Below are 42,995 nucleotides of genomic sequence, written 5' to 3'. Positions count from 1 at the left end.
AGAAGCCGGGGGCGGTCGTGGTTTTTTTTCTGCGTGTTCGGCGTCGTCGCAGGGTGTTCAGGGGTGGTCGTGGCGGGAAGTTGTCTTTTTTCTTGCGCGTTTGGTTGGGGTGTCTATAATGCGCAGCTTCTTTCGTCGCTGCGGTGATTTATCTGCGGCGGGGGGGTGGAAGGGGGTTGGTTCTGTCGGTGGGGCTTTGGCGGTTGCGCTGAAGAATTTACCGGTTGGGGCTTGACGGGGTGGTTTGATCTGCTCATAATCTCGCTTCTTCGCTGCACGGGTTGCGGCGGTTCTTTAAAAAGATGAACAACCGATAAGTGTGGGTGCTTGGTTGCTGCGGTGAAGCTGCGTTTGTGCAGTTTTGTTTCGCAAGGATCGAGTGCTCATACTGTAAGTCAGTATTTTGAGTACTTTGCTGGATTGAACTTAAGAGTTTGATCCTGGCTCAGATTGAACGCTGGCGGCATGCTTTACACATGCAAGTCGAACGGCAGCGGGGGCTTCGGCCTGCCGGCGAGTGGCGAACGGGTGAGTAATGCATCGGAACGTGCCCATGTCGTGGGGGATAACTACGCGAAAGCGTGGCTAATACCGCATACGCCCTGAGGGGGAAAGCGGGGGATCTTTCGGGACCTCGCGCGATTGGAGCGGCCGATGTCGGATTAGCTAGTTGGTGGGGTAAAGGCTCACCAAGGCGACGATCCGTAGCTGGTCTGAGAGGATGATCAGCCACACTGGGACTGAGACACGGCCCAGACTCCTACGGGAGGCAGCAGTGGGGAATTTTGGACAATGGGCGCAAGCCTGATCCAGCCATGCCGCGTGAGTGAAGAAGGCCTTCGGGTTGTAAAGCTCTTTCGGCCGGGAAGAAATCGCATTCTCTAATATAGGATGTGGATGACGGTACCGGACTAAGAAGCACCGGCTAACTACGTGCCAGCAGCCGCGGTAATACGTAGGGTGCGAGCGTTAATCGGAATTACTGGGCGTAAAGCGTGCGCAGGCGGTTTGCTAAGACAGGTGTGAAATCCCCGGGCTTAACCTGGGAACTGCGCTTGTGACTGGCAGGCTAGAGTACGGTAGAGGGGGGTGGAATTCCTGGTGTAGCAGTGAAATGCGTAGATATCAGGAGGAACACCGATGGCGAAGGCAGCCCCCTGGGCCTGTACTGACGCTCATGCACGAAAGCGTGGGGAGCAAACAGGATTAGATACCCTGGTAGTCCACGCCCTAAACGATGTCGACTAGTCGTTCGGAGCAGCAATGCACTGAGTGACGCAGCTAACGCGTGAAGTCGACCGCCTGGGGAGTACGGCCGCAAGGTTAAAACTCAAAGGAATTGACGGGGACCCGCACAAGCGGTGGATGATGTGGATTAATTCGATGCAACGCGAAAAACCTTACCTACCCTTGACATGTCTGGAACCTTGGTGAGAGCCGAGGGTGCCTTCGGGAGCCAGAACACAGGTGCTGCATGGCTGTCGTCAGCTCGTGTCGTGAGATGTTGGGTTAAGTCCCGCAACGAGCGCAACCCTTGTCACTAGTTGCCATCATTTGGTTGGGCACTCTAGTGAGACTGCCGGTGACAAACCGGAGGAAGGTGGGGATGACGTCAAGTCCTCATGGCCCTTATGGGTAGGGCTTCACACGTCATACAATGGTCGGTACAGAGGGTTGCCAAGCCGCGAGGTGGAGCCAATCCCACAAAGCCGATCGTAGTCCGGATCGTAGTCTGCAACTCGACTACGTGAAGTCGGAATCGCTAGTAATCGCAGATCAGCATGCTGCGGTGAATACGTTCCCGGGTCTTGTACACACCGCCCGTCACACCATGGGAGTGGGTTTCACCAGAAGTAGGTAGCTTAACCTTCGGGAGGGCGCTTACCACGGTGAGATTCATGACTGGGGTGAAGTCGTAACAAGGTAGCCGTATCGGAAGGTGCGGCTGGATCACCTCCTTTCAAGAGAAGAAGCCGCGGTGATCAAGTATCCACAACTTATCGGTTGTTCAGGCCCATAGGCCTCGAGGTGTAGCGGGTCTGTAGCTCAGCTGGTTAGAGCACCGTCTTGATAAGGCGGGGGTCGTTGGTTCGAACCCAACCAGACCCACCAAGGGATTGGTTGTTCGACGCAAGACACGGGGGGCTGTAGCTCAGCTGGGAGAGCGGCGGCTTTGCAAGCCGTAGGTCGTCGGTTCGATCCCGACCAGCTCCACCAGTGCGTGTCGTGTGTGTGGCGGCGCGTGTGGGGTGCTCGAGGTGCGAGAAGTAAGCCCTGCCGATCGTTGGGTCGGCATGGCTTACTTCTTGGGACGCTGCGTGAAGCGGTGTTTCGGCAGTAGGCTCTTTAACAAATTGGAAGAAGGTGTGTAGCGTGCATCGAGCCGGTGTGCGCTGCATGTTGTGTGATTGCATCGGTGGCTTTCGTGCTTGTCAGCGACGAAGGTCACCACACAAGCGAGTTAGCCTATAGGCTGGGCCTTCGATGAGAGGGTCTAAGGTTATAGGATCAAGCGACTAAGTGCATGTGGTGGATGCCTTGGCGATCACAGGCGATGAAGGACGTGTAAGCCTGCGAAAAGCGTGGGGGAGCTGGCAATAGAGCTTTGATCCCACGATGTCCGAATGGGGAAACCCGGCCCGTTAAGGGTCATCCCTGGCTGAATACATAGGCCAGTGGAGGCGAACCGAGCGAACTGAAACATCTAAGTAGCTCGAGGAAAAGAAATCAACCGAGATTCCGCAAGTAGTGGCGAGCGAACGCGGAAGAGCCTGCACGACTAAACCATCAGGTTAGCAAAACGGTCTGGAAAGTCCGGCGATATGGGTGATAGCCCCGTATGCGAAAACCAGGTGGCGGGTCTGAGCGTGCGACAAGTAGGGCGGGGCACGAGAAATCCTGTCTGAAGATGGGGGGACCATCCTCCAAGGCTAAATACTCGTGATCGACCGATAGTGAACCAGTACCGTGAGGGAAAGGCGAAAAGAACCCCGGGAGGGGAGTGAAATAGATCCTGAAACCGCATGCATACAAACAGTAGGAGCCTCCTTGAGGGGTGACTGCGTACCTTTTGTATAATGGGTCAGCGACTTACGTTCAGTAGCGAGCTTAACCGAATAGGGGAGGCGTAGCGAAAGCGAGTCTGATAAGGGCGCTTCAGTTGCTGGGCGTAGACCCGAAACCGGATGATCTATCCATGGCCAGGATGAAGGTGCGGTAACACGCACTGGAGGTCCGAACCCACTAATGTTGAAAAATTAGGGGATGAGCTGTGGATAGGGGTGAAAGGCTAAACAAATCCGGAAATAGCTGGTTCTCCCCGAAAACTATTTAGGTAGTGCGTCGTACGGACACTTGCGGGGGTAGAGCACTGTAATCGTTGGGGGGGTCATTGCGATCTACCCCGCGATAGCAAACTCCGAATACCGCAAAGTGATATACGGCAGACAGACAGCGGGTGCTAACGTCCGTTGTCAAGAGGGAAACAACCCAGACCGCCAGCTAAGGTCCCAAATACATGGCTAAGTGGTAAACGAGGTGGGAAGGCACAGACAGCTAGGAGGTTGGCTTAGAAGCAGCCATCCTTTAAAGAAAGCGTAATAGCTCACTAGTCGAGTCGTCCTGCGCGGAAGATGTAACGGGGCTCAAGCCATGAACCGAAGCTGCGGATGTGTCTTTGACACGTGGTAGGGGAGCGTTCCGTAGGCCTGCGAAGGTGTCTCGTAAGGGATGCTGGAGGTATCGGAAGTGCGAATGCTGACATGAGTAGCGATAAAGGGTGTGAAAAGCACCCTCGCCGTAAGCCCAAGGTTTCCTGCGCAACGTTCATCGGCGCAGGGTGAGTCGGCCCCTAAGGCGAGGCAGAAATGCGTAGTCGATGGGAAACAGGTCAATATTCCTGTACCAGGCCATGATGCGATGGGGGGACGGAGAAGGTTAGGCTGGCCGGGTGTTGGACGTCCCGGTTTAAGCGTGTAGGCGTGCCCGATAGGCAAATCCGTCGGGCTGAGCCAAGGCGTGATGACGAGGATCCTCGGATCCGAAGTAGCTGATACCCTGCTTCCAAGAAAAGCCTCTAAGCTTCAGTCATGGCGTGACCGTACCGCAAACCGACACAGGTGGGCTGGTAGAGTATACCAAGGCGCTTGAGAGAACTCAGGAGAAGGAACTCGGCAAATTGATACCGTAACTTCGGGAGAAGGTATGCCCCGTTAGCTTGTAGGCGAACAGCCGAAGGGCGAAGGGGCCGCAGAGAATCGGTGGCTGCGACTGTTTATTAAAAACACAGCACTCTGCAAACACGAAAGTGGACGTATAGGGTGTGACGCCTGCCCGGTGCCGGAAGGTTAAGTGATGGGGTGCAAGCTCTTGATCGAAGCCCCGGTAAACGGCGGCCGTAACTATAACGGTCCTAAGGTAGCGAAATTCCTTGTCGGGTAAGTTCCGACCTGCACGAATGGCGTAACGATGGCCACACTGTCTCCTCCTGAGACTCAGCGAAGTTGACATGGTTGTGAAGATGCAATCTCCCCGCGGCTAGACGGAAAGACCCCATGAACCTTTACTGTAGCTTTGCATTGGACTTTGACGGGACTTGTGTAGGATAGGTGGGAGGCTTTGAAACCGGGACGCCAGTTCCGGTGGAGCCAACCTTGAAATACCACCCTGGTGTCGTCGAGGTTCTAACCCAGGCCCGTGAATCCGGGTCGGGAACAGTGCATGGTGGGCAGTTTGACTGGGGCGGTCTCCTCCCAAAAGGTAACGGAGGAGTACGAAGGTCACCTAGGTACGGTCGGACATCGTACTGATAGTGCAATGGCAAAAGGTGGCTTGACTGCGAGACCCACACGTCGAGCAGGTGCGAAAGCAGGTCATAGTGATCCGGTGGTTCTGTATGGAAGGGCCATCGCTCAACGGATAAAAGGTACTCTGGGGATAACAGGCTGATTCCGCCCAAGAGTTCACATCGACGGCGGAGTTTGGCACCTCGATGTCGGCTCATCACATCCTGGGGCTGTAGCCGGTCCCAAGGGTATGGCTGTTCGCCATTTAAAGTGGTACGTGAGCTGGGTTTAAAACGTCGTGAGACAGTTTGGTCCCTATCTGCCGTGGGCGCTGGAAGTTTGAGAGGGCCTGCTCCTAGTACGAGAGGACCGGAGTGGACGCACCGCTGGTGTACCGGTTGTGACGCCAGTCGCATCGCCGGGTAGCTATGTGCGGAAGAGATAACCGCTGAAAGCATCTAAGCGGGAAACTCGCCTCAAGATGAGACTTCCCCGGGGCCTCGAGCCCCCTGAAGGGTCGTGGAAGACCACCACGTTGATAGGTGGGGTGTGGAAGCGTGGCAACACGTTAAGCTAACCCATACTAATTGCCCGTGAGGCTTGATCCTATAACCTTATACAGGCAACACTCGCCTGAACAATCACACAACAACGCAACAACACCTCCTTCCCAATTTGCGCCACGGGGAAAACCCCCCCCCTGGCGGACAAGTCAAAGTCTGACGACCATAGCCACCCGGTACCACGCCTTCCCATCCCGAACAGGACCGTGAAACAGGTGCGCGCCGATGATAGTCAGGATTGCCCTCGCGAAAGTAGGTCATCGTCAGACTAACCCCATCCCTCCCGCGCCCGATCCATCTCATCAATGGATCGGGCGTCGGCCGTCTACGAATCGCTTCAGGACGAAGACTGCGGAAGCAGCCGTACCGTAAGCACCCGGCGAACCCGTCTTGCCGTTTCGCTCAGGCGCAGGCGACCGGCTGCCAGCGATGCGGCAGCAACTCCCCAATCCTGCTGTAGGGCTGCGTCGGCAGCCGTTCGAGCACATCCTTAAGATACGCAAAGGGCTCGTGGCCATTGAGCCGCGCGGACTGAATCAGGCTCATGATCGCAGCGGCACGCTGGCCCGCCCGCAGGCTGCCCGCGAAGAGCCAGTTCTTGCGCCCGAGCGCAATCGGCCGGATCTGGTTCTCGATCCAGTTGTTGTCGATGGGTACCCGACCGTCGCCCACGTAGTACGTGAGCGCAGCCCAGCGCTTGAGGCTGTAGTCGATGGCGCGCGCGATGCCCGAGCCGTTGGGAACCTGGGTGCGGCGCGCGAGCAGCCACGCATGCAGGCGTTCGAGAATGGGGCGGGCCTTCGCTTCCCGCAAGCGCTGCCGGGCGTCGATGTCGAGTTCCGCCGCTTCGCGTTCGACACCGTAGAGCTGGGCAATGGCCTCGAGCGCCTCGCTGGCGATCTGGCTCTGGCCCTGGGCAGCGAGATCGAAGAACTTGCGCCGCGCGTGCGCCATGCAGCCGGCTTCGGTTACCCCCAGGGCGATCAGCGCCTTGTAGCCGGCGTAGTCGTCGCAGATCAGCGTGCCGCGCCAGTCGCCCAGAAACGCCTGGGCATGACGGCCCGCGCGGCTGTCGGCGAAGTCGTAGACGACCGCCTTGATCGGATCGAACGCGCCGACGCTGTAGGACCACAGGTAGGCGCGGTGGGTCTTGCCCGCACCCGGATCGAGCATCGCCACCGGGGTCTCGTCCGCGTGCAGCACGGGGTGCGCCAGCACGTCGGCCTTGAGCGCCTCGACTAGCGGCTGCAGGTGTACGCCGCTCTGGCCCACCCACTGGGCCAACGTCGACTGCGGGATCGCCAACCCGGCCCGACCGAAGATGCTTTCCTGCCGGTAGAGCGGCAGATGGTCCTGATACTTGGCCACCAGCACCTGGGCGAGCAAGCCGGCGGTGGGAATGCCCTTGTCGATGATGTACGCCGGTACCGGCGCCTGCACGAGGGTCTCGCACGCCGCGCACGCCCACTTACCCCGGATGTGGCGCTCGACGGTGAAGCGGCCCGGGGTGTAGTCGAGCTTCTCGGCGACGTCCTCGCCGATGCGGCGCATCTGGCAGCCGCAGGCGCAGGTGGTCGAGTCGGGTTCGTGACGGATCTCGGTGCGCGGCAGCTCGGGCGGCAGCGGCTTGCGTCGGGCCTGGCCCTTGGGCGTCGACGTGCCGACACTGGGCTGGAGTTGCTCGAGCTCTTCGCTCATCGCCGCAAGATCGGCCTCGGCGGTCTCCTCGAAGAGCTGCACCTGCTCGGTGGACAGGCGCTCGGTCCTCACGCCGAAGCGATGACGCTTGTGCAGCGCCAGCTCATGCGTGAGCCGCTCGATCTTGGTCTGACGCCACACGAGTTCGCGCTCCTGCTCGATGAGCAGGCGACGCAAGGCGTCGGCATCCAGTTGATCGAGGTCGGCGGGCAGCGGCATGGATCGATCATGTCCGATGCACGCCTCCGCCACCATCGGGGCATCCGCCGATAGCGCGTGTTCAGAGTGTCCGGATCACACCGCCGTCGCCCAGCCGCTGCCATGGCAGCCCGAGCACCAGCGCGTCGAACTGCGCCCGGGTGAGTGCGACACCGCCCTGGCCCTCGGTCCAGTGAAACCGGCCCTGGTTCAGGCGCCGGCATGCGAGCCACACCCCGAAGCCGTCATGGACCAGCACCTTCAAGCGGGTGCCGCGCCGATTGCTGAAGAGATAGGCGTGATGCGGCTGCGCCTCGCCGAACACGCGCACCACCTGCGCGAGCAGCGTGTCCATGCCTGCGCGCATGTCCATAGGTGCGACCGACAGCCACAGCGCCTCGATGCGGATCATGCGAGCCACTCGCGCAGCCATGCACCACACGCCTCGGCGGCCTCGAGCGGCCACTCGAGCTTGACGCGGGCGTTGCCACGCTGCGCCTCGAGGCGGATCACCCGCGCCTCGACTGCGGGAGCGACCTGCACGGGGACAAAGCCCGGCTCAGCCAACGCGGTGAGCGCTGCGCTGTCAGCCTTGCGCCGGCTCGGCGGCTCGATGCCGCGCTCGCGCATCCAGCGATGGACCTGATTGGCGTTCAGGCCGTTGGCCAAGGCAATCCCAGCCACCGAGACGCCTGGCTCACAACACGCCGAGACCACCGACCGCTTGAAAGCTTCGCTGTGCGTGCGCCGGCCTCGGCGCGGGATAACCACATCCATAGTGTCCGCCATCGACTTTGATGGACACGATCTTCAATGGCCTAAGCGGCTGGGGGAAGGTGGGTTCGCCGGATGCTTACGCCGTACCAGGCCTCTCATGCCAATAGGCACAAAAAAGCCGCAACGTATCGCCGCGGCTTTCTTTTGCGCGCCTGGTCTGCGCGCCAATCGGGACTCAGATCTCAGGCTTGTTCCGGGTTGCCGAGGGCGGTGATGTTGAAACCTGCATCGACGTACATGACTTCGCCGGTGACGCCGCTGGCGAGATCCGAGCACAGGAAGGCCGCAGTGTTACCTACCTCTTCGATGGTGACGTTCCGGCGCAGGGGGGCGTTGCGCTCATTGAAGGCGAGCAACTTGCCGAAGTTACCGATCCCGGCGGCGGCGACGGTCTTGATCGGACCCGCGGACACGGCATTGACCCGGGTCCCCTCAGGGCCGAGCGTAACTGCCATGTAGCGGACGGCCGCCTCGAGGCTGGCTTTCGCCATGCCCATGATGTTGTAGTTGGGCATGGTGCGCACCGCACCGAGATAGGTGAGGGTTAGCAGGGAGCCGTTACGCCCCTGCATCATCGGTCGCGCAGCCTTCGCCAGTGCGGGGAAGCTGTAGGCGCTGATCTCCTGCGAGATCCGGAATGCGTCGCGCGACAGGCCGTCGAGAAAGTCGCCGTCGAGTGCCTCATTCGGTGCGAATGCGATCGAGTGGACGAGCCCGTCGAGCCCATCCCAGTGTTTGCCGAGCTCGATGAAGAGGGCACTGATCTGCTCGTCATCCTGCACGTCGCAGGGGAGTACCAGGGAGCTGCCAAACTCGGCGGCGAGCTTGCTCACGCGCTCATGGAAGCGGTCGTTCTGGAAGGTGAAGGCGAGTTGTGCGCCTTCGCGGTACATGGCCTTGGCGATGCCGTAGGAAATCGAACGGTTGCTGAGCAGCCCGGTGATGAGAATCCGTTTGCCGGCGAGAAAGCCCATGAATCCAACTCCGAATGACAAGAGGGGGATTATAGCGAAAACCCTGGTCCCGACAGCGCTATCGGCAAGGTCCATGCGGGGCGCACCGAAACCTGCCAGAATCACGCCTTTGTCTTCTGGTGGCGTTTTCCCGTGAGTCGTTTTGGCCGTAGCCGTAGCATGCGTGGAGTCGGAGTCGCGCTGCTGGCGTCGCTGTTCCTGTCCGCGTGCGGACCGGTGTGGAACGATCCCTATCCCTCGGCCGAGCGCGGCCGGAACATCCTGTACACGGCATTCACCGAGCGGCCCAAGCATCTCGATCCGGTGCAGTCTTACAGCGAGGATGAAGCGAGCTTTCTGTATCAGATCGTTGAGCCGCCGTTGCAGTACAACTATCTCAAAAGGCCTTATGTGCTCGAGCCGGCGGTAGCGGCGGAGACGCCGATCCTGCGTCGGTACGATGGCCAGGGGTTCGAGTTGGATCCGTCCGCGGAGCCCGGTCGGGTCGCGACTTCGGTCTATGAGATCCGCATCAAGCCCGGCATCCTGTACCAGCCGCACCCGGCGTTCGCGCGCAACGCGGAAGGCCTGCCCATCTACCTCGCCAGCGAAGGCGTCGACCTCGCGGGCGTGCGTGGCGTCGGCGACTTCGAGCACGTCGGCACGCGCGAGCTCGAGGCGGCGGATTTTGTCCATCAGATCAAGCGTCTTGCGCATCCGCGCCTGCATTCGCCGATCTTTGAATTGATGGCCGAGTACATGCCGGGCCTCAAGACGCTCCAGGCCCAGCTCGCCGACGAGGTGCGGCGCAATCCGGGCTGGCTCGATCTCACGCGCTTCGAGCTGCCGGGCGTCGAGGTCGTCGATCGCCACACCTACCGGATCACGCTTCAGGGCGCCTATCCGCAATTCCTCTACTGGCTGAGCATGCCCTTCTTCGGACCGGTACCGCCCGAAGCCGATCGCTTCTTCGGCCAGCCCGGGATGGCCGAGCGCAACCTCACGCTCGACTGGTGGCCGGTGGGTACCGGGCCTTACATGCTGACCGAGAACAATCCGAACTCGCGCATGGTACTCGAGCGGAATCCCAATTATCGTAGCGACGTCTATCCCTGCGAGGGTGAAGCGGGCGACGCAGAGGGGGGGCTGCTGGCCGATTGCGGCGAGGCGATGCCGTTCATCGACCGGGTAGTTTTCTCGCGCGAGCGGGAAGGGATCCCCTACTGGAACAAGTTCCTGCAGGGCTATTACGATGCCTCCGGGGTGTCTTCGGACAACTTCGACCAAGCGGTCACCATGACCAGCCAGGGCGAGGTCTCGCTCTCGGACGAAATGCGCGCGCGCGGCATCGAGCTGATCACCTCGGTGTCGCCGTCCATCTTCTATCTCGGATTCAACATGCTCGATCCGCTGGTGGGCGGGGGAGAGACGGAGGAGGGCCGGAACGCGGCGCGCAAGCTGCGCCAGGCGATCTCGATCGCGCTCGACATGGAGGAGTTCGTCTCGATCTTCCTCAATGGCCGCGGTGTTCCGGCGATGAGTCCGATCCCGCCGGGGATCTTCGGCGCGCGGGAGGGCGAGGCGGGCATCAACCCGGTCGTGTACGAGTGGAAGGACGGCCGAGCACAGCGGCGCGGGCTGGACGCGGCGCGACGGCTGCTTGCCGAAGCCGGCTGGCCGAACGGGCGTAACGCCCGTAGCGGCGAACCGCTGATCGTGAACCTGGACACGACACCCGGCGGGCTCGGCGACAAGGCGCGCTCGGACTGGCTCGCCAAGCGCTTCCGCGCCCTGGGCGTGCAGTTCGTCGTGCGCCCGACCGACTTCAACCGCTTCCAGGACAAGGTCCGTCAAGGCAATGCGCAGATGTTCTTCTTCGGCTGGAACGCGGACTACCCGGATCCCGAGAACCTGCTCTTCCTTTTGCACGGGCCGCAGGGCAAGGTGAGTTTCAACGGGCAGAACGCCGCGAACTACCGCAATGACGAGTACGACGCCCTGTTCGAGCGCATGAAGTCGATGCCCAATGGCGAGGCGCGCCAGCGCCTGATCGAGCGCATGATCGAAATCATCCAGCACGATGCGCCGTGGATCTTCGGCTTCCATCCCAAGGCCTACTCGCTGCAGCACGGTTGGGTGCTGAACCGCAAGCCGGGCGCGATGGTACGCAACACCCTGAAGTACCAGCGCATCGACCTGGCGAGGCGCGAGGCGGCGCGGGCGGAATGGAACCGGCCGGTGGTGTGGCCACTGCTGTTGGTGTTCGGCCTGGTCGCGGCGCTGGTCGCGCCTGCGGTCCTTCACTGGCGCCGGCGCGAGCGGGCGACCGCCGCGGCAGAAGGAGGGCGCTGATGTTCGCCTATCTCGTGCGCCGCACCTTGTACGCGATCCCGATCCTGATCGGGGTGAATCTGCTCACCTTCGTATTGTTCTTTGTGGTCAACTCGCCCGACGACATGGCGCGCATGCAGGTCGGGGTCAAACGCGCGACCCCCGAGGCGATCGAGCGCTGGAAAGTGGAGCGCGGCTACGACAAGCCAATGTTTTTCAATGCGGCGGCCGAGGGCGGCGGGAAGCTCACTCAGACCATCTTTTTCGATAAGTCGCTCCGCATGTTCGCGCTCGAGTTCGGCGCCGCCGACGACGGCCGCGACATCGGCCAGGAGATCCGCGCCCGCATGGGGCCGTCGCTCGCGATCGCGCTGCCGACCTTCGTGCTCGGACTGTTCGTGTCGATCAGCTTCGCCCTGATGCTGGTGTTCTTCCGCGCCACCGCGCTGGATTTCTGGGGCGTGGTGCTGTGCGTGGCGATGATGTCGATCTCCAGCCTGTTCTACATCATCGGCGGGCAGTGGCTGGTGTCCAATTTGTGGGCGCTGGTGCCGATATCGGGCTACGCCAGCGGACTCGATGCGGCGCGCTTCCTGGTGCTGCCGGTCGCGATCAGCGTCATCGCCGGGATCGGCTCGAGCGCGCGCTGGTATCGCACGATCTTCCTTGAGGAGATCTCCAAGGATTACGTGCGTACCGCGCGCGCGAAGGGACTGTCCGAACTGGCGGTGCTGTTCCGGCACGTGCTCAAGAACGCGATGATCCCGATCCTCACCGGGGTGGTGGTGGTGATCCCGCTGCTGTTCATGGGCAGCCTGCTGGTCGAGTCCTTCTTCGCGATTCCAGGGCTCGGCAGCTACACCATCGACGCGATCAACGCGCAGGATTTCGCGGTGGTGCGGGCGATGGTGTTCATCGGCTCGGTGCTCTACATCGTCGGCCTGATCCTCACCGACCTGTCCTACACGCTCGTCGATCCGCGGGTGAGGCTGGAATGAACCTGAATTTCGAACCGGTCCTGTTGTGGACCGATGCCTTGCTGTTTCTGCTGCTCGGCCTCGGCCTGCTCGCCGCGCGCCATGCGTGGGGCAGCGAGCCGCTACGCGAAGCATGGCGCAAGGTCGGCAAGCGGTCGACCGGCATGGCGGCCGGGACCGTGCTGCTCGCCTTCGTGGCGGTGGGGGTGATCGACAGCCTGCACTACCGGCCCGCGCTGCCCCCGCTGACCGCGGCCGAGGTGGGCGAGGGCGCCCCCGCGTCGAGCGGTGGGCCAATCTATTCTTCGGAAGTGTTGTCGGCACTCGACGCGCTGCTCGCGCCGCTCCGGCTCAACATCGAGAAGACCTATTCCGCGCCTTTCGCGGCAACGCTCTATCAGCGCGAAACGATCGAGCTCGAGGGCGGTGGGCAGCGCCGGGACTATCCCCGCCTCGTCCACGGCGCGGCTCATCTCGCGGATCCGGCGTCGGAGCAGGGCGCTGACGTCGCCGGCCGTGCCGGGCGCGCCGTGCTCACGACGCTGGCGGTGACGGCACTCGCCGCCGCCCTGGTGGCGCTCGGCCTCGCGCGCAGCGGGCGAGTACCTTTCGGCGCGGCCGCGGACAGGCTGTTGCGCGGCCGGACCGTGCTGGCCTGGCGGGCGGCATTGCTCAGCTTCACCATGATCGTGCTTGTGATCTCCCTGTGCGTGTATCTGGCGCCGGTCTATCACGTGCTCGGCACCGACAAGGTGGGGCAGGACGTACTTTATCTCGCGCTCAAGAGCGTGCGCACCGCGCTCGTGATCGGCACCATCACCACCCTGGTGATGATGCCCTTCGCCGTCGCCCTCGGGATCGCCGCGGGCTATCTCGGTGGCTGGGTGGATGATGCCGTGCAGTATGTCTATACGGTGCTCAACGCGATCCCGGGCGTGTTGCTGATCGCTGCGGCGGTGCTGATGATGCAGGTGGTCATCGACACCCATCCGGAGTGGTTCGGCACCGCGGCCGAGCGTTCGGACGCGCGCCTGCTTGCGCTGTGCTTCATCCTCGGCATCACCAGCTGGACCGGGCTCGCGCGGCTGTTGCGCGGCGAAACCTTGAAGTTGCGCGAGCTCGAGTACGTGCAGGCCGCCCGCGCCTTCGGTGTCGGGACGGCGGCGATTCTGCGCCGGCATATCCTGCCCAACGTCATGCATATCGTGATGATCGCCCTGGTGATGGATTTCTCCGGCCTGGTCCTCGCCGAGGCGGTGCTGTCCTATGTCGGCATCGGCGTCGACCCGACCACGATCAGCTTCGGCACGATGATCAACATGGCGCGCGCCGAACTTGCGCGCGAGCCGATGGTCTGGTGGTCATTGGCGGCGGCTTTCGTGTTCATGTTCGTATTGGTGCTCGCCGCCAACCTCTTCGCTGACGTCGTCCGCGACGCCTTCGATCCGCGCCGCGGATGAAGGCGACGCCCGGGCTGCGCGCCTTTGCGCGCGGCCGTCGGGCGTTGCCCATTACAAGGACCGGGCCCCCCGACATGAAAGACCTCGTTTTCGACAACCGCTTCGTGCGCGAGCTGCCGGCGGACCCGGAAGCCGGCACGCACGTGCGCCAGGTGCACGGCGCGTGCTATTCGCGGGTGGCACCGACACCGGTACGGCATCCCGACCTGCTCGCCTGGTCGCCCGAGGTGGCGGCGCTGCTCGGCTGGGACGAGGGCGACGTGCGCAGTCCCCGCTTTGCCGCGGTGTTCGGAGGCAATGAACTGCTGCCGGGCATGGAGCCCTACGCCGCCTGCTATGGCGGCCATCAGTTCGGCAACTGGGCTGGACAGCTCGGCGATGGGAGGGCGATCACGCTCGGCGAGGTGATCGACCCGCGCGGCGAGCGCTGGGAGCTCCAGCTCAAGGGCGCGGGGCCGACGCCGTACTCGCGCCACGCCGACGGACGGGCCGTGCTGCGCTCTTCGCTCCGCGAGTTCGTCTGCAGCGAGGCGATGCATCACCTCGGCGTGCCGACCACCCGCGCGCTGAGCCTGGTGGGCACCGGCGAGCGGGTGGTGCGCGACATGTTCTACGACGGTAATGCGCGCCCCGAACCGGGCGCGGTGGTGTGCCGTGTTGCGCCATCCTTCATTCGTTTCGGCAACTTCGAGATCTTCGCCTCGCGCGGCGAGGAGGAATTGCTCGGTCGCCTGATCGATTTCACCATCGAACGCGACTTCCCGGAAATCCAGGGTGACACACTGGCGCGGCGGGTCGAGTGGTTCGACGAGGTATGTCGCCGCACCGCGCTGCTGGTCGCGCACTGGATGCGTGTCGGCTTCGTGCATGGGGTGATGAACACCGACAACATGTCGATCCTCGGGCTCACGATCGACTACGGCCCGTACGGCTGGATCGACGACTTCGACCCCGACTGGACGCCCAACACCACCGATGCGGGCGGTCGCCGTTATCGGTTCGGCCACCAGCCGCGCATCGCGCACTGGAACCTGTGGCAACTCGCGAACGCGGTCTATCCGGCGATCGGCGAGGCGGCACCGCTCGAGGAGGCGCTGACGCGCTTCGCCGCGATCTACGAGCGGGAAAGCCGGCGCATGACTGCAGACAAGCTCGGCCTGGCGCAATGGCAGGAGGGCGACGAGGCGCTGGTGGACGAGCTGCACCGCCTGCTCGCGGCGTCGGAGATGGACATGACGATCTTCCATCGCCGGCTGTCGTCGCTCGATCCGGGAGCGCCCGATCCGTTCCTGTTCGCGGACGCGTTTTACGACGAGGCGAAGCGCGCCGAACATGCCGCCGCTTTCGAGGCATGGCTCGCCCGCTATTCGACACGCGTGGCCGCCGATGGCGTGGTGGGCAACGCCGAGGCGCTCGAATCGCGGCGGGCCCGCATGGATGCGGTCAACCCGATCTACGTGCCACGCAACTATCTGGCGCAACAGGCGATCGACGCGGCCGAGCAGGGTGAGCTCGGCGAACTGTCCGCGCTGATGGAGGTCTTGAGGAATCCCTACGCGCCGCAGCCGGGTCGTGAGCGCTTTGCCGCCAGACGGCCCGAATGGGCGCGCCACAAGGCGGGGTGCTCGATGCTGTCCTGCAGCTCCTGAGGCGAGCCGCCCGCAGGCGGCGGCGCATCAGTCCTGGGCGCGGATCATGCGCTGCTTCTCGCGCTCCCAGTCCTTCTTTTTGGCATCCTCGCGCTTGTCGTACTGCTTCTTCCCCTTCGCCAGGCCGACCTCCATCTTGATCCGCCCCTTGGCGTAGTGCAGGTCGAGCGGCACCAGGGCGTAGCCGGCGCGCTCCACCTTGCCGATCAGCTTCGCGATCTCGCGCGCGTGCAGGAGCAGCTTGCGGGTCCGCACCGGGTCGGTCTTGAGGTGGGTGGAAGTGCTCGACAGCGGCGAGATGTGCATCCCGATCACGAAGATCTCTTCGCCGCGGATGATGACGTACGCTTCCTTGATGTTCGCCCGGCCGGAACGGATCGCCTTCACCTCCCAGCCCTCGAGGACGAGGCCAGCCTCGTACTTGTCCTCGATGAAGTAGTCGTGGTAGGCCTTGCGGTTGTCGATGATGCTCATTGCCGGGAAATCCTTCGGGTGCGGCCGTCGCGGGCGCCTGACGGGGGGCGCGGCAGCGACCGGGGCCGCCGCATGCGATAGAATCGCGCATTTTAGCAGGTCGGCGCCCAGGCTGTTTTCCGCCATGGCGCCGCCAAAGCCGACTCTCCCCATGGCCGACGTCAAGAAGCTGGTACTCATCGAATTCACCCCCGCGCAGATGTTCGAACTGGTCGACCGCTGCGAGGACTACCCCCAATTCCTGCCTTGGTGCGCGGGAGCCGAAGTGCACGAGCGCACCGACGAGGTGACCGCGGCGACGCTCCGCGTCAATTACCACGGCATCAAGACACACTTCAGCACGCGCAACGACAAGCGCTGGCCCGAGGAGATGCAACTGCGGCTCACCGATGGGCCCTTTACTCATCTCGACGGCCACTGGCGCTTCACCCCGCTGGGCGACACCGCGTGCAAGGTCGAATTCAGCCTGCATTACGCCTTTTCCAGCAAACTGCTGGAAAAGGCGTTGGGGCCGGTGTTCAATCACATCGCGAACACCTTCGTCGATTCCTTCGTCAAGCGCGCGGCGCAGATCTACCGGAAGAACTGATCATGTCCGACAGCATCAACATCGAGGTCGTGTACGCCCTGGACCAGCGCCAGGAGCTCGTCAGCCTGAAGCTGCCCGAAGGCGCGACCGCGCGGGACGCAGTCGAAGCCTCTGGCCTGCTGCACAAGTATCCGGAGATCGATCTCGAGGGTGCCAACAAGCTTGGTGTATTCGCCAAGCTGGTCAAGCCGGATACCGTGCTGCGCGATCGCGACCGTGTCGAGATCTATCGACCACTGATCGCCGACCCGAAGGCGGTGCGCAAGAAGCGCGCCGACGAGGGCAAGGTCATGAAGAAGGGGGGCGGTTCGGCTTCCGAGGAGGAGTGAAATCCACGGGGGCCCACTCTGGTTGCCACGCCGCCGTCCCGGCGATGGGTGGCAGACCGGCGCCTCAGTCGCAACTGCCCTCGATCTGTCTGCGCAGGCGTGCAATTTCCTCGGTGCGCGCGGCGTCGTCGATCACCTCGCGCTCGCCCGCGGCGTTGAAACGCGCGACGCGCTGCCCCGATTCGAGTCCGGCGAGCTGGTTCTTCATCTCGGAGCAGATTCGCTCGCGTTCGGCTCGCTGTTCTGCCTTCTTCTGGGCCTCGGCTTCCGCTTCGGCGGCGGCTGCGCGACGTTCGCGGAATTCCCGTTCCCGCTCCGCGAGGCTCTTCCGGCCTTGCCTCGCTGGCGCGTCGCTGGTCGGTACTTCGGCCTCCGTCCCGCCCGGCTCGACACTGCCGCCCTCGCTGCCGGCAGCAGGCGCCACTGGCGGCTGCACGGCGCCGCGCACGACCTCCGCGCCTTTGCCGGGGGGCGGCACGTCCGAGTAGTGCATGCGGCCGTCGCGATCGCGCCAGCTGTAAACCTGGGCCGAGACCGGCAAGGCGATGAGCAGGGCGAGCAGAAGGGCGGGACGGCGCATCCTGAATCTCCGATTGGACTGGCTTACGCGGTGGGAAGGCGGCCTGTATAATACGGATTTGGTTCAAAGGATAGAAGCCATGCGAGTGATCCAGAAGGCGCTGACCTTCGATGACGTCCTTCTCGTGCCTGCCCACTCAACTGTCCTGCCGCGGGATGTCAGCCTGCAGAGCCAGGTCACGCGCAACATCCGGCTGAACATTCCGCTGGTGTCCGCCGCCATGGACACCGTCACCGAAGCCCGGCTCGCGATCGCCCTCGCGCAGGAGGGCGGTATCGGCGTGGTACACAAGAACCTCAGCCCGGAAGAGCAGGCCGCCGAGGTGCACAAGGTCAAGCGCCACGAGTCCGGCATCCTCAAGGACCCGATCATAATTCCGCCGACCATGACCGTCGGCGAGGTCATCGAGCTGCAGCGCCGCCACAAGTTTTCCGGCGTGCCGGTGATCGACGGCGGCAGGGTGGTCGGCATCGTCACCAACCGCGATACCCGCTTCGAAACGAACCTCGAGCAGCCCGTGTCCGCGATCATGACGCCGCAGGAGCGCCTGGTCACGGTCAAGGAAGGCGCCAGCCTGGACGAGGCACGCGAACTGCTGCGTGTCCACCGCCTCGAGCGCGTGCTGGTGCTGAACGACGCCGGTGAGCTCAGCGGTCTCATCACCGTCAAGGACATGATGAAGTCCACCGAGCACCCGTTCGCCGCCAAGGACGAACAGGGTCGCCTGCGCGTTGCCGCGGCGATCGGCGTCGGCGCTGGCACTGAGGAGCGCGCCGAACGACTGGCCGAGGCGGGGGTGGACATGATCGTGGTCGATACCGCCCACGGCCACTCGCAGGGCGTGCTCGACCGCGTCAATTGGGTCAAGAAGCGGTTTCCGCACATCGAGGTGGTCGGCGGCAACATCGCCACCGCCGATGCCGCGCGTGCGCTGGTCGGCGCGGGTGCCGACGGCGTCAAGGTCGGTATCGGCCCTGGCTCGATCTGCACCACGCGGATCGTCGCCGGCGTGGGCGTGCCGCAGATCAGCGCGATCGACAACGTCGCCAATGCCCTGGCGGGCAGCGGCGTGCCGATGATCGCCGACGGCGGCATCCGTTTCTCGGGCGACATCGCGAAGGCGATCGCCGCCGGTGCCAACGTCGTCATGCTGGGCGGCCTGTTCGCAGGCACCGAGGAAGCACCCGGCGAGACCGTGTTGTTCCAGGGGCGCTCATACAAATCGTATCGCGGCATGGGTTCGCTCGGCGCGATGGAAAAGGGTGCGGCCGATCGTTACTTCCAGGAAGAGAACACCGGCAATATCGACAAGCTCGTGCCCGAGGGCATCGAGGGCCGTGTGCCCTACAAGGGCTCGGTGATGGCGGTGATCCATCAGCTTACCGGTGGCCTGCGCTCCTCGATGGGCTACCTCGGCTGCGAGAGCATTCCTGCGGTGCACGAACGCGCGGAGTTCGTCGAGATCAGTTCGGCCGGCATGCGCGAATCCCACGTCCACGACGTGCAGATCACCAAGGAAGCGCCGAACTACCAGATCGGCTGATCGCGCCGGTCCGACACATCCCGGGCGGCTGCAAGGCCGCCTTCCTTTTTTCGCCGCTAGGGACGCTCGCGCCATGGCCCACCAGAAAATCCTCATCCTCGACTTCGGTTCCCAGGTCTCGCAGCTCATCGCGCGCCGCGTGCGCGAGCAGCAGGTCTATTGCGAACTGCACCCCTTCGACGTTTCCGACGCCTTCGTCCGCGAGTTCGCGCCGCAGGGCATCATCCTCTCCGGGGGGCCGAACTCGGTCTACGAGGCCGAGGAATGGCGTGCACCGCAGGCGGTGTTCGAGCTCGGCGTGCCCGTGCTCGGCATCTGCTACGGCATGCAGACGATGGCCTCCCAGCTCGGCGGCAAGGTCGAGAGCGCCTCTCACCGTGAATTCGGTTACGCCGAGATGCGCGCACGCGGCCACTCGAAGCTGTTCGAGGGCATCGAGGACCGCCGCAACGACGAGGGCCACGGCCTCCTCGAGGTGTGGATGAGCCACGGCGACAAGGTCACCGGGCTGCCGCCTGGCTTCAAGGTGATCGGCAGCAACGAATCCACCCCGATCGCGGCGATGGCCGACGAGGCCCGCGGCTTCTACGGCGTGCAGTTCCACCCCGAGGTCACCCACACGATCAAGGGTAGGGAGATCATCGCGCGCTTCGTGCACGAGATCTGCGGCTGCGGTTACGACTGGAACATGCCCGACTACATCGCCGAGGCGGTGGCGAGGATCCGCGAGCAGGTGGGCGACGAGGAGGTCATCCTCGGTCTGTCCGGCGGCGTCGACTCGTCGGTGGCGGCGGCGCTCATCCATCGAGCGATCGGCGACCAGCTGACCTGCGTGTTCGTCGATCACGGCCTGTTGCGCCTGAACGAGGGCAGGATGGTGATGGAGATGTTCGCCGGCCGGCTGCACGCGAGGGTCGTTCACGTCGACGCCACCGAGCAGTTCATGGGCCACCTCGAGGGGGTGAGCGATCCCGAGCAGAAGCGCAAGATCATCGGCCGCGAATTCGTCGAGGTGTTTCAGGCGGAGGCGAGGAAGCAGCCCAAGGCGAAGTGGCTCGCGCAGGGCACGATCTACCCCGACGTGATCGAATCGGGCGGCGCCAAGAACAAGAAGGCGCAAACGATCAAGAGCCACCACAACGTTGGCGGCCTGCCAGAGACTCTCGGCCTGAAACTGCTCGAGCCGCTGCGCGACCTGTTCAAGGACGAGGTGCGCGAACTCGGCGTGGCGCTCGGCCTGCCGCACGACATGGTCTACCGCCACCCCTTCCCGGGTCCGGGCCTGGGCGTGCGCATCCTTGGAGAGGTGCGCCAGGACTATGCCGACCTGCTGCGCCAGGCCGACGCGATCTTCATCGACGAGTTGCGCGCCGCCGGCTGGTACGAGAAGACCAGCCAGGCCTTCGCGGTCTTCCTGCCGGTCAAGAGCGTGGGCGTGATGGGCGACGGCCGGACCTACGAGTATGTGGTCGCCCTGCGCGCGGTCGAGACCCAGGACTTCATGACCGCCCACTGGGCCGAGTTGCCACACAGCCTGCTCGGCAAGGTCAGCAACCGCATCATCAACGAAGTCCGCGGCATCAACCGCGTGGTGTACGACATCTCCGGCAAGCCGCCGGCGACGATCGAGTGGGAGTGATTCGGCGTCTGGCACTGGCTGGAACCTAGTGGCACGAAAACACACCTAAGCCCGCGTAAATGCGGGCTTTTTTTTGATTTCATTCGGCACCGCCTGGCAACATTTGGCATCGCCAAGCACCGTTTTTTCATGGCATGATGGATGGCATTGAATGCTTCTATGCCATGAGAAGTCGCCGATACCATGCAACCACCTTGTGGGTGTTCATGGTATTGAATTGGCGTAACGCAATGATTTTGTTGTTGTTTTACGCCAGGATAGACCGATTTTCGGATCATGGTATTTGAGCTGAATCAGGGCGAGAACCATGCTGACCGATACCAAGCTGCGCAACCTCAAGCCGAAGGACAAGCTCTACAAGGTGAATGACCGTGACGGCCTCTATGTAGCCGTCACGGCCGCCGGAGCGATCTCATTCCGCTACAACTACTCGATCCACGGTAGGCAGGAGACCATCACCTTCGGCCGCTACGGTGTCGGCGGCATCACCCTGGCGGAAGCCCGCGAGTGGTTGGGCGAGGCCAAGAAGATGGTCGCGGCCGGGAAGTCACCGGCCAAGGAGAAGGCGCGGGATAAGGCCCGCGTCAAGGACGCGGAGACATTCGGGGCCTGGGCGGAAAAGTGGCTGCGCGGCTACCAGATGGCCGACTCCACCCGCGACATGCGGCGCTCAGTCTACGAGCGCGACTTGAAGCCGAAATTCGGCAATCAGAAGCTGGTGGAGATTACCCACGAGGACTTGCGGGCACTGACCGATGCCATCGTGGAGCGCGGCGCGCCGGCAACGGCAGTGCATGTCCGCGAGGTGGTGATGCAGGTCTATCGCTGGGCCATCGAGCGTGGCCAGAAGGTCGAGAACCCGGCGGAGCTGGTGCGTCCAACGTCCATCGCCAAGTTCGAGCCGCGCGACCGTGCGCTGACGCCCGACGAGATCGGCCTGATGTACCAGTACATGGAGCGCATTGGCACAGCGCCATCCATTCGGGCGGCGGCCAAGCTGCTGCTGTTGACGATGGTGCGCAAGAGCGAGCTGACCAACGCGACTTGGAGCGAGATTAATTTCAGCGACGCGCTTTGGACGATCCCGAAGGAGCGGATGAAGCGGCGCAATCCGCACCTGGTGTTTCTGTCCCGCCAGGCGCTGGACATCTTCATTGCCCTGAAAACCTTCGCCGGTGGATCGGACTACGTGCTGCCGTCCCGGTACGACTCGGACCTACCCATGAGCAGCGCCACGCTCAACCAGGTGCTGACGCTGACGTATCGGCTGGCGCAGAAGGAAGGAAAGCCGCTCGCCAAGTTCGGGCCGCATGACTTGCGGCGCACGGCCAGCACGTTGTTGCACGAGGCCGGCTACAACACGGACTGGATCGAGAAGTGCCTGGCGCACGAACAGAGAGGCGTCAGGGCCGTCTACAACAAGGCCGAGTACCGCGAGCAGCGGACGGCGATGTTGCAGGACTGGGCGGACATGATCGACGAATGGACGCTCAAGCGGCCGAAAGCTTAAGTCAGAGGAGGTCAGGTAGGCAGCGCCTCCAGAACAGCGACCTTGGCCTCGGCAGTCATTGACACTTGAGGGGCGCTGCGTTTTAGCCGCTAAAAAGCGGTGGCTGCGACCGATGGGGTGAAGCCGGGCCGCATGGCCTGCGTGCCCGATGACTTGCGTGCCTCGATCCATTCCTCGACCTCTGCCAAGTCCCAAGCGACGTTTCGGCTGGTGAGTGCGATCCGGCGTGGGAACTCCCCGCGTTGCTCCATGTTGAAGATCGTGCGCTCAGACAGCGGGATCATCGCCAGCAGCTTCTTGCGGTTGATGAGTGTCTTGCTTGTCGTTGCCTGCATCCCTTGGCCTCTTTCGGTCACTAGCGAACATGTGCCAGATGGTGCTTGGTAATGCGGATCAGGTCGGCCGAATAGTTGTTCACTTTGGTTGACATCGAAAGAGATCAGAGAACGCGCGCTTCTATTGCTTTTTCAGATGAAAATTTTCGGGAATCGATGCCAGCGCTTTAAGTGCCTTAGACACTGCTTGGCGCGTCAGCGGCCGTTGATCGTTTCTCGAAAGCTGTTCTGCAATCTCCGACTGATTGAGCCCGGAATACTGGAGCACAAGAATCTTCTTCTTGGCGTCCGACAGCTTCGAGTCCACCATCAATCGCGCCAGGTCTCGAAGCTCAGCCATGTCGGCTGGCTGCAAGGTCTGACCCAGCATGTAGTGAAAGAAGTAGTTATCAACCAGCTTGTCGCCGGACGCCGCCGCATGGGGCGTGGCTCGCTTCGCGCATTGCCGCTTGAGCCTTGCCAGTTCGATATCGAACTGCGCGACGGATCGTTTTGCTTGTCTATAGGCAGGGTTGCCTGCACCGCTCAGCAACTTCGGCTGATGAGCAACGCAGTACAGGCTGCTCAACCGAAGTGTGTCAGCGGCCCCGCGCAGTTGAGACTCATCGCCTGCAAATGAAGCGAGCGCGGTGAGCTCTCCGCAAAACCGACAAAATCCTTGCCTGCGTCTTCCATTCAAGCCCCGTGACTTTCCGTCGGAGCCTCGTATTGGAGAGTCCACCGGCTGTTTGCAGGCGCAGGCCCATATCAGCTCAAACAGCGATTCGAGAGTCGCTGTAAACCGTTTGTCCCTTGCGCTTGTGCAGTCCTCCTGACGGATGAACCTTCGTAGCAGTTCCCGTTGCAGAGGAACCATCGCATCAAATCCGATCAATCGAATGATGCCGCTCAGGCCCACCCCTGTCCCAGCTCCGGGGATGTGGCCCAAGAAGCGCAGTGGAAGCTTTTCCGTGTACTTGGCCACAGCGGGGTCGATCAACTCTTCTACCAGCCGAACGATTGGGTGCTGCTTCGACGATGCGGAGTAGGGCAGCCACCGATCATGGAACTGCTTGATGGCTTCCGCGACGGTCGGATCGCATTCTTCGGAAATGATGGTGGGTTTCGCATTTCGCATGTCAACCATTGTGGACAACTAAATGGGTGTTGGCAACTCTAACAACGCCTAACCTTCGTTGTACTTCAGTTGATAACGGAGGTTTACGCAATGACGATAGAAGACACGCTGCTGCAACGCTTCGGCCCGCTGCTGAGCATCGCGCAGCTCGCCACTGTCCTGGATCGTTCGCCTGATGGATTGCGGATCAGCTTGCGCGCGACGAACGAGTGGACGCAGCGAATCAACAAGGCCCGCTTGAAGATCGGCCGGCGGGTTTACTTCCGAACCTCGCAGATCGCCGAGGTGCTGAGCGACGAATCCCTGTACGGAACGGGGAACTGAGTCGTGGCGATTGATGTCCTGGCGGCGTTCGAGTGCGAACCGCCGGTGCTGGATTTCATATGGCCGGGCTTCCTGGCGGGGACAGTCGGCGCGCTCGTTGCTCCAGGAGCCACGGGTAAGAGCTTCTGGGCGCTCGAAGCGGCCATGAGCATCGCATGCAACGTTTCCGGTGGCGACCTCGTGGGCCTGGCCCCCGCACACACCGGGCGCGTTGTCTATCTGGCCGGGGAAGACCCGCCGCCCGCGCTTGTGCGGCGCATTCACGCCATCGGCCAGCACCTCGGACACGCGGCACGCCAAGCCATCGCAGAGAACCTTGCGCTTGAACCGATCATGGGCAAGCGCCTGAACGTCATGGACGAGGCTCACTTGCGCCGCGTCATCGAGTACAGCGCCGGGGCGAGGCTGATCGTGCTGGACACCCTGAGCCGCATCCACGCCCTCGATGAGAACAGCAACGGCAACATGGCCCACCTCGTGGCCGTGCTGGAGCAAGTCGCGGCTACCACGGGCGCATCCGTGCTCTACCTGCACCACGTCAGCAAGGGCAGCGCCCGCGAAGGGCAGACCGACCAGCAGCAGGCCGCGCGTGGCGCGTCCGCGCTGATCGACAACGCCAGATGGTGCGGTTACGTCGCCCGCATGACCGAGGATGAGGCCAAGCACCTCAGCGACCGTGCCCATGATCGGCAGCCCATAGGCAGTGATCGGCGCGGCTACTTCGTGCGCTTCGGCGTCAGCAAGCAGAACTACGACGCCACGCCGCTTGATCGCTGGTACATGCGGCACGCCGGCGGCGTGCTGGTGCCGGTGGAGCTGTATGAGGCCAGCAGGAATGAGGAAAGACGTGATGGTCGGAGGCGAGGCGATGGCTTTTGACCTCACCCATGCCAGGCACGATCCAATGCACTGCTTGGTCCCCGGTTTGTTCCGCAGTCTCAAGCGCGGCGAACGGAAGAAGCTCAAGCTCGATGTGACGTATCACTACGCCGAAAATGAACAAGCGCGGTTCGTCGGCTTCGAGCCTCTTGGTGCTGATGACATGCGGCTGCTGCAAGGTCTTGTGGCTCTTGGAGGGCCGAAGGGCATCATCCTGACGCCAGAGCCAACAGCGGACTTGCCGAAGCAACTCCGTCTATTCCTTGAGCCGAAGTTCGACGCGGTAGGGCAGGATGCGCTGGTCGTGAGAGAGAGTATGACCAGCCTGCTATGCGAAATCGGCTTGACCGATGGCGGCGACAATATCAGGGCGATCAAGGCGAGCTTGCTGCGCATGGCAAACGTGACGGTGGTAGTCACCAAGGGGAGCAGGCAAAGGTCTTTTCACCTGATGAGCTACGCCTTCGACGAGGAGGACGGACGGCTATTCGTCGCGCTGAATCCTCAGATTGCAGAGGCGATTCTTGGGCGTCGCCCGTATACCCGCATCGAGATGGCCGAGGTGCGGGCGCTACAGACTGACCCGGCCCGTCTGATTCACCAGCGGCTATGCGGCTGGATCGATCCGGGCAAGGCCGGGCGCGTGGAGCTGGATACCCTTTCCGGTTATGTCTGGCCGGACGAGGCGAACGCCGAGGCCATAAAGAAGCGCCGCCAGAAGGCCCGCAAGGCTCTGGCCGAGCTTGCCACCGTAGGATGGAAGGTCAGCGAGTATGCGGCAGGGAAGTGGGAAATTGGCAGGCCGAAGCCCGTAGTAACGTTCCCCAAGCTCCGTAGCAATGTTCCCCTTCATCCGTAGCAACGTTCCCCGCCTCAAACCGGAAAACACAGCAACGGCGCGAGCTTGCGGCTAGTTCGCAAATTCCATCCATGATCTTCCAAGATCATCCACTAGCAGGGTGTTGAAAATTCTCGCTTCACCTTCGGTTCCCAGCCGCCTGGAAAAAAATCGACGCAGAAAAGAGCCGACCCGAGCCGCCCTGATGACGATTCCAGCCGTTTTCCCAGCCGATTGTGCAACCGCAATCGAGCAGCGCTCCCGTCGCTGCAAAGACAACGTATTCAACCGTCAAATGCCGCAACGCAAGTGGCGCGATAGCGCCATCGGGTTACGGCGCCAGCAAATTACCCAGCCGCGTCAGGTTGTAGGCGGCGAAATTGAGCAGCGCATGCGCGCGAATCGTGTCCAGCCCGCGCGCCATCAGGCGGCGCAGCGTGCCGATGTCCTTGGCCCAGCCAAACGCCTCTTCGATCATCTTGCGACGACGCAGGCTCACCGCATAGCCTTCGGTAGCCTTGACCGCCACGGGCACGGCGCTGCCCTTGGTCTTGGCGGCAACGTGCGCCAGCACGCCCAGCGGCGTGAGCGCAGCGATGAACTCGGCCGTGTCGTAACCCCGGTCGGCCGCCAACGTCGGCTGATGCGTCGCGTCGGCCGGCTTCACGGTGCGCTTGACCATCACCAGCGCGGCCTCGCGCTCGGCAGTGCCGGTAGCCTGGGTGGTGTGCACATCGACGATCAGCCCGTTGCGGTTCTCCGCCAGCGCATGGGTTGTGAAGCTCAGGTAGGCGCCTGCGCCGCCCTTGCTGGCGAGCAAGGCGTCCGGGTCGGTGCGCGAGACGTGCGTCGCGTTCGAACGTTTCTGCCCCCGGAAGTCCACCTCGGGGTTGCGTCCCTGATCCGGCCCCGGGGGCTCGTCCGAACCGTCGCGTGCGGCCAGGCTCTTGTGCGAAGCCCACGCCCGCAGCAGCGAGCCGTCGACGCTGAAGTGCTCGTCCGAGACCAGATCGGCCCACTCGGCAATCGCCACCACGCCACCGAAGAACTCGCGCATCACGCTTTCCTTGAGCAAGCGCTCGCGATTGGCCGAGAACGTCGAGTGATCCCACACCGCCTCGTCCAGCGTCAGGCCCACGAACCAGCGATACATCATGTTGAAGTCGATATGCTCGACCAGTACGCGCTCCGAGCGAATCGAAAACAGGCATTGCAGCAACGACGCGCGCAGCAGCCGCTCCGGGGCAATCGAGGGACGGCCGCCTTCGGCATAGAGCGAATCGAAAGTGGGCGACATCGCACGCAGAACCAGATCGGCCAGCACCTTCACCCGCCGCAATGGATGATCCTGAGGAATTCGCTCCTCGATATTCACGTAGCTGAACAAGGCGTTCTGTTTATGATCGGTGCCGCGCATCGGAATTGTCAGACCGTTAATGCAACAAGCATTATAGCAGATCTAAAACCCTTGCACTTACTGGGAAACGTATTAAATCAACACCCTGCTAGGCGCGGCGCTTGCCGCCGCCCTTTAGGGCGACGCCAAGCCCTTGCCCATGGTCGGCCTTCGGCCGTTGAGTTGTACGCCAGAAGGGTAGTTGTCTTAGGCTGCGTCAACCAAATCCTATGCTACATGCTCCATCTTCTCTATGAAGCCTTTTTCGAGCGATGAGGCTTTTCTTTGGGCTCGATGGAAACGTCTTTGTCCTTGCTGTTTGCATCCGCGCCCACGAGTGCCGCTATTCCGGCATCGTCAATGCTTTGGATTACGAGGCCGGCCACAGGAATCCGTTCCCCAACTCCAGTTTCGAAGTGATACATAAGCATGTAGCTGGGGGAACTCAGTACCACTCGGCCGTGGCTTAGATAGGAGTTGTCCTTGTCAATCGATTTGACTAGCGCGCATGTTACCCCGGTTTCAGAATTGGCCTTTTTTTTGGCTTCAAGACGAGCACTTCCGGGCACGATGCTTACGCAATGCTTCGGCTTCAGGATGTATTCATTGAAATAGGCCTGGCCGGCGCTGAAGCCGATAATTGGGACGGTCAGGAGAAACAGCATGATTCCAAAGATGCCGACAAAGCCCAATAGCGTAGCGAACGTGAATGCAGTGAAGCTAGAAATGGCGACGAACGCGGCCTTCTGGAAGGTCGTACGAACCGTCTCGTGCTCACCGGGAACCACCTTTGCCTTGAACCATGTCCGGTCAATCTTGGGTAGCCTACCTCTGTAATGCATGAAAATCGATGAGAGGACAATCACCACGAACGCCGCTAGCGCCACTGGAAACGCCTGCGAGAACGATTTTCCGAGGATGGACAAAAAATCGATCTTGTCTATCGCCGTTACCAATAGCACGGCCCCCGGCCAGACGAGACTTAGGAGTTCGAACGGACCGCTAAGTATGCTTCCGTGGTCGAGATTGATTGCGCTGGCTAGTCCGGTGACAACTCCATATCCGAGCAGCGAAATGGTCACTCCGATCAGGGCAAAGAGTTTCAACCACCACTCGACCGTAATCATCTTGGAATTGGCTGCGTCTGGCGTTGTCGTCGGTTGTGTTTTTCTATCCATAATTTTCTCTAAGATTTTCTGCGCGTATTACCTTCGTGCAGACCTATTGCTGCATTGCTGTTTTGGGTGACAGTCGATCTCAATCGTAGGTCCGCCCCTCAACAGTCAAAAGGGCGCAAAATTTTTAGCGGCTAAATTTTTCTCTTGTCTGGCGTTCAATCGAACAAACGGGCGCGTGGTTTCGCCTTGATGCGCTGTTTCTCCATATTTTCCAGTTCGTCTGTAATCCATTCCTGCACGCCAAGGGATTCCAATTCGCGCGTAACGGCATCGTCTTTTAGACAGGTTTCGACACAGCGCCAGGCGCAGCCTGTCAAGTTCAAACCATAGCCATCGATTCGTGCGTCTGGCTCCATTTCCCGCCGTAGTCGATAGAGGGCGACTGCATATGTCAGCGTGGCCAGGTTGGCCGGACCTGCGCACAACAACTCAGCTTCTATCGATTTCTCGGCAAGGTGAAGAGGCGTTTGAGGTGAACACTTGGGATGACTACGGATGCAAGTGATCAAGGCGGAAATATCTCCCCACATCGCCCGCCACAGATTGGCTGGTCCATCCTGGTGGAGGAGAGGCGCGTCCGGGAACAGCTCCGACAGTGACGCCAAGGTGCGCGCGGTCAACGGCTGCTTGCCACTGAAAACAGGCCGCCATTTCTTTGACTCCTGAGTGTTCGAGGTTCCCTGCATCATTCCATCGTAGCGACCGGCAAACCCATAAACCGAGGTTACGCCCATACGGTCGCGCAGCATGTGCACCAGCGCCATGCTGCGCGTGATCTCTCGTTGACGTTCTGCTGTTGTTTTCATGGCTCGATAGGACATGTTGTCCGGGTAGAAAATTCCTCTCTGATTTACCTGTCATTCTGCATTAGGACAGCGAAAAATTCACCTCAGCAAGCACTCTTTATACCCAGTTGAGGTGAAACTGAAGTGAGTTCGACTCTCCGCTTCTTGTTGCAAAAGTATGGCCCGACGCTGACTCTTGATGAATTGGCCGAGGCCCTGAAGCGCAAACCTGGTGGCGTTCGTGCTGCCTTGTCGATGCACTCCGAGGCATGGGCTATCGAGCTGAACAACCGCAAGGTCTACGTCGGCCGCCGTGTTCATTTCCCCGCCGAAGCTGTGGCCGATCTGCTGACCGGTGATCCAATCCAAAAAGGGCCGGGCGAATGAGCACTTTCCTCGAAGAGCTGGCCAAGTGGGCAACAGGGACGCGCCAGACCACCAAACCCCGACGCAAGGAAACCATGGCAGTTTTCCTGGCCGTGCGCCAGGACGTGAAGGAGGCCATCGCTGCCGGCTAGCCCTCAAGACCATTTGGGAGCACATGCACGAAACCGGCCGGGTGTCGTTCCGCTACGAAACCTTCCTCCGGCATGTTCGCCGGCACATCACGAATGCGCCGCCTGAGCGTCCCAAACTGCCGGTCCCGGTGAAGTCGGAGGTACAGGCAAAGGGGAGCGACGAGTCCAAACCGAAGGCGCTTACCGAGCCGAAGAAAAGCGGAGTCCCATCGGTGGGGCGCTTCAACTTCGACCCGACGCCCAAAAAAGAGGAACTGCTGTGATCGCCGCGCTCCATCGCTGCAACCTCGTGTCTGTTGCGCTGCTGGTGCGTTACCGGAACGCTGCAACGGTGCTGTTTTCTGCCGTTCTCGGCCATTACTGCCGTGTTGGTGCGCTGTTGCACTTCGATAGCGCGTGCATAGCGAAAGATTTGCTGCTTCATCCACGTGAAAGTGGCCTCCGAAGTGCGGGCAGGATGTGTGAAGTAGGCCCACCCGCAAGCGGGCGTTCCTTCTTCACTGTCCCTTATTCGCGCCGTAGGCGCTCAACGGGAATCCTGCCCTGCGGGGCCGGCGGCTGCTGCCGCGAGTGGGGTACGCCATGAGCGAAACGCTACCCACGCGCAAGGACTGCTCGCCACTCAAAGTGTATTGCCGCCCTGACGAACGCGAGCGCATCGAGGCGAATGCCAGGGATGCCGGTATGAGCGTCGCCCGTTTCCTGCGCGAGGTGGGCCAGGGCTACCGCGTGCGGGGCATCGTGGACTTCGAGCAGGTCCGCGAGCTGGCTCGGATCAATGGCGATCTTGGTCGCCTGGGCGGCCTCCTGAAGCTGTGGCTCACCCATGACGTGCGCACCGCCAAGTTTGGCGAGGCCACCGTTCGGGCGCTGCTGGGGCGGATCGAAACAACCCAAGACCAGATGGCCGGAGTCATGCGGGCAATCGTTCGCCCCAAGGCCGAGGACTGAAATTTTAGCCGCTAAAACCGAAAGGAGATCGACATGAGAAGGACCAACGTAGCCGCGACCGTCGCCCTGATGCTTACCCTTGCCGGCGGCGCTTCTATGCCGGCGCACGCGGGCATCCCCGTTATCGACGCAGGGAACCTGACGCAAAACATCATGACGGCAATCGAAGAGGTTGCCCAAACCGCTAAGCAGATCGAGCAGTACCAGACCCAATTGCAGCAGTACGAAAACATGCTGCAAAACACGGCCGCGCCGGCGGCCTACATCTGGGATCAGGCGCAGTCGACCATCAACGGCCTGATGAATGCGACGAACACGCTGAACTACTACAAGAACCAGCTCGGCAGCATTGATGCCTACCTTGGCAAGTTCCAGGACGTGGCCTACTACAAGTCGTCGCCGTGCTTCTCGGCCGCCGGCTGCACGGCCGCCGAGTGGGCGGCCATGAAGCAAAACCAGGCGCTGGCCTCGGAGTCGCAGAAGAAGGCCAATGACGCGCTATTCAAGGGGCTGAATCAGCAGCAAGACAACCTGCAAGCGGACGCGGCGACGCTGCAACGCTTGCAGTCGTCGGCACAAGGCGCGAGCGGCCAGATGCAGGCTCTCGGCTATGCCAACCAGCTCGCCAGCAACCAGGCGAACCAGCTCCTGCAGATTCGCGCCCTGTTGCTCGCGCAGCAAAACGCGGTCGCCTCCAAGATGCAGGCCGACGCTGACCGTGAGGCTCGGCAGCAGGCGGCTGGACAAGCGATGTTCGACATGGGCTCTCCCATCAACCGTAGCAAAGCCAAGGGGTACTGACATGAAAAATATGATTCGTGTCGTTGCCCTGGTCGCTCTGATGTCCGCCGTGCTCGCCGGGTGCGGTAAGTCCGAGGACGAGGCGCTGAACAAGAGGACGCCGGAACAGCAGCAGAAGGCGGACAAGCTCTATGACATGGGCGGGCCGACTGATCGCCAGAAGAGCAAGGGGTACTGACCATGAGATCCCCTTTGCTGCGTTTGATGGTCATGCTGTCGGTGTTGCTGATGTCTCAAACAGCGTCGGCAGCAATAGACAAGAGCGGCGTGCTCGATACGGTTGCGGATCGCTTCCTGACGGAGAGCGCGACGTGGGGCGCGACGATCACCGGCTATGCATCCTGGCTGTTCTGGACCTTGGTTCTCATTTCGATGGTCTGGACATTCGGCATGATGGCCTTGCGCAAGGCCGACATCGGCGAGTTCTTTGCCGAGCTGGTGCGCTTCACGATCTTCACTGGCTTCTTCTGGTGGCTGCTTGAGAATGGTCCGCACTTCGCAATGGATATCATCAACTCGTTGCGTGACATCGGGGCCGCTGCCGGTGCCACGAGGACGCTGACACCGTCTGCGCCGATAGACATAGCCTTTGACATCATTGGCAAGGCGGCCGACAACTACAGCGTTCTAAGCCCGATCGACAATCTGGCGATCTTCTTCACGACCCTCGCCATTCTGGCGTGCATGGGCGTCGTCGCCGCGAATGTGCTGCTGGCACTCGTTACCGCGTGGGTGATGGCCTATGCCGGCATCTTCGTATTGGGCTTTGGCGGCTCGCGTTGGACTTCCGATATCGCCATCAACTATTTCCGAGCAGTCGCCGGCGTCGCGCTCAAACTGATGACGATGACGTTGCTGATCGGCGTCGCCGTGTCGGTGATGGACGGATTCTATGCCGGTCTGCAACAGGGGACACCGATGCGCGAGCTGCTGGTGATCTTTGTCGTGTCGCTTGTCCTGGTCGTTCTCATCCATTCGATCCCCAACGTCATCGCAAGGTTGATTCCTGGTGGCGGTCATGCGGCTAGCTCCGGCAGTTCGTTCAGTGCGGGTGCTATCGCCGGCGCTGCGGTTGGCGCTGGCGCTGCTATTGCTTCCGGTGGCGCGGCACTGGCCGCCGCCGGCGCGTCGGCGGCAGGTGGCGCTCAGGCCCTGATGGCAGCGGTACGGGCCGGCCAGGCGAATGTTTCTGCCGGCACTGATGGCGTATCAAGCCTTATGAGCGCAATGCGCGGCGCGGGCGGCGAGGCGGCGGGGTCGTTTTCGGACGCGGGTGGCGTTTCGGGTGGTGGCGACAGCGGCACCGGCAACACCCCCTTCGCTCAGGCGGCCGGTTTTGGTAGCAGCGCAACCGATTCCGGCCCCAGCGCCGGCGTTGGCTCCAAGGGGAGCAACGCCAAAGCAGCGAAATCTGGCAATGGGCAAGCATCGAACGCTGAAGCCAAATCGGGCGGCCTCCTGGCCTCTGCCGCGAATGCCGGAAAGGTGGCCGTCGAAGCAGGGTCGATCCTGGCCCAGCAAGCGGCAAGCAGCATGGTGGACGCCGCCAAGGACCGGATTGGGCAGACAGCCGGTGGTCAGCTTGCCGCAGCGATTAAGGCAAGCCAAACGGCCGGTGAATCAGCGATGCCGGCCTTTGAGGGCAACAGTCTGGCAGCGGGTTCCACCGATGCCCAATCCGAAGTAGCCGCGTTCGCCAACCGTGATAGTGGCAAGGAGGTATGACGGTGACGACCAAGCGTGCGCGCGATTTCTTTGCCTGCCTGGACGAACAGGACACCGGGACCGACCAGACACAAGCGGTGCGGTTTGAGCCGGTCGGGGATCAAGCGACCGAGTTAGATGCAGCGGCGGAGGTCGCAGCATTCATTGAGCGGCCCGACCCTGTTATCGAGGCGTCCCCAACCATCGCCGGCGGCACGCGCAATTCCGAATGCTTCGGCAGCCGCACGAGGGCTACGCCGTTTTCAGACGCGGCGGGCTTCTACGAAGGCGGCCGATTTTAAGGCGCATCGGCCGGCGTTGCAGGCCGGCCGACACTTCCACATCCCACCTGCTAGAGAGGTGAATTATGGCAACCATAGATGCTACCCAAACGATGCTGAGTGCGGAAATGATCCGCGAACGTATGACCGACTACGCCGCCGTGCTGAACGATGTTGTGACCGTTCTGTACGCTCCAAGGCAGCGCTTGTCATCCGCTGATCGCCGCGCGATCACCAGGTTGCTCGATGCCATGACGGACGTGAACACCATGGTGCTTTATCACTTCAACTGCCGGCGTCTCCCAACCGAGAATCTGGTAGAGCTTCATTCGAAGGTTGCCCGCCTCGCGCCCCAAATTCGAAGGGCTTGAACCCCGGGCGGCCCGCGAGCCGCCCAATCAATTTTAGCGGCTAAAAAAATATGATCGCCAAGCACGTTCCCATGCGCTCGCTCGGCAAGAGTGACTTCGCCGGCCTGGCGACCTACATCACTGACGCCCAGAGTAAAGACCATCGGCTAGGACAGGTGTTGCTTACGAACTGCGCGGCCGCGACCCTGCCAGCGGCAATCGAGGAAGTGCTTGCAACCCAGCACATCAACACGCGAGCGAGGAGCGACAAGACCTATCACCTGATCGTCAGTTTTCGCGCCGGCGAGCAGCCCAGCGCCGACACCCTCAAGGCCATCGAAGAGCGGATTTGTGCAGGGCTGGGCTACGGCGAGCATCAGCGCGTCAGCGCCGTGCACAACGACACCGACAACCTGCACGTCCACATCGCCATCAACAAGATTCACCCGACCCGCCACACCATCCACGAACCCTATTACCCGCATCGGACGCTGGCCGAGCTGTGCGAAGCCCTGGAGCGCGACTACAACCTTGAGCGAGACAACCACATCCCGACCCAGCGAGGGGCGGCGGCCAGGGCGGCCGACATGGAGCGGCATGCCGGCGTGGAAAGCCTGATCGGCTGGATCAAGCGCGAGTGTCTGGACAATATCCGAGGGGCGCAGACGTGGGGCGATCTGCACCAGGTCATGCGCGACAACGGCCTGGAACTGCGCGCCCGTGGCAATGGGCTGGTCATCGAAGCTGGCGACGGCACCTCGGTCAAGGCCAGCACCTTGGCCCGCGACCTGTCCAAGTCGGCGCTCGAAGCGCGGCTAGGCGGCTTTGAGGCCGCGCCCGAGCGTCAGGAGGCGCAAGCGAAGCGGAGCTATCAGAAGAGGCCGGTGCGCCTGCGGATCGACACGACCGAGCTTTACGCCAGGTACAAGGACGAACAGAAGACCTTGACGGCGGCCAGGGCCGAGGCGCTGGCCAAGGCTAAACGGCAGAAGGATCGGGCAATCGAAAGCGCCAAGAAGCAAGCGGCTGCGAAACGGGCGGCAATCAAGCTGACCGATGGCCGGCTAACCAAGCAGTTGCTGTATGCCCAGGTCCGTGCCTCGCTGGGGGCCGACCTGGCAGCTATCCGCAAGCACTACGACCAGGAGCGGGCCCAGCACTACCAGAGCTTCCAGCGGCGGCCGTGGGCCGACTGGCTTAAGCAACAGGCCACCCAAGGCAACGCCGAGGCGCTGGCCGCCTTGCGCGCCATGGACGCAGCCCAGGGCCTCAAGGGCAACACCATCGAGGGGCAGGGCCAGCCGCGACCGGGAGGCGCGCCAGCTATCGACAACATCACCAAGAAGGGCACGATTATTTATCGCGCAGGCCGGTCGGCTGTCCGGGACGATGGCGACCGCCTGCAAGTCTCCCGCGAGGCTGACCGCGACGGGGTGCGGGCCGCGCTGCGCATGGCGATGGAGAAGTACGGCGAGCGCATCACTGTCACCGGCTCGCCCGAGTTCAAGGCTCAAATCATCCGGGTGGCTGCCGATGCCCAGCTTCAGATTACCTTCACCGATCCAGGCCTGGAGCGCCGCCGCCGGGCGCTGATACAGCAAGCCGACCAGGCCAGCACCCGGCCAGTTGCAACCCGCCCTGGCGTCCCTCGTGTCAGCCAGAAACCTCCGCCGCATCGCCTGCATGGCTTGCGGACCCTCGGCCAGCTCGAAGTGCTGGGCATCGATGGCGGCGTGACGAAGCGGCCGCCGCGAACTACTACGCCAAGACAGACCGTGGCCGTCAGCGAGCAGGAGCGCCGGCGGGCGAAGTTGCAAGAGGAGATAGACGCCAAGAAGGCGAAGCATCGAGACAGGGGGAAGTCTCGATGACGAAATCATCGGCCAGGCGTGTTGTATGTTGTACGCTACAACATACAACACGCTACACGGACCACGTTTAAAAAGTGCTGAAGACAGAGGGACCTGCCTGTCGGCTTCTGAGCCTCTCCGAATTGGATGCCTTGCGCCTGGACATGCGAGAGGCATCTAAGTGGATGCGTGCTGAATTGCGCCGCCGACGTGCTATGGAAGAGCATGGTGGTGTCGATGCGAAGTGCCAGCGACCATTTGTCGGTGTCGCGCAAAATGACAAGTGTAGGTGACTTGATTCGTGAGGGCTGACCTGCCGCCGCCTCAGTTGGGATTGTCGGTGCCCGCAGCTTGGAAAGGCGCTGTGCGCCCCTCATCAGTCAAAACAGCCCGTCAAGAGTCAAACTGCACTGGCGGCCATCTCCGCTTGCTGAGGATCGCTGTTTCTGACGATATTGCCCCACTTTAGGATTGGCCATCGCACTGACGCGGTGGGCGACGGCTTTTCGAATGTTTCCGTGGCATGTCGAGACTTGACTCTTGAGGGGCAAGGTGCAATTCGGCAACTACCGGGCGTCAGGAATACGGCGGCTTTCTGGGGGCAGGTGCATGGCTATATCGAGGCAAGAAGCAAGCAAATATGCTAAAGTTTTCATCAAATTTGCAATGTTCGGAAACTGTTAGTGAATCAATGGATTGGCTATGCCCATGTCTCTCTAAGGATGAGCGAACAAGGGCCTGCAACGCGGTGCGATGCGCTAGCAGGGTGTTGATTTAATACGTTTCCCAGTAAGTGCAAGGGTTTTAGATCTGCTATAATGCTTGTTGCATTAACGGTCTGACAATTCCGATGCGCGGCACCGATCATAAACAGAACGCCTTGTTCAGCTACGTGAATATCGAGGAGCGAATTCCTCAGGATCATCCATTGCGGCGGGTGAAGGTGCTGGCCGATCTGGTTCTGCGTGCGATGTCGCCCACTTTCGATTCGCTCTATGCCGAAGGCGGCCGTCCCTCGATTGCCCCGGAGCGGCTGCTGCGCGCGTCGTTGCTGCAATGCCTGTTTTCGATTCGCTCGGAGCGCGTACTGGTCGAGCATATCGACTTCAACATGATGTATCGCTGGTTCGTGGGCCTGACGCTGGACGAGGCGGTGTGGGATCACTCGACGTTCTCGGCCAATCGCGAGCGCTTGCTCAAGGAAAGCGTGATGCGCGAGTTCTTCGGTGGCGTGGTGGCGATTGCCGAGTGGGCCGATCTGGTCTCGGACGAGCACTTCAGCGTCGACGGCTCGCTGCTGCGGGCGTGGGCTTCGCACAAGAGCCTGGCCGCACGCGACGGTTCGGACGAGCCCCCGGGGCCGGATCAGGGACGCAACCCCGAGGTGGACTTCCGGGGGCAGAAACGTTCGAACGCGACGCACGTCTCGCGCACCGACCCGGACGCCTTGCTCGCCAGCAAGGGCGGCGCAGGCGCCTACCTGAGCTTCACAACCCATGCGCTGGCGGAGAACCGCAACGGGCTGATCGTCGATGTGCACACCACCCAGGCTACCGGCACTGCCGAGCGCGAGGCCGCGCTGGTGATGGTCAAGCGCACCGTGAAGCCGGCCGACGCGACGCATCAGCCGACGTTGGCGGCCGACCGGGGTTACGACACGGCCGAGTTCATCGCTGCGCTCACGCCGCTGGGCGTGCTGGCGCACGTTGCCGCCAAGACCAAGGGCAGCGCCGTGCCCGTGGCGGTCAAGGCTACCGAAGGCTATGCGGTGAGCCTGCGTCGTCGCAAGATGATCGAAGAGGCGTTTGGCTGGGCCAAGGACATCGGCACGCTGCGCCGCCTGATGGCGCGCGGGCTGGACACGATTCGCGCGCATGCGCTGCTCAATTTCGCCGCCTACAACCTGACGCGGCTGGGTAATTTGCTGGCGCCGTAACCCGATGGCGCTATCGCGCCACTTGCGTTGCGGCATTTGACGGTTGAATACGTTGTCTTTGCAGCGACGGGAGCGCTGCTCGATTGCGGTTGCACAATCGGCTGGGAAAACGGCTGGAATCGTCATCAGGGCGGCTCGGGTCGGCTCTTTTCTGCGTCGATTTTTTTCCAGGCGGCTGGGAACCGAAGGTGAAGCGAGAATTTTCAACACCCTGCTAGGGTCTATCTGCGAAAATGTTGCCAGTGGCAAGGATTCTGCTCGGCGAGAATTTGCCACTGTTTGAAGGCGTTGCGAGTAAATGACACTTTGTGGCGTGGCGGCTCGATGGGTTCGGACGTGGCCTGCTTGACCTTACGAACATCGTGGCCAGTTTGGAAAAGAAGCAGATCGTCCGCGAGAAAAGATCAAGCCGATTAGCGCTCCGGGAAGCGTGATAAAACTGAATTGTATGTATTAACTCCCAAGCGGAGAGGACAAATTTGTATGCCGCAAATCCAGAATGAAGAGCTGTTTCGTCATGCCCTGGCCGAAGGAGTTAATTTTTTTCTTGGTGCGGGGTTCTCTGTTGCAGCAGAATCCTGTGGAAAGGCGCTCCCAGTAGGAGACGGCCTTAAGAATGAATTGCTTGACCATTTTCAGCGTCCTAAACCGTCTGCTTTGACGCTTCCCCAGCTGTGTCAGATTATTTCTAGTACTCAACGGGATGCTCTGGGTGATTTCTTTAAGCAGCGATTTACTGTCGAAAAATTTGCTCCTGAATACGCAAATATGGAGCGCGTCAGTCTCAAAGCCATTTTTACGACAAATATTGATGACCTTGTCCCGAAAATTTTCATGGATAGTCAGAAATACTATGTCAATGATGTCGTTCTTAGGGGGCCTGTAATCGCAGGCGGTAGTGCGATTGATTACATTCCTCTGCATGGAAGTGTGCTGCATGGGGATGGCAAGTACGACTTTTCTCCGTTGGAGATTGCCTCAAGTTTCGACAGGGATCGAGACAAGTGGTTTGGCTATGTGAGCAGAATTCAGCAGACACCTACCCTTTACTGGGGCTACAGATTGGAAGACGCTGGCGTACTGCAGTCGCTGTCGAAGGAAACGGCAGCTGGTCGAAGCCGTGCCGAAGCTTGGATCGTATTGCGATCCAAGGATGCAGAGGCGATCGAATATTATTCGTCTCTTGGTTTTCAAACTATTATTGCGGAAACGATTGAACTATTAAAGTACTTTGGGCAGTTGCCGGCAAAAAAGGTTGCAGGAGCTGTGCGATCACTGGTCGGCAAACATTTCGCCGAATTTCAAATCCCACCTCTGGCGAAAGTACCAGTTCGTTCGATTAGTGAATTTTATTTGGGCGCAGAGCCAACATGGTATGACGTCTACTCAGGAAAGATTCACGAAACTGAGCACTTCACGGCCGCCAAGAATGCTATCGCCAGCGGCAAAAATGTGGTGCTTACTGGCGGGGCAGTTAGCGGTAAAACCACGTTACTTCGACAACTAGCTACTCGAACTACAGGATTCGGCCAATGTCTCTATATTGAAGAAATCACTCCGGAGAAGGCAACACTTCTCACCAATGACATTGATGCTGAGGGTCAGCAATCTCTCCTATTTATTGACAACGCTGCCGACGCATCTGAGGCGATTCAGCTTCTGACAAGAAGTCGAAACATTAAGGTCGTTGCGGCCGAGCGTGATTATGTTTTTGAAAGTGTCTCGCACAGATTCCCTAAGGATAGATTTCTTGAGCTCGATGTATCTGCCCTGAGGTCAATTGATATTCAGGCAGTACAGAATTGCGTTCCAAATGATGTAGTTCGGCGGCGGTATGAAAGATCATTCGATGAACTGGCTGGCGATGCTGATCCTACATTCTTCGAGGTTATAACTTCGACAATTCTCAAGAACTCGCTTGCTGACCGATTCATGCAAGCTGTAAAGGAATTGCGCACTTCAAACCTTCCTCAGCATGATCTCCTTTTGGTCGCCTGCTACTGTTATGCATGCCGCGTCCCGATTTCTGTTGATATTGGGGCTGCATTCTGCCGAATCCACGGGTTGAACGCAGAGGAGACTGCAGATAACCTTAGAAACATGGGGTCTGTGCTTTCTCCGTATGAAGGTGCATTTGCTGATACGGAACAAGATTATTATGTGCCTCGCTCTCGAGAGGTTTCAGAGCTGGTGCTTCGTAAGATTCAACCTCACGAGTTGAAGAGGATGTTGGAAGTATTTCATGCTGAGGTTTCTCCGACGAAGATCGGGCGCTATGACGTATTTCGGCGAAATGCATATGACTCACAACTAACAAGTCGAGCATTTTCAAAGTGGGAGGAGGGGCTGGCCTTCTATGAGCATGCGCTTGGACGAGATTCCTCTCATTCGCTGAAGCAGCACGGGGCGTTGTATCTTGCGCGCAAGCACAAATATGAGTTGGCCTTCACCTGGATTGATGAGGCGCGCGGAATGACGAGCAAGAACAATGCGGCGATTCGAAATTCATATGCGGTTATATTATTTAGTGCCAACTCACAAAAGGCGTTGACATCCGAAGTAATTGATTCTTTAGATGAGTCGATGAAAATTCTACAACGTTGCTATACAGAAGATCATCGCAAGGTCTATCATGCAAAGGTATTCTCGGACCAAGCAATTAAGTATGCAAAGAGGCTGCCTGAGTCTGCTGCAGCTGTAACGTACCTGGAGTGTGCTTTAACGTGGCTCGAAGCAGAGCTAAAAACGCGAACCAGTGATCGAAGAATGAGACAGCTTCGGCGCGAGGTCCTCTCGGAACTGAAAGCATTAGATTAATTCGTTGCCGACATGTCTAGATGCCATGGTATTTTGCGTGGCATTTGTATATATAAATATTTTAACGCAATGATTTATAAGAATAATTTGTTTTCATTGATGATTGAGTGGGAGTGAGGCATGTTTTATCGCCAGCCGCCTTCCCGGGCAATAGCTTTGACGGTGCTCAGGTCTGTGTAGTTTCGATGAGAATTTCTGCAACCCGCCCTGGGCTGTCGATCATGATCGAGTGACAACTCGATTCGATGGAAATGACCCGCGCGCCTGCATCTGTCCGAAAGCGGTCGTACATGCCGTCACATATCCCGCCGGCTGCATAGATGTAGACACGCTTAGCAACAGCCTCAAAACGCCCGCTCAACTGAATAGCCTGCACGAAGCACGGTAAGCGCTCCACGAACCCCATCCTTACGTAGCCCTGGGTGAGCCCGCATGCTTCGGCTTCCGTTTTCCGGGGAGCACGAGCATGTCGGAGCGCAGCACGTTTTGGTTGTCGCACCTGTCGGCGATCGAGGCCGAGGGCATCACCACGAAGGCCTACGCCGAGCGCGAGGGCCTGTCGCCGCAAGCGCTTTACCAATGGCGTAAGCGCCTGGTGGCCGGCGGTCGCCGCAGCCGCGCCAAGCTTGGCGGATTCGTTCCGATCCAGATCGAGCCTTCGATGACGGCCCGCACGGGCTGCACGGTAATGATCGGCGCACAGCTGCGGCTCGAGTGCGCGACGCTGCCCGGCGTCGACTGGCTGGCCGCGCTGTCGGCGGCGCTCTCGGAGCGGAGGCGCTGATGCATCCGGGGCACACCATCGGCGCGGTGTATCTGTACCGGCCGGCGATCGACTTCCGCAAATCCATCGGCGGGCTGTCGGCGCTGGTCGAGCAGGAACTGGGGCTAAACCCGTTCGGCGACGCGCTGTACCTGTTCATCAACCGCCGCCGCGACAAGCTCAAGGCGCTGTACTGGCACCGCAACGGCTTCTGCCTCTGGTACAAGCGACTCGAAGCCGAGCGCTTCGCCTGGCCGGCGGCCGAGGCGGGCCAGCCCACCTGCACGCTGACGATGAAGGAGCTTGAGTGGCTGCTCGAAGGCTTCGATCTGTGGGCGGCTAAACCGCATAAAACGCTGCATTACCAATCAGTTACGTAGCATGATCGGGTATAATTCCGGCATGCCGCAACGTACCGCCGTCCCTCGCTCGAACCCCGCCGTCGGCGTGTGCGCATCCGTCCTCCCCGAGCAGTTGCCCGACGATCCAGCGGCGCTCAAAGCTTTGCTGCTGGCACAGCAGCAGGCGTTCGAGGCACGTGAAGCCGAACGGCAGGCAGCCTTTGATGCCCGCGAGGCGGAACTGCAAAAGGCCTTCGAGGCGCGCATCCTCGAGATCTACGAGCAACTACGCCTGGCGCGTCGGCGCATGTTCGGGCCCAGCAGCGAATCGCACGCGGGCCAGGGCTGGCTCTTCGACGAGGCCGAAGCGCTGGCCGCATCCGCACCCGAGGCGGACGACACCGCGACTCTGCCGCCCCCGGCCACCGAGCCGTCTGGCCAGACCCCGGCCGACGCCGGCAAGAAGAAGGCGCGCGGCAAGCGCAAGCCCTTGCCCATCGAGCTGCCGCGCATCGACGTCATCCATGACGTCCCCGAGGCCGAGCGCACCTGCGCCTGCGGCACGCCCATGGTCGAGATCGGCCAGGACGTCAGCGAACAGCTCGATATCGTGCCGATGCAGGTGCGCGTGCTGCGCCACATCAAGAAGCGCTACGGCTGTCCCAAGGGCGACCAGGCGCCCGTCAGCGCCCGCGCCCCGGCGCAGGTGCTACCCAAGAGCAACGCGAGCAACGACCTGCTGGCGATGCTGCTCGTCACCAAGTACGTCGATGGGCTGCCGCTGGCGCGTTTCGAGTACGTGCTCGCCCGCGCAGGCGTGCTCGTGCCGCGCCAGACCCTGGCGCGCTGGGTGATCGGCACCGCACGGGCACTGCAGCCGGTCGCCAACCTGATGCGCGATGTGCTGCTCGGGCACGACGTCATCCACATGGACGAAACCCCGGTCCAGGTGCTCAAGGAGCCTGGCCGGGCGGCGACCAGCAAGAGCCAGATGTGGGTGCAGCGCGGTGGCCCGCCGGGTAGGCCGGTGATTCTCTTCGAGTACGATCCGAGCCGCGCGCAGGCGGTGCCCTTGCGCCTGCTCGAAGGCTGGAAGGGGCATCTGATGGCCGACGGGCTCGAGAGCTACGGCGCCATTGCCTTCACCGAAGGGGTGACCCGGCTCGGTTGCTGGGTCCATGCACGCCGTCGTTTCGTCGATGCCGGCAAGGTGCTGCCCGAAGGCAAGCGTGGTCGCGCCCACGAGGCGCTGGCCCTGATCGGCAAGCTCTACGCCATCGAGAAGGAGGCGCGCGAACTGAACGACGCCGAGCGTCTGGCGCTACGCCAGAGCCGAAGCCGTGCCGTCATCGGTGAGCTTCGCGGTTGGCTCGATCAGGTGCTCCCCACCGTGCCGCCCACCTCGATACTCGGCGGTGCCCTAGGCTACCTGCATCGGCAGTGGCCGCGACTGACGCGCTACCTCGAGCGCGGCGACCTGCCGATCGACAACAACCCGGCCGAAAACGCCATCCGACCCTTCGTCGTTGGGAGGAAGGCGTGGCTCTTCTCGGACACCCAGGCCGGCGCGCGTGCCAGCGCGCTCATCTACTCGCTGATCGAGACCGCCAAGGCCAACAACGTCGAGCCGTACCTGTGGCTGCGCCACGTACTGCGCGCCTTGCCTACCGCGACCACCGTCGAACACTTCGAGGCCCTCCTGCCCTGGAGTCTCAAGGCTGAGCAGTTGATCACAGCGTAGCGAGCCCCGGAAGGATGGGGTTCGTGGAGCGCTTAC

General features: G+C 61.3%; 39 protein-coding genes, 2 tRNA genes and 3 rRNA genes. 32 read left to right on the top strand and 12 right to left on the bottom strand.

The annotated features are described in order from the left end of the window. Positions 1-422 precede the first annotated feature (422 nt). The 5 genes from BB334_RS05040 to rrf all read left to right on the top strand — a co-directional run bounded on the left by BB334_RS05040 (position 423) and on the right by rrf (position 5,616). Positions 423-1,961: ribosomal RNA gene (locus BB334_RS05040) — 16S ribosomal RNA — on the top strand. A 74-nt stretch (positions 1,962-2,035) separates the two neighbouring features. Continuing rightward, a tRNA-Ile gene (locus BB334_RS05035) sits at positions 2,036-2,112 on the top strand. 29 nt (positions 2,113-2,141) lie between these two features. After that, positions 2,142-2,217 (top strand) — tRNA-Ala (locus BB334_RS05030). A 289-nt stretch (positions 2,218-2,506) separates the two neighbouring features. After that, a 23S ribosomal RNA gene (locus BB334_RS05025) occupies positions 2,507-5,392 on the top strand. 110 nt (positions 5,393-5,502) lie between these two features. After that, positions 5,503-5,616, top strand: a 5S ribosomal RNA gene (gene rrf / locus BB334_RS05020). Together the 16S, 23S and 5S rRNA genes with 2 tRNA genes alongside form the textbook arrangement of a ribosomal RNA operon. A gap of 133 nt (positions 5,617-5,749) precedes the next feature. Here the strand turns inward: rrf and tnpC (BB334_RS05015) are convergent. The 4 genes from tnpC (BB334_RS05015) to fabI all read right to left on the bottom strand — a co-directional run bounded on the left by tnpC (BB334_RS05015) (position 5,750) and on the right by fabI (position 8,994). After that, positions 5,750-7,264, bottom strand: coding sequence for an IS66 family transposase (gene tnpC / locus BB334_RS05015; protein ID WP_068805151.1), 1,515 nt, complete (start codon positions 7,262-7,264; stop codon positions 5,750-5,752). A gap of 61 nt (positions 7,265-7,325) precedes the next feature. Next, positions 7,326-7,655, bottom strand: coding sequence for an IS66 family insertion sequence element accessory protein TnpB (tnpB, locus tag BB334_RS05010; protein ID WP_068805147.1), 330 nt, complete (start codon positions 7,653-7,655; stop codon positions 7,326-7,328). Beyond that, on the bottom strand, positions 7,652-8,020 hold the full coding sequence (gene tnpA / locus BB334_RS05005; protein ID WP_083200318.1) for an IS66-like element accessory protein TnpA: 369 nt from the start codon (positions 8,018-8,020) through the stop codon (positions 7,652-7,654). The genes tnpB (BB334_RS05010) and tnpA (BB334_RS05005) overlap by 4 nt, the downstream gene beginning before the upstream one ends. Before the next feature lie 182 nt (positions 8,021-8,202). Next, on the bottom strand, positions 8,203-8,994 hold the full coding sequence (gene fabI / locus BB334_RS05000) for an enoyl-ACP reductase FabI (protein ID WP_068805141.1): 792 nt from the start codon (positions 8,992-8,994) through the stop codon (positions 8,203-8,205). 159 nt (positions 8,995-9,153) lie between these two features. Between fabI and BB334_RS04995 the strand changes: the two genes are divergently transcribed. From BB334_RS04995 to BB334_RS04980, 4 genes are all read left to right on the top strand, one after another. Continuing rightward, positions 9,154-11,325: an ABC transporter substrate-binding protein gene (locus BB334_RS04995; protein ID WP_068805138.1), complete on the top strand. Its 2,172-nt coding sequence runs from the start codon at positions 9,154-9,156 to the stop codon at positions 11,323-11,325. Further along, a complete protein-coding gene (locus BB334_RS04990; RefSeq protein WP_068805135.1) occupies positions 11,325-12,302 on the top strand; it encodes an ABC transporter permease in 978 nt (325 codons plus the stop codon). Before BB334_RS04995 ends, BB334_RS04990 begins: the two co-directional genes overlap by 1 nt. 2 nt (positions 12,303-12,304) lie before the next feature. Then, positions 12,305-13,741: an ABC transporter permease gene (locus tag BB334_RS04985; RefSeq protein WP_068806145.1), complete on the top strand. Its 1,437-nt coding sequence runs from the start codon at positions 12,305-12,307 to the stop codon at positions 13,739-13,741. A 74-nt stretch (positions 13,742-13,815) separates the two neighbouring features. Beyond that, entirely contained in the window at positions 13,816-15,390 is a 1,575-nt protein-coding gene (locus tag BB334_RS04980) for a protein adenylyltransferase SelO (protein WP_068805133.1), read from the top strand. A 27-nt stretch (positions 15,391-15,417) separates the two neighbouring features. Here BB334_RS04980 and smpB read toward each other — a convergent pair whose 3' ends face one another. Continuing rightward, positions 15,418-15,864 carry an SsrA-binding protein SmpB gene (gene smpB, locus BB334_RS04975; RefSeq protein WP_068805131.1) on the bottom strand — a complete coding sequence of 149 codons (447 nt, stop codon included), beginning with the start codon at positions 15,862-15,864 and terminating at the stop codon, positions 15,418-15,420. Positions 15,865-16,015: 151 nt separating this feature from the next. Between smpB and BB334_RS04970 the strand changes: the two genes are divergently transcribed. After that, positions 16,016-16,453, top strand: a complete 438-nt coding sequence (locus tag BB334_RS04970; protein WP_068805129.1) for a type II toxin-antitoxin system RatA family toxin — start codon at positions 16,016-16,018, stop codon at positions 16,451-16,453. A 2-nt stretch (positions 16,454-16,455) separates the two neighbouring features. Next, positions 16,456-16,782, top strand: coding sequence for an RnfH family protein (locus tag BB334_RS04965; protein ID WP_068805127.1), 327 nt, complete (start codon positions 16,456-16,458; stop codon positions 16,780-16,782). Between the two features lie 64 nt (positions 16,783-16,846). On the opposite strand, the gene BB334_RS04960 is transcribed toward BB334_RS04965, so the two are convergent. Next, positions 16,847-17,362, bottom strand: coding sequence for a DUF4124 domain-containing protein (locus tag BB334_RS04960; RefSeq protein WP_068805125.1), 516 nt, complete (start codon positions 17,360-17,362; stop codon positions 16,847-16,849). A 79-nt stretch (positions 17,363-17,441) separates the two neighbouring features. Here BB334_RS04960 and guaB point away from each other — a divergent pair, with 79 nt between their 5' ends. The 3 genes from guaB to BB334_RS04945 all read left to right on the top strand — a co-directional run bounded on the left by guaB (position 17,442) and on the right by BB334_RS04945 (position 22,054). Next, complete coding sequence (gene guaB, locus BB334_RS04955; RefSeq protein ID WP_068805124.1) at positions 17,442-18,905, top strand: IMP dehydrogenase; 1,464 nt, start codon at positions 17,442-17,444, stop codon at positions 18,903-18,905. Positions 18,906-18,978: 73 nt separating this feature from the next. Continuing rightward, positions 18,979-20,544, top strand: a complete 1,566-nt coding sequence (gene guaA / locus BB334_RS04950) for a glutamine-hydrolyzing GMP synthase (protein ID WP_068805121.1) — start codon at positions 18,979-18,981, stop codon at positions 20,542-20,544. A 307-nt stretch (positions 20,545-20,851) separates the two neighbouring features. Beyond that, positions 20,852-22,054 carry a tyrosine-type recombinase/integrase gene (locus BB334_RS04945; RefSeq protein ID WP_068805118.1) on the top strand — a complete coding sequence of 401 codons (1,203 nt, stop codon included), beginning with the start codon at positions 20,852-20,854 and terminating at the stop codon, positions 22,052-22,054. Between the two features lie 89 nt (positions 22,055-22,143). Here BB334_RS04945 and BB334_RS04940 read toward each other — a convergent pair whose 3' ends face one another. Together BB334_RS04940 and BB334_RS04935 are read right to left on the bottom strand one after the other, a co-directional pair. Further along, positions 22,144-22,389, bottom strand: a complete 246-nt coding sequence (locus BB334_RS04940; protein ID WP_050714668.1) for a helix-turn-helix transcriptional regulator — start codon at positions 22,387-22,389, stop codon at positions 22,144-22,146. Between the two features lie 121 nt (positions 22,390-22,510). Then, positions 22,511-23,506: a hypothetical protein gene (locus tag BB334_RS04935; protein WP_198531184.1), complete on the bottom strand. Its 996-nt coding sequence runs from the start codon at positions 23,504-23,506 to the stop codon at positions 22,511-22,513. Between the two features lie 90 nt (positions 23,507-23,596). On the opposite strand from BB334_RS04935, the gene BB334_RS04930 reads away from it, so the two are divergent. From BB334_RS04930 to repC, 3 genes are read left to right on the top strand one after another with little or no spacing between them, the layout of a single operon-like run. Continuing rightward, positions 23,597-23,830 carry a plasmid-related protein gene (locus BB334_RS04930; protein ID WP_068805115.1) on the top strand — a complete coding sequence of 78 codons (234 nt, stop codon included), beginning with the start codon at positions 23,597-23,599 and terminating at the stop codon, positions 23,828-23,830. 3 nt (positions 23,831-23,833) lie between these two features. Continuing rightward, a complete protein-coding gene (locus tag BB334_RS04925) occupies positions 23,834-24,709 on the top strand; it encodes a helicase RepA family protein (RefSeq protein WP_068805112.1) in 876 nt (291 codons plus the stop codon). Beyond that, positions 24,699-25,568, top strand: a complete 870-nt coding sequence (gene repC / locus BB334_RS04920) for a replication protein C, IncQ-type (protein WP_068806142.1) — start codon at positions 24,699-24,701, stop codon at positions 25,566-25,568. Before BB334_RS04925 ends, repC begins: the two co-directional genes overlap by 11 nt. Before the next feature lie 310 nt (positions 25,569-25,878). Here the strand turns inward: repC and BB334_RS04915 are convergent, their stop codons facing one another. From BB334_RS04915 to BB334_RS18105, 3 genes are all read right to left on the bottom strand, one after another. After that, the gene (locus BB334_RS04915; protein WP_068803382.1) at positions 25,879-26,964 is read right to left on the bottom strand and encodes an IS5 family transposase; all 1,086 of its coding nucleotides are present in this window, start codon (positions 26,962-26,964) and stop codon (positions 25,879-25,881) included. Positions 26,965-27,194: 230 nt separating this feature from the next. Then, the gene (locus tag BB334_RS04910; protein WP_158014356.1) at positions 27,195-28,121 is read right to left on the bottom strand and encodes a hypothetical protein; all 927 of its coding nucleotides are present in this window, start codon (positions 28,119-28,121) and stop codon (positions 27,195-27,197) included. 155 nt (positions 28,122-28,276) lie between these two features. Continuing rightward, positions 28,277-28,942 carry a hypothetical protein gene (locus BB334_RS18105; RefSeq protein WP_158014355.1) on the bottom strand — a complete coding sequence of 222 codons (666 nt, stop codon included), beginning with the start codon at positions 28,940-28,942 and terminating at the stop codon, positions 28,277-28,279. A 108-nt stretch (positions 28,943-29,050) separates the two neighbouring features. On the opposite strand from BB334_RS18105, the gene BB334_RS17460 reads away from it, so the two are divergent. From BB334_RS17460 to BB334_RS18095, 12 genes are all read left to right on the top strand, one after another. Then, the gene (locus BB334_RS17460) at positions 29,051-29,293 is read left to right on the top strand and encodes a hypothetical protein (protein ID WP_083200290.1); all 243 of its coding nucleotides are present in this window, start codon (positions 29,051-29,053) and stop codon (positions 29,291-29,293) included. Beyond that, complete coding sequence (locus BB334_RS18770) at positions 29,290-29,424, top strand: TraK family protein (RefSeq protein ID WP_269798990.1); 135 nt, start codon at positions 29,290-29,292, stop codon at positions 29,422-29,424. The genes BB334_RS17460 and BB334_RS18770 overlap by 4 nt, the downstream gene beginning before the upstream one ends. 11 nt (positions 29,425-29,435) lie before the next feature. Continuing rightward, complete coding sequence (locus tag BB334_RS18765) at positions 29,436-29,687, top strand: TraK family protein (protein ID WP_456300358.1); 252 nt, start codon at positions 29,436-29,438, stop codon at positions 29,685-29,687. 319 nt (positions 29,688-30,006) lie between these two features. After that, complete coding sequence (traJ, locus tag BB334_RS04895) at positions 30,007-30,375, top strand: conjugal transfer transcriptional regulator TraJ (protein WP_068806139.1); 369 nt, start codon at positions 30,007-30,009, stop codon at positions 30,373-30,375. Positions 30,376-30,408: 33 nt separating this feature from the next. Continuing rightward, complete coding sequence (gene trbJ, locus BB334_RS04890; RefSeq protein ID WP_068805102.1) at positions 30,409-31,176, top strand: P-type conjugative transfer protein TrbJ; 768 nt, start codon at positions 30,409-30,411, stop codon at positions 31,174-31,176. 1 nt (position 31,177) lies between these two features. After that, entirely contained in the window at positions 31,178-31,354 is a 177-nt protein-coding gene (locus BB334_RS18100) for a hypothetical protein (RefSeq protein WP_158014354.1), read from the top strand. A 2-nt stretch (positions 31,355-31,356) separates the two neighbouring features. Next, positions 31,357-32,901 (top strand): P-type conjugative transfer protein TrbL, encoded by a 1,545-nt coding sequence (trbL, locus tag BB334_RS04885; RefSeq protein ID WP_068805099.1) that lies wholly within the window; start codon positions 31,357-31,359, stop codon positions 32,899-32,901. A gap of 2 nt (positions 32,902-32,903) precedes the next feature. Further along, positions 32,904-33,182 carry a hypothetical protein gene (locus tag BB334_RS04880; protein ID WP_198531182.1) on the top strand — a complete coding sequence of 93 codons (279 nt, stop codon included), beginning with the start codon at positions 32,904-32,906 and terminating at the stop codon, positions 33,180-33,182. A 107-nt stretch (positions 33,183-33,289) separates the two neighbouring features. After that, positions 33,290-33,532, top strand: a complete 243-nt coding sequence (locus BB334_RS04875; RefSeq protein ID WP_158014353.1) for a hypothetical protein — start codon at positions 33,290-33,292, stop codon at positions 33,530-33,532. Positions 33,533-33,582: 50 nt separating this feature from the next. Continuing rightward, positions 33,583-35,382 (top strand): TraI/MobA(P) family conjugative relaxase, encoded by a 1,800-nt coding sequence (gene traI / locus BB334_RS04870; RefSeq protein ID WP_068805090.1) that lies wholly within the window; start codon positions 33,583-33,585, stop codon positions 35,380-35,382. Positions 35,383-36,211: 829 nt separating this feature from the next. Continuing rightward, the gene (locus BB334_RS04865) at positions 36,212-37,297 is read left to right on the top strand and encodes an IS5 family transposase (protein WP_068803382.1); all 1,086 of its coding nucleotides are present in this window, start codon (positions 36,212-36,214) and stop codon (positions 37,295-37,297) included. 483 nt (positions 37,298-37,780) lie between these two features. Next, positions 37,781-40,114 carry a P-loop NTPase gene (locus tag BB334_RS18095; protein WP_158014352.1) on the top strand — a complete coding sequence of 778 codons (2,334 nt, stop codon included), beginning with the start codon at positions 37,781-37,783 and terminating at the stop codon, positions 40,112-40,114. Positions 40,115-40,280: 166 nt separating this feature from the next. Here BB334_RS18095 and BB334_RS04860 read toward each other — a convergent pair whose 3' ends face one another. Then, entirely contained in the window at positions 40,281-40,511 is a 231-nt protein-coding gene (locus tag BB334_RS04860) for a hypothetical protein (RefSeq protein WP_158014351.1), read from the bottom strand. A 69-nt stretch (positions 40,512-40,580) separates the two neighbouring features. On the opposite strand from BB334_RS04860, the gene tnpA (BB334_RS04855) reads away from it, so the two are divergent. Genes tnpA (BB334_RS04855) through tnpC (BB334_RS04845) form a run of 3 tightly spaced genes read left to right on the top strand, consistent with a single transcriptional unit; the run spans position 40,581 to position 42,959 of the window. Next, positions 40,581-40,898 carry an IS66 family insertion sequence element accessory protein TnpA gene (tnpA, locus tag BB334_RS04855; RefSeq protein WP_068804612.1) on the top strand — a complete coding sequence of 106 codons (318 nt, stop codon included), beginning with the start codon at positions 40,581-40,583 and terminating at the stop codon, positions 40,896-40,898. After that, a complete protein-coding gene (gene tnpB / locus BB334_RS04850; protein WP_068804609.1) occupies positions 40,898-41,257 on the top strand; it encodes an IS66 family insertion sequence element accessory protein TnpB in 360 nt (119 codons plus the stop codon). The genes tnpA (BB334_RS04855) and tnpB (BB334_RS04850) overlap by 1 nt, the downstream gene beginning before the upstream one ends. 22 nt (positions 41,258-41,279) lie before the next feature. Then, positions 41,280-42,959: an IS66 family transposase gene (tnpC, locus tag BB334_RS04845; RefSeq protein ID WP_068806079.1), complete on the top strand. Its 1,680-nt coding sequence runs from the start codon at positions 41,280-41,282 to the stop codon at positions 42,957-42,959. Positions 42,960-42,995 lie beyond the last annotated feature (36 nt).

The sequence above is a fragment of the Thauera phenolivorans genome (genome assembly GCF_001696715.1).
GTDB lineage: Bacteria > Pseudomonadota > Gammaproteobacteria > Burkholderiales > Rhodocyclaceae > Thauera > Thauera phenolivorans.
Note: the sequence above shows the minus strand (reverse complement) of the source record. Positions and strands in the feature narration are given on the sequence as shown.

Coding starts and splice junctions, on each gene's coding strand:
- trbJ (WP_068805102.1), top strand. CDS start 30,409: ATGAGAAGGACCAACGTAGCCGCGACCGTCGCCCTGATGCTTACCCTT.
- BB334_RS04960 (WP_068805125.1), bottom strand. CDS start 17,362: ATGCGCCGTCCCGCCCTTCTGCTCGCCCTGCTCATCGCCTTGCCGGTC.
- BB334_RS18105 (WP_158014355.1), bottom strand. CDS start 28,942: ATGTCCTATCGAGCCATGAAAACAACAGCAGAACGTCAACGAGAGATC.
- BB334_RS18100 (WP_158014354.1), top strand. CDS start 31,178: ATGAAAAATATGATTCGTGTCGTTGCCCTGGTCGCTCTGATGTCCGCC.
- tnpB (WP_068805147.1), bottom strand. CDS start 7,655: ATGATCCGCATCGAGGCGCTGTGGCTGTCGGTCGCACCTATGGACATG.
- tnpB (WP_068804609.1), top strand. CDS start 40,898: ATGCATCCGGGGCACACCATCGGCGCGGTGTATCTGTACCGGCCGGCG.
- BB334_RS04995 (WP_068805138.1), top strand. CDS start 9,154: ATGCGTGGAGTCGGAGTCGCGCTGCTGGCGTCGCTGTTCCTGTCCGCG.
- traJ (WP_068806139.1), top strand. CDS start 30,007: ATGAGCGAAACGCTACCCACGCGCAAGGACTGCTCGCCACTCAAAGTG.
- BB334_RS04935 (WP_198531184.1), bottom strand. CDS start 23,506: ATGCGAAATGCGAAACCCACCATCATTTCCGAAGAATGCGATCCGACC.
- guaA (WP_068805121.1), top strand. CDS start 18,979: ATGGCCCACCAGAAAATCCTCATCCTCGACTTCGGTTCCCAGGTCTCG.
- BB334_RS04945 (WP_068805118.1), top strand. CDS start 20,852: ATGCTGACCGATACCAAGCTGCGCAACCTCAAGCCGAAGGACAAGCTC.
- tnpA (WP_083200318.1), bottom strand. CDS start 8,020: ATGGATGTGGTTATCCCGCGCCGAGGCCGGCGCACGCACAGCGAAGCT.
- tnpA (WP_068804612.1), top strand. CDS start 40,581: ATGTCGGAGCGCAGCACGTTTTGGTTGTCGCACCTGTCGGCGATCGAG.
- BB334_RS04910 (WP_158014356.1), bottom strand. CDS start 28,121: ATGGATAGAAAAACACAACCGACGACAACGCCAGACGCAGCCAATTCC.
- BB334_RS04965 (WP_068805127.1), top strand. CDS start 16,456: ATGTCCGACAGCATCAACATCGAGGTCGTGTACGCCCTGGACCAGCGC.
- traI (WP_068805090.1), top strand. CDS start 33,583: ATGATCGCCAAGCACGTTCCCATGCGCTCGCTCGGCAAGAGTGACTTC.
- repC (WP_068806142.1), top strand. CDS start 24,699: ATGGCTTTTGACCTCACCCATGCCAGGCACGATCCAATGCACTGCTTG.
- BB334_RS04940 (WP_050714668.1), bottom strand. CDS start 22,389: ATGCAGGCAACGACAAGCAAGACACTCATCAACCGCAAGAAGCTGCTG.
- BB334_RS04990 (WP_068805135.1), top strand. CDS start 11,325: ATGTTCGCCTATCTCGTGCGCCGCACCTTGTACGCGATCCCGATCCTG.
- BB334_RS04875 (WP_158014353.1), top strand. CDS start 33,290: ATGATCCGCGAACGTATGACCGACTACGCCGCCGTGCTGAACGATGTT.
- tnpC (WP_068806079.1), top strand. CDS start 41,280: ATGCCGCAACGTACCGCCGTCCCTCGCTCGAACCCCGCCGTCGGCGTG.
- BB334_RS18095 (WP_158014352.1), top strand. CDS start 37,781: ATGCCGCAAATCCAGAATGAAGAGCTGTTTCGTCATGCCCTGGCCGAA.
- BB334_RS04970 (WP_068805129.1), top strand. CDS start 16,016: ATGGCCGACGTCAAGAAGCTGGTACTCATCGAATTCACCCCCGCGCAG.
- BB334_RS18770 (WP_269798990.1), top strand. CDS start 29,290: ATGAGCACTTTCCTCGAAGAGCTGGCCAAGTGGGCAACAGGGACGCGC.
- smpB (WP_068805131.1), bottom strand. CDS start 15,864: ATGAGCATCATCGACAACCGCAAGGCCTACCACGACTACTTCATCGAG.
- tnpC (WP_068805151.1), bottom strand. CDS start 7,264: ATGCCGCTGCCCGCCGACCTCGATCAACTGGATGCCGACGCCTTGCGT.
- trbL (WP_068805099.1), top strand. CDS start 31,357: ATGAGATCCCCTTTGCTGCGTTTGATGGTCATGCTGTCGGTGTTGCTG.
- BB334_RS04980 (WP_068805133.1), top strand. CDS start 13,816: ATGAAAGACCTCGTTTTCGACAACCGCTTCGTGCGCGAGCTGCCGGCG.
- fabI (WP_068805141.1), bottom strand. CDS start 8,994: ATGGGCTTTCTCGCCGGCAAACGGATTCTCATCACCGGGCTGCTCAGC.
- BB334_RS04865 (WP_068803382.1), top strand. CDS start 36,212: ATGCGCGGCACCGATCATAAACAGAACGCCTTGTTCAGCTACGTGAAT.
- BB334_RS04930 (WP_068805115.1), top strand. CDS start 23,597: ATGACGATAGAAGACACGCTGCTGCAACGCTTCGGCCCGCTGCTGAGC.
- guaB (WP_068805124.1), top strand. CDS start 17,442: ATGCGAGTGATCCAGAAGGCGCTGACCTTCGATGACGTCCTTCTCGTG.
- BB334_RS04915 (WP_068803382.1), bottom strand. CDS start 26,964: ATGCGCGGCACCGATCATAAACAGAACGCCTTGTTCAGCTACGTGAAT.